Origin of the sequence: Xanthomonas sp. F10 (assembly GCF_014206815.1) — a bacterium.
GTDB lineage: Bacteria > Pseudomonadota > Gammaproteobacteria > Xanthomonadales > Xanthomonadaceae > Xanthomonas_A > Xanthomonas_A indica.
On sequence record NZ_JACHNP010000001.1, the window covers coordinates 2,557,186 to 2,614,856 of the forward strand.

Here is a 57,671-nt window from a genome sequence, read left to right on the forward strand (position 1 = left end):
GACGAGGCGCCGGCGGCGGTCATCCGCTCGTCGATCACCGACTGCGGCATCTGCACCGTCGGCAGCAGGGCGTAGTCGGCCGGATGCTCGGCCGGCATGCGCCGTTCGTCGACCTCCACCAGCACATGGCCGCCGCCGGCGATCGGCCGCAGGTGGAACAGCGTGCCATTGCTGCGGATGCTGCCGGTGATGGTGTCGCCGCTGCGCACCAGGATCGCCGAGTTCAGCGGGTCCAGGCCGGAGGGCGCACGGGTCCGCGCCACCGCGGCATTGCCGAGGTTGCCGTACCAGATGCTGTTGCCGCCTTCCAACTGCTCGGTCTTCAGCTGCGTGGCGGTGATGCGCTGGCCCAGCAGGTCCAACTCAAGTTGCTGCTGCCCGGCGGTGACGGCGGCGGCGTCCACGCCGACCCGCTGCACCGCGCCGGTGGCGGGATTGGCCAGCAGGCGGCTCAACGCGGGCTCGCCGGCGATGGACTTGGAGACGTACTGGCTGCTCTGGAACAGGGGCTTTCCCGCCGCGGAGGCGGAACCGGCGACACACAGGGCAAGCATCGCGGTCAGGCTGCACATCGACTTCATGTCGGACTCCTGGGGTGGTGAGTAGGGACGAACGTCGCCCCGCGCGCGGCCAGATCGGGGGAGGCCGCGCGGGGGAGTTCGATTAGCCGCTCAGCCACCGTTCAGCGCAAGCACCAAATGCAGCGGGGTCGCAGCTCGGAGATAGGCGTCACAGAAAGCAGGCGTCCCGACGGTCATGCCGCCCTCGCCAGCGCGTTTCCGCAACACGCGTGCTGCCCCATAGGGCAACGCCGCCTCAGCCGGCCTGCTGCTGCAGGGCCAGCAATTCGTCCTCGTCGAAGCCGGCCAGCAGGCGCGCCTGCAGGTTGAACGGGCCGTGCAGATAGCCACCGGCGTACTCGCGCAGCAGGGCGGCGAAGCGGGCGCGCGGCTCGATCCCGGCCTGCGTGCAGTACCAGCGGTACCAGCGCGAGCCGGCGGCCACGTGCGCCACTTCCTCGCGCAGGATGATCTCCAGGATGTCGGCGGTGGCGTCGTCGCCGAGCGCGCGCAGCTTGGCGATCATGCCCGGGGTCACGTCCAGGCCGCGCGCTTCCAATACCCGCGGCACCAGCGCCATCCGCGCCAGGCCGTCGTGGGCGGTCTTCTCGCACATCTCCCACAGGCCGTTGTGCGCGGCGAAATCGCCGTAGGCGTGGCCCAGCGCGCGCAGGCGGTCGCGCAGCAGCACGAAATGGCGCGATTCGTCGTCCGCCACCGCCACCCAGTCGGCATAGAACGCCGGCGGCAGGCCACGGAAGCGGTAGACCGCGTCCCAGGCCAGGTCGATGGCGTTGAGTTCGATGTGGGCGATGGCGTGGATGAAGGCAGCGCGACCCTCGGTGCTACCGAGGCCGCGCCGCGGCAGCTCGCGCGGGTGCACCAGCAGCGGCCGTGGCGGCCGCCCCGGCATGCGGGTCGGCTCAGGCGCCGGCGCGGCGGCCGGCACCGCCAGCGCGCCATCGCGCCAGGCCGCGGCATGGCGCTGGGTCAGCGCGACTTTCTCGTCGGGGTCGGCCGCGTCCAGGCAGGCACGCGCGGCCTGGTACAAGTCGCCGTTCACGGCGCCACCAGCGGCGGCCGGCCCGCCCATGCAGGCATGCGCTGCGCCCGGGCACTGGCGCCGCGGGGCTCAGGCACGGCGCTTGCGCTTGGCCTCGTCCGAGCGCAACTGCATGATCCGCTCGAAATAGCCGGGTTCGATGCCGGTGGTGTACTGGCCGTTGAAGCACGAGGAGTCGAACGCCTTCAGTTCCGGGTTGCCCTCGCGCACCGCGGTCTCCAGGTCTTCCAGATCCTGGTAGATCAGCCAGTCGCAGCCGAGGAATTCCTGGATCTCCTGCTCGCTGCGGCCGTGCGCGACCAGTTCGTCGGCGGCCGGCATGTCGATGCCGTAGATGTTGGGATAGCGCACCGGCGGTGCGGCGCTGGCCAGGTACACCTTGCGCGCGCCGGCGTCGCGCGCCATCTGCACGATCTGCCGGCTGGTGGTGCCACGCACGATCGAATCGTCGACCAGCAGCACCACGCGGTTGCGGAATTCCAGGTGGATCGGATTGAGCTTGCGGCGCACCGACTTCACCCGCTCGCCCTGCCCCGGCATGATGAAAGTGCGGCCGATGTAGCGGTTCTTGACGAAGCCCTCGCGGTACTTCACCCCGAGCACGTTGGAGATCTCCAGCGCAGCGTCGCGCGAGGTGTCCGGGATCGGGATGATGGTGTCGATGTCGTGGTCCGGGCGCAGGCGCAGGATCTTCTCGCCCAGCTTCATGCCCATGCGCATGCGCGCCTTGTGCACCGAGACGTTGTCGATCATCGAGTCCGGGCGCGCGAAGTACACGTACTCGAAGATGCACGGGGTGTGGTCGGTGGGCGAGGCGCAGACCTCGGAGAACAGCTCGCCGCGGCCGGTGATGACCAGTGCTTCGCCCGGACGCACGTCGCGCACGCGGGTGAAGCCGAGGATGTCCAGCGCCGAGGATTCGGAGGCGACGATGTACTCGTCGCCCTCCACGCCCTCGCGCTTGCCCAGCACCAGCGGGCGGATGCCGTGCGGATCGCGGAACGCGACCAGGCCCAGCCCCAGCACCACGCTGACCACGGCGTAGCCGCCCTTGCAGCGGCGGTGCACGCCGGCCACCGCGCGGATCGCCGCTTCCGGGGTCAGCATGCGCTGCGCGTCCAGCTCGTAGGCGAACACGTTCAGCAGCACTTCGCTGTCCGAATCGGTGTTGATGTTGCGGCGGTCGGCCTCGAACACCTGCTGGCGCAAGGCCTCGGTGTTGACCAGATTGCCGTTGTGGGCCAGCGCGATGCCGTACGGCGAATTCACGTAGAACGGTTGCGCCTCGTCCATACCTTCGGATCCGGCGGTCGGATAGCGGCAATGGGCGATGCCGACGCGCCCTTCCAGCACCGCCATGCGCTTCTCGTCGAAGACGTCGCGGACCAGGCCGTTGGCCTTCTGCACGCGCAGGCGGGTGCCGTCGGCGGTGGCGATGCCCGCCGCGTCCTGGCCGCGGTGCTGCAGCACGGCCAGGCCGTCATAGAGTTGCCCGGCCACGTTCTGGTTGCCGACGATTCCGACGATGCCACACATGTCAACGCTCTCCGCGGCGGGAACGCCGCTATTGGGAAGGTGGCCGTGCCTGGCCGTTGGGTTCGACCCGTGCCGGGTCGAATTGCGCCGGACGCGCCTGCGCCGGATCGATGTTCGCGGGCATCAGGTGCGACGGATCGCTCCCGGGCTGCGCGGACCGTACCCCGGGACGTCCCAGGGCCTTGGACATCATCTCCTGCAGCCCGCTGGCCTGCAGGGCGTTGCCCAGCGCGGCATTATCGCCTGCCGCGGGCAAGTTGCCCAAATCCATCTGCGACACGTTCAGTTGCGGCATCTGCGACAGGTTCAACTGCGGCATCTGCGGCATGCGCCAGTCCGGCATCTGCGCGCGCATCCAACCCACCCCCGGGCTGAGCACCGGCAGCACCATCGAATGCTGCCAGTCCGGCTCGCGGGTCAGCGGCGTGAAGCTCATCAGGAAGGCCAGCACCGCGGCGAAGAAACCGCCGCGCACCGTGCCCAGGCCGAAGCCGAGCGCGCGGTCGGTGCCCGACAGCGCGGTCGAGCGCACCGCGGTGCGGATCACCATGCCGACGATGGCGACCACCGCCATCACCGTCACGAAGGTCAGCGCGTAGCCGCCCAGGTAGTAGCTCATGCTCGGCCGCGCCCCATCGGCGAGCCAGCGCCCGGTATTGCCGCCGAACTGGAACGTGGCCCAGCCGGCCAGGAACCAGGACAGCGTGCCGACCACGATGCCGACGAACCCGCGCAGGGCCCCGAGCAGGGCCGAGACCAGGATCACCGTCAACAGCACCATGTCGATCATGCGCGCCTCCCGCGGCCAAGCCGCTGCATCGCGCCGATCGCGCGTCGCGCCTGCCTTCCCTGGACCATCGTGCTACTCCATGGGCCGCGGCCCGATCAAGGATGTGGACGTACCATACCGCTGATGCCGACCTTGGCCGCCACCTGGGCGCGCAACTGCTCGGCGTCGGCACGGTTGGCGACCGGCCCCACCCGCACCCGGTTCAGCGCGCCCTTGTCGGTGCGTACCTGTTCGACGAAGGCGCTGAAGCCGGCCGCGCGCACCTTGTCGCGCAGGGCATTGGCGTCCTCGGCCTTGCCGAAGGCGCCCAACTGCACGGCGAAGCCGGTGCCGGACGCCGCAGGCGCGGCCGGCACGCTCGGCGCCGGCTTGGCCACTGCCGTGGTGGCCGCAGGGGCCGCCGGCTTGGTGGGTTCAGGCTTGGGCGTGGCCGGCTTGGCCGGTTCCGGCTTGGGCGCCGGCGGCGTCGCCGGCTTGCTGGTGGCGACCGGCTTGGCCGGCTCCGGCGGCAGCGCCTCGGTCTTGGCCGGGGCGGCGGGCGCGGCGGCGGCGACATGGCTGGCGGCAGCCGGCGCGGCGCTGGTCGAGGTCGCGTTGCTCGGCGCCGCATCCAGGGTCACCACCTGGGCATTGACGTCGTTGCGGACCTTGACCGCCTGCAGGCGCACCGATTCGGCCTGGGCGCGATCGGCATACGGCCCGATCCGCACCCGCCAGGCCTGGCGCCCGCCGATCGTGGCCTGCTCGCGGAAGCCCGGCAGCTGCGCCTGCTTGAGCCGCGCGATCACCGCATCGGCATCGGCGGCGGTGGCATAGGCGCCGAAATTCACCGCGTAGTTGCCGGCGGCCACGCTCGGCGGCAGCGGCTGCGCGGCGCTGCCGGCGGCCGGATCGGCCAGGTCGGCGGCATCGGGATTGTTCTGGACCGGCGCCGGCGCGGGCGTGGCGCCCGGCGTCTTGGCCATGCCCACCGCCCCGCCGCTGGGCGCATCGCCCGGGGTCACCAGCGGCAGTTCGCGGGTCTCGAACTGGCCGTCGGCCGGCGCCTCGGGCGCCTTCAGCGGCACATTGGCCACGCCGCTGTCGGGCGCAGGCCCCTTCACCAGCATCGGCAGGAAGATCACGGCGAGCGCTACCAGGACGAGGGCGCCAATCAATCGCTGTTTCAGGACGGTATCCACGGAAAGGGTGAGGGGGCGGCGTGGCGGAGTGCCGTCGCGATTATAAGGTCGGCCCGCCCGGGGGCGGGATCAGCCGGCTGAATGCAGCCAGTGCAAGGCCTCGGCGGCGGTGTGGAACGAACCGAACACCAGCACCCGGTCGCCCGGTCGTGCCTGCGCCAGCGTCGCCTGCAGCGCCTGCGCCACGCTCTCGGCGACGCCCGCCTCGGCGGCAGCCGTGCTCGCCAGCCGCGCGCGCAGCTGCGCAGCGCTCTGGCCGCGGTTGCCGCCCAACCCCGCCAGGTGCCAGGCATCGACCTGCGCGGCCAGCGCCTCCACCACGCCGGCGGCGTCCTTGTCGGCCAGCGCCGCGAACACCGCGCAAGTGCGGCCGGCGACCGGCTGCGCCTGCAGCGCGGCGGCCAGCTCGCGGGCGGCCTGCGGGTTGTGGCCGACGTCGACCAGCACCTCCACGCCGTCGCGCACGCACGGTTGCAGGCGCCCGCGCAGGCGCGCGGCGGCGATGCCCTCGGCGTAGGCGCTGCGCGGCAGCGACCGGCGCAGCGCGCGCAGGGCGGCGATGGCGGTGGCGGCATTGGCGCGCTGCACCGGCGCGCGCAGCTGCGGCAACGGCAGCTGCAGTTCGGTGCCGACGTCGCGCCAGCGCCAGCGTTCGGCGTCGATCGGCTCGTGGAAGAAGTCGCTGCCGGCGCGCAACGCATTGGCACCGATCGCGTAGGCGCGGCGCAGCACGCTGGACGGCGGATCGATCTCGCCCAGCACCAGCGGCTTCCACGGCCGCGCGATGCCGGCCTTTTCCGCGCCAATCGCCTCGCGGTCGTTGCCAAGCCAATCGGTGTGGTCGATGTCCACGGTGGTGATCACCGCGACGTCGGCGTCGACCAGGTTCACCGCGTCCAGGCGGCCGCCGAGCCCGACTTCCAGCACGGCCAGGTCCAACGTGGCCTGCTGGAACAGCCACAGCGCCGCCAGCGTGCCGTATTCGAAATAGGTCAGCGCGGTGTCGCCGCGCGCGGCCTCCACTGCCGCAAAGGCGCTCACCAGGTCGGCTTCGCTGGCCTCTTCGCCGTCGAGGCGCACGCGTTCGTTGTAGCGCAGCAGGTGCGGCGAGGTGTAGCTGCCCACGCGCCAGCCGGCGGCACGCGCAATCGCTTCGATGAAGGCGACGGTCGAGCCTTTGCCGTTGGTACCGCCGACGGTGATGACGTGCTTGGCCGGCTTGGTCAGGCGCATGCGCGCGGCCACGGCGCGCACCCGCTCCAGGCCCATGGCGATGTCCTGGGGATGCTGGCGCTCGATGTAGGCGAGCCATTCGGGGAGGGTGTTCATTTGTGTATTTCTAGCCTTTCAGGCAAGCGCGTTCGCTCGCCTTCGTCAGAAGCAACAGCTTTGGAAGCGACAGCTTTCGCGCTGACGCGCGAGTCACTTTGATCAGCCTCCGGCTGCTGAGAAGCACTTCTTTGCTTGTGCAAAGAAAAGTAACCAAAAGAAGCGCTTTATCACAGCCGAATGGCTGGTCACGCACACCCGGGCGCCGCGCCCTCCGCGCTGCGCGCTCCGGGTTCGCACTTGGCCTGGGCATTTTTCGACGGCACATCCATGTGCCGGCGAAAAACGGCGCGCTTCCTGCGCGCCGCCCCTTCGGGGTTTTCGCCCAGGCCAAGTGCCGCGGCTCACGGGATCCCGGAAAGCAAGCAAAAGCGACAGCAAAAGCACCGCAACGGCAACGGCAACGGCAACGGCCAAGCGAACCGCATCGGAAGTGGGCCGGATCAACCCGTCGACGAGACGACGCACGCTATACGCGCATCATGTCCGTCCTACAGCGCCCGATGCTTGGCCTCACCGAAAAACGGTGTGTGATGCGCGCAATCGTTCAAGCGCACCACGTCCAGATGCTCCACGTCCGGCCCTTCCAGCAGGTTCAGCGTGGTCGGCGCCTGGCGGAAACTCCACAGCCGCGCGATCGGCAGGCCGAGCACCCGGCACAGAATTACGCGGTTGACCGCATCGTGGGCGACCACCAGCAGCGTGTCGTGCTCGCCCAGGCCCTCGGCGGCGCGAGTCAGGCCACGCCAGGAACGCTCCAGCACCTGCCGCAGCGACTCGCCGCCCGGCATCAGCACCGTGTCCGGCTCCTCGCGCCAGGCGCGCAGGCGTGCCGGATCCTTCTCGTGGATCTCGCTGGCCAGCAGGCCCTCCCACTCGCCATGGGCGATTTCCTGCAAGTCCGGATCGGTCTGCAGCAGCGCCTCGCGCTCGGGCCCCAGCGCGAAGCGCGCAGTGCGTTGCGCACGCGCCAGGGGCGAGGCCACGGCGCGGGTCAGCGGGACCTCGCGCAGGCGCGCGCCCAGCGCCTGCGCCTGGGCGTCGCCGACCGGCGACAGCGGGATGTCGATCTGGCCCTGGTAGCGGCCTTCGGCGTTCCACGGGGTTTCGCCATGGCGGGCGAGCAGAATGCGCATGCGCTGGATTCCTTGGGGGGAAGGCCCGTCTCGCAAACGAAAACGGAGCGGCATGATACCCGCTCCGTCGCCGGAAACCCTGCGCTGCATCCCCGTGCGCCGCCGTGGCGTTGGCCGCGGCGGACAGGCGGACGGCGGCCATGGCCGCCGCCCGCCCGAGCCTGGCTCACTTGGCCAGGTTCAACTCCTTCAGCAGCCGCGGCGCCGGCATCACTTCCTGCATGATCCAGTGCAGGTAGCGCGTGTCGACGGCGATCATGCGGGTCATCGCAGGGTCGAACACCCAGTTCGAACTCACCGACTCCCAGTTGCCGTCGAAGGCCAGGCCGACCAGCTTGCCGTGCGCGTCCATCACCGGCGAGCCGGAGTTGCCGCCGGTGATGTCCAGGTCGGACAGGAAGTTGACCGGCACCGTACCCAGCCGCTTGTCCTCCAGCCCGCCGTAGCGCTTGGCCTTGGCCGCCTCCAGCAGCGCCTTGGGCGAATCGAACGGTTCCACGCCGGTGTCCTTGGCGACCACGCCTTCCAGCGTGGTGAACGGGGTGTATTCCACGCCGTCCTTGGGCGAATAGCCCTTGACGTTGCCGAAGGTGATGCGCAGCGAGGAGTTGGCGTCGGGATACACGAACTCGCCCTGGCTCTTCTTGTAGTCGGCCACGGCCTGCAGGTAGCGCGGCCGCGCCAGCAGCTCCTCGCCCTCGCGACGCTTCTGGTCCTGCTCGATCTGCAGCAGGGTCGGCATCAGCGCCACCGCATAGCGCAGCGCCGGGTCGTCGCTGGCTTCGAACGCGGCGCGATCGGCGTGCAGCCACTTCAGGCGCGCGTCGGTGTTGCCCAGCTGGGTGCCGGCCAGGCGCGTGGCGGCGGCCTGCGCATCGGCACCGGCCAGCCACTGGTCCAGCGCCGGCAGGCGCTGCGCCTTCGGCAGCTTCAGGTACTGGTCGAACCAGTAGCGCTGCAACTGGCTGTCCATGGAGGCGACGTAGCGGCGCTCCATCTGCTTCATCGCGCCCTCGATCTCGGGCAGGTCGCGCTCCTGGTAGCCGGGCTCGCGCGCGGCATCCGGCTTGGCGCGTTCGATCGACAGGCGGTACAGCATGACCGCACTGCCGAGCGCCCCGGTCCGCTGCATCTGCCGCAGCACCAAGTCGCGGTCACGGGTGGCCTTGGCCTGCTCGCCCAGCGCCAGCAGTTGCGCGTGGGCCTGCAGCGCGGCCTTGCCCTCGCCGCCCTGGCGCTTGAGCCAGGCCAGCACCGCGTCTTCCTCGGCGTGCTTCTTGGCCGCCGCGTCGATGCGCTTGAAGCCTTCCAGCTGGCCTTCGTAGTTCTTGGCCACGTTGTTCCAGCTGGCCATGGTCGCGGCGTACTTCACCTGGATGTCCGGGTTCTGCTTGCCGGCCTGCTCGACCAGGGCGATCAGGTCGCGGTACTGGCGCGCGGCGGTGGGATACCCCCAGTTGGCGGTGGCGTCGAACTCGGAGGCCAGCGCATAGCGGTTGGTGCGGCCCGGATAGCCGGCCACCATGACGAAATCGCCGGCGCCCAGCGGCTGGTCGGCGAACTTCAGGAAGTGCTTGGGCTGGTACGGCACGTTGTCCTTGGCGTAGGCGGCCGGCTTGCCGTCCTTGCCGACGTAGGCGCGGTAGAACGAGAAGTCGCCGGTGTGGCGCGGCCACATCCAGTTGTCGACGTCGCCGCCGAACTTGCCGATGCCCGACGGTGGCGCGTAGGCCAGGCGCACGTCGCGGATTTCCAGGGTGCGGAACAGACGATAGGTGTTGCCGCCGGAGAAGCTGTACAGCTCGCAGCGGTAGCCGGCGTCGGCTTCGCAGGCGGCGACCTGCGCCTTGTCGAAATCCTCCAGCGCCTGCGTGCGCTTGAGCGCGTCGTTGCCGGCGGCGGCCATCGCCGCCTTGGCCTGCGCGGTGACGTCGGTGATGCGGTCGAGCACATAGATGCGCGCGTTCGGACCAGCACTGAGTTCAGCGCCCTGGCTGGCGGCGCTGAAGCCGTCGCGGATCAGGTTCTTCTGCGCGGTCGAGTTGAGCTGGATCGCGCCATAGGCGCAGTGGTGGTTGGTTACCACCAGGCCCTGCGGCGAGACGAAGCTGGCGGTGCAGCCGCCCAGCGAGACCACCGCGCCCATCGGGTCGCCGGTGAGATCGGACAGTTGCTGCGGCGACAGCTTCAGGCCGGCCTGCTGCAGCGGTCCGGCGATGTCCGGCAATTGCTGCGGGACCCACATGCCCTCGCCGGCATGGGCGACGGAGGCGCCGGACAGGGCGGCGACGGCGGCGATGGCGATAGCCAACGAATTCGAACGCATCGAGCGGTTTCCTTGATGACAGACGTTAGAGTGTAACGGCTGTCGCCAAGCGCCCGGACCGTGACCAATGGCACCCTGGGACCTATCACGTCCTGACCGCGCCGCAACATGGGCACGCCGGCCGGGCGCTTATACTGCGCGCCCTCTTCCCATCGAATCTGCACCGACATGGCGCAAACAATGAAGGCGCTGGTCAAGCGCGACGCCGCCAAAGGCATCTGGCTGGAACAGGTGCCGGTGCCGGTCCCCGGCCCCAACGACGTGCTGATCAAGCTGGAAAAGACCGCGATCTGCGGCACCGACCTGCACATCTACCTGTGGGACGAGTGGAGCCAGCGCACCATCAAGCCCGGCCTGACCATCGGCCACGAATTCGTCGGCCGCATCGCCCAGCTCGGCTCGGCGGTCACCGGCTACGAGGTCGGCCAGCGCGTGTCGGCCGAAGGCCACATCGTCTGCGGCCACTGCCGCAACTGCCGCGGCGGGCGCCCGCACCTGTGCCCGAACACGGTGGGCATCGGCGTCAACATCAACGGCGCCTTCGCCGAGTACATGGTGATGCCGGCCTCGAACCTGTGGCCGATCCCCGACCAGATCCCCTCCGAGCTGGCCGCGTTCTTCGACCCCTACGGCAACGCCGCACACTGCGCGCTGGAATTCGACGTGATCGGCGAGGACGTGCTGATCACCGGCGCCGGCCCGATCGGCATCATCGCCGCCGGCATCTGCAAGCACATCGGCGCGCGCAACGTGGTGGTCACCGACGTCAACGATTTCCGCCTGAAGCTGGCCGCGGACATGGGCGCCACGCGCGTGGTCAACGTCGCCAACACCTCGCTCAAGGACGTCATGGCCGACCTGCACATGGAAGGTTTCGACGTCGGCCTGGAGATGAGCGGCAACCCGCGCGCCTTCAACGACATGCTCGACTGCATGTACCACGGCGGCAAGATCGCCATGCTCGGCATCATGCCGCGCGGCGCCGGCGCCGACTGGGACAAGATCATCTTCAAGGGCCTGACCGTGCAGGGCATCTACGGCCGCAAGATGTACGAGACCTGGTACAAGATGACCCAGTTGGTGCTGTCCGGCTTCCCGCTGGGCAAGGTACTGACCCACCAGTTGACCATCGACGAATTCCAGAAGGGCTTCGACCTGATGGAAGAAGGCAAGGCCGGCAAGGTCGTGCTGAGCTGGTGATGCGCGCGCCGCGGCAACGCGGCGATGCCGAAAAACACGAAGGGCGCCTCGCGGCGCCCTTCGTCGTTTCACGAGACGATGCGATCAGAACGCGATCGTGCCCGAGACCACCACGCGGTGACCGGCCAGGCGCTCGGTGAAGTTCGCCGCGCCCTTGTTGTCGGTGTCGTAGTAGCCCACGCTCAGCGCCAGCGGGCCGACCATCTTGCCCACGCTGACGTTGTAGTCGGTGTAGTCCTGGTACGCGGTCAACGCGCTTTCGTAGGTGGTACGGCCGACGTGCGCGCCGACGCTGAAGCCCTGCGGCAGCGACCAGTTCCCGTCCAGCGCGTAGTAGAAGCTGTCCCGGTCCAGGTTGTACACGTTGTCGGTGTAGGCCACGGTCAGGGTGTAGGTCTTGAGGAACTTGGTCTTGGTGATCAGTTCGTTGTAGTTCGACTTGCCGGCGCCCGGATAACCGTAGCGGTTGACCATCACGTCGAAGTTCCAGTCCGGCGAGAAATCGACGTTGTAGCCGACGAAGCCGTCCACTTCCCAATCCGGATCGCCCGCGCCGAAATCGACGTTGGAGCCCCAGGTGCCCACGTACAGGCCGAACGGCGAGGTGTAGGTGAGGCCGGCCTGGAACGCCGGGCCCTTGTCGGTCTGGGAGACGCCGCGGAACACGTAGTCGCTGACCACGCCATAGGAGCCGGTGACCGGCGAGGTGGGCTCGTCCTGGGCCAGGACGGTGAGCGGCGAAGCGGCCAGTGCGACGGCCAGGGCGAGAGTGGTCTTGTTCACCGGTCATTCTCCTGCGGTTGACGAGGGTGGTTGCAGCGTGGGGCGCGGCGCGCCTTCACGATTTTTTAACTGCTTTTACCTTGCAGCGCAACAACTTTCGTTCCTTCCAGGTCCTGGCGTGTCCCGCGTCCGTGGATGTGCGCCAAGCGCGGACATGCCGATCGCGCCCTGATTGTCGGGCCCTGGCCAGCCACGGTCCCGGCCCGCACAACGCCGCCACGCCGCAGCGACCGGCCCGGTCATGCGTGGCAAAGGGGACGTGGCCTGCCCCGATCGGGCCTCAGGCAGGTGCGGCGAACACCCCGAACCGGCGCGCGCGCAGATGCAGTGGCTGGCCCGGCGCGTAGTCGTGCGTCCCCTCGCCCGCCAGCAGTTCCACCTCCACCTCGTCGCGGCCGTGCGCCAGTTGCGCGCGCAGGCGCAGGCGCGGGCCGCTGCGCTGGATGGACAGCACCGTCGCCGCCCAGCCTTCGCTGCCCGGCGCCAGATCCTCCGGCCGCACATACAGCTCGACCGGACCGCTGGACAGCGGCGTCGAGGGTGCCGGCAAGGCCAGGCCGCCGACCTGCACGGCACCGTCATGCAGGCGTGCCGGCAGCCGGTTCACCGCGCCGACGAAGGCGTACACGAACGGCGAGGCCGGCTGCTCGTAGACCTGCGCAGGGCTGCCGACCTGCTCGATCCGCCCGCGGTTGAGGATCGCCACGCGGTCGGCCAGTTCCAGCGCCTCTTCCTGGTCGTGGGTGACGAACACCGTGGTCAGCCCGGTGCGTTCGTGCAGCTCGCGCAACCAGCGGCGCAGGTCGCGGCGGACCTGCGCGTCGAGCGCGCCGAACGGTTCGTCGAGCAGCAGCACGCGTGGCTCGATCGCCAGCGCGCGCGCCAGCGCCACGCGCTGACGCTGGCCGCCGGACAGCTGCGCCGGGTAGCGCCGCTCCAGGTCGTGCAACTGCACCAGCGCCAGCAGTTCCTGCACCCGCGCGCGGATGCGCGCCTCGGTCCAGCGCGCCTCGCGGCGCACGCGCAGGCCGAAGGCGATGTTCTCGTAAACGCTCATGTGCTTGAACAAGGCGTAGTGCTGGAACACGAAGCCGACCCGGCGCGCCTGCACCGACAGCGCGGTGGCGTCCTCGCCGTGGATCAGCACGCGCCCGCGATCGGCGTGTTCCAGCCCGGCGATCACCCGCAGCAGCGTGGTCTTGCCGGAGCCGGACGGCCCCAGCAGCGCCAGCAATTCGCCTTGGCCGATGTCCAGGCCGACGTCGTCGAGCGCGGCGAAATCGCCGAAGTGCTTGCCCAGGTGCTGTACGCGGATGCTCATGGCAACCTCAGTGTCGGTGAGTGGCGGCCAGCGCCGCGCCGTGGCGCCAGTGCAGCCAGGACTTCACGGCGAGCGTCAGCAGCGCGGTCAGCGCCAGCAGGCTGGCGCAGGCGAAGGCGGCGCTGTAGGCGTATTCGTTGTAGAGGATCTCCACATGCAGCGGCAGCGTGTTGGTGCGCCCGCGGATGTGCCCGGACACCACCGACACCGCACCGAATTCGCCCATCGCCCGCGCACTGCACAGCAGCACGCCGTACAGCAGGCCCCAGCGGATGTTGGGCAAGGTCACCCGAAAGAAGGTCTGCCAGCCGCTGGCGCCCAGGCTCAGCGCCGCCAGCTCCTCGTCGTCGCCCTGCTGCTCCATCAGCGGCATCAGTTCGCGGGCGATAAAGGGAAAGGTGACGAAGGTGGTCGCCAGCACGATGCCCGGCAGCGCGAACACGATGCGCGGCAGGCGCAGCACCACCTCGCCCAGCAGCGGCAGGGACAGCCGCACGCCCTCGTCGATCAACGGCCAGGCCCAGCCGTTGCGGCCGAAGATCAGGATGAACAGCAGCCCGGCGACCACCGGCGACACCGAGAACGGCAGATCGATCAGGCTTACCAGCAGGCGCTTGCCGGGGAAGCGATGCTTGCTGACCGCCCAGGCCGCGGCCACGCCGAACACCAGGTTCAACGGCACCACGATCGCCGCGACCAGCAGGGTCAGGCGAATCGCCGCCAGCGCGTCCGGATCGGAGATCGCGCGCCAGAACACGTCGGCGCCGCTGCGCAAGGCCTCGACGAACACCAGCAACAAGGGCAGCAGCAGGAACGCCAGCAGGAACAGCAGCGCACCGCCGATCAGCAGCCGCTGCACCCAGCGCGGCTCGTCGACCACCGAGGCCGGCAGTTGCATCGGGACGGTGGTGGCGGCCTGCCCCGGGACGCGCGCAGCCAGCGCGGACACCACGGACGCCATCACGTCACCGCCCTGCCACGCCGCGCGAACCAGGCCTGCGCCGCGTTGACCAGCAGCAACGACAGCAGCGACAACAGCAGCATCGCCGCGGCGATCGCGCTGGCGCCGCCGTAATCGAATTCCTCCAGGCGGATGGTGATCAGCAACGGCGCGATCTCGGTGGCATTAGGCAGGTTGCCGGCGATGAAGATCACCGAGCCGTATTCGCCGACCCCGCGCGCGAAGGCCAGCGTGAATCCGGTCAGCACCGCCGGCCACAGGGTCGGCAGCAGCACCCGGCGCACCGTCTGCCAGCGCCCGGCACCGAGCGTGGCCGCCGCCTCCTCAAGCTCGCGCTCGGCCTCGGCCAAGACCGGCTGCACGATCCGCACCACGAATGGCAGCCCGACGAACACCAGCGCCACGACAATGCCCAGCGGCGTGTAGGCGACCTTGACCCCGCCCGCGCCGCTGCCCTGCATCAGGCCGGCGTAACCGAACAGCAGGCCACCGACGCCCAGCGCCGCCAGGCTGAGCACGGCGAGCGTGCCGAGCAGGCGCTGCAGCGCGCGCAGCGGCGCCGGCAGCAGCGACTGGCTGCGTCGCAACAGCGCGTGGCCGATGGCGGCCAGCACCAGCAGCAGCGCCAGCCGCGGCCACCACCAGGCCAACGTCGGCAGGCTGGCCGCCAGCGCCTGCGCCGGCTGCTCCAGCCAGCGCCCGATCCAGCCGTTGCTGCCGTACAGCGCGGTCAGGGCGATGCCGGCCACTGCGGTGGGCAGCGCGAACGGCAGGTCGATCATCGCGTCGAACAGGCGCTTGCCGGGAAAGCGATAGCGCACGAACACCCAGGCCACCCAGGTGCCCATCACCGCATTGAACGCGGCCGCAGCCAGCGCGGTGCCGAAACTCAATCGCAACGCCGCCAGCACCCGCGGCTCGCTCCACACCCGCCACACGCCCTCCCAGCCCAGCCCGCTGGTCTTGAGCAGCACCGCGAGCAAGGGGATCAGCACCACCAGCCCCAGCCAGGTCAGGGTGATGCCCAGGCTCAGCCCCAGGCCCGGCATCACCCGGCGCTGGCGCGGTGCGCGGGGAACGGCGGCGGCGGTCACGGCCATCGTGTCACTTGCTCGCCTGGATCTGGTCGAACAGGCCGCCGTCGTCGAAGTGGGTGGCCTGCGCCTTGGCCCAGGACCCGAACGCCTGCTCGATGGTGACCAGCCGCACCTTCGGCAGCCGCGCCAGATCCGCGCGATCGGCGTACTCGGGATGGCGCGGCCGGTAATAGTGCCTGGCTGCGATCTTCTGCCCTTCCGGCGAGTACAGGTATTTCAGATATTCCTCGGCCACCGCGCGGGTGCCGTGCTTGTCCACGTTCTTGTCGACCAGCGCCACCGACGGCTCGGCCAGGATCGACAGCTTCGGCACCACGATCTCGAACTTGTCCTGGCCCAGTTCCTGCTGCGCCAGGAACGCCTCGTTCTCCCAGGCCAGCAGCACATCGCCGATGCCGCGCTGGACGAAGGTGGTGGTGGCGCCGCGCGCCCCGGTGTCCAGCACCGGCACGTTGCGGAACAGCGCGCGCATGTAGTTGAGGATGCGTTCGCGATCGCCCTTGAAGATGTGGTCGGCGTAGGCCCAGGCGGCCAGGTAGTTCCAGCGCGCGCCGCCGGAGGTCTTGGGATTGGGCGTGATCACCGACACGCCGCTGCGCAGCAGGTCGGGCCAGTCCTTGATGCCTTTCGGATTGCCCTTGCGCACCAGGAACACGATGGTCGAGGTGTACGGCGCGCTGTTGTCGGGCAGGCGCGTGGCCCAGTTCGCATCGATCAGCTTGCTCTTGGCGGCGATCGCATCGACGTCGTAGGCCAGCGCCAGCGTCACCACGTCGGCCTCGACCCCGTCGATCACCGCGCGCGCCTGCTTGCCGGAACCGCCGTGCGAGGTCTCCACCGCCACCTGCTCGCCGGGATGCAGTTGCGCCCAGTGCTTGGCGAAGGCGGCGTTGTAGTCCCGGTACAGCTCGCGGGTGGGATCGTAGGACACGTTGAGCAGTTGCGTCTCGGCGGCGGCCGCGGCCCCGGCGAACACGCACAAGGCGAGCGCGAGCAGCGGGCGCCAGCGGCGCGGCGGAAGGCTGGACATGGGCGGTTCTCCGAAAACACACAGACCGACGCCGCGGCCGATGCCCGCCGCGGACCATGACGCATGCTGCGCAGCGGCAGGCGGCGGGTGAAATGACTTCCGGGCAGCGGCTCATGCCATTTGCGCATGACGACCCCGGCCTTCGCGGGCGCCGCGGTAAAATCGCCGCCTCTTTCCGCCGCGCGTGCCCGTCATGACCGACTCCCGCCTCACCCAGCACTACGCCGAGGAACTGGACGCGATCCGCGCCCAGGGCCTGTTCAAGTCCGAGCGCATCATCGTCGGCCCGCAGGCGGCAGAAATCGTCCTCGCCGACGGCCGCCGCGTGCTCAACTTCTGCGCCAACAACTACCTGGGCCTGGCCGATCATCCGGACCTGATCCAGGCGGCCAAGGACGCGCTGGACACGCACGGCTTCGGCATGGCCTCGGTGCGCTTCATCTGCGGCACCCAGGACCTGCACAAGCAGCTGGAGGCGCAGATTGCCGCGTTCTTCGGCACCGAGGACACCATCCTCTACGCCGCCTGCTTCGACGCCAACGGCGGTCTGTTCGAACCGCTCCTGGGCGAGCACGACGCGATCATCTCCGACGCGCTCAACCATGCCTCGATCATCGACGGCGTGCGCCTGTGCAAGGCCAAGCGCTTCCGCTACGCCAACTGCGACATGGCCGATCTGGAAGCGCAGCTGCAGGCGGCCGATGCCGCCGGCTGCAAGACCAAGCTGATCACCAGCGACGGCGTGTTCTCGATGGATGGTTTCATCGCTCCGCTGGACGAGATCACCGCGCTGGCGAAGAAATACAACGCGCTGGTGCACATCGACGAATGCCATGCCACCGGCTTCCTCGGCGCCAGCGGCCGCGGCTCGGCCGAGGTCAAGGGCGTGCTGGACAAGATCGACATCTTCACCGGCACCCTGGGCAAGGCCATGGGCGGGGCGCTGGGCGGCTTCACCACCGGCCGCCGCGAAGTGATCGAACTGCTGCGCCAGCGCTCGCGGCCCTACCTGTTCTCCAACTCGCTGCCGCCGCACGTGGTCGCCGCCGGGAGCAAGGCGTTCGCGATGCTCGACGCCGCCGACGACCTGCGCGCGCACCTGGTCGAGAACACCGCCTACTTCCGCGAGCGCATGGCCGCCGCCGGTTTCGACATCAAGCCCGGCACCCACCCGATCTGCCCGGTGATGCTCTACGATGCGCCGCTGGCGCAGCGCTTCGCCGAGCGGCTGCTGGAAGAAGGCATCTACGCCATCGGCTTCTTCTTCCCGGTGGTGCCCAAGGGCCAGGCGCGGATCCGCACCCAGATCAGCGCCGCGCACACCCGCGAACACCTGGACCGGGCGATCGACGCGTTCACCCGCATCGGCCGCGAACTGGGCGTGCTCGCCGCCTGAGATGCGCGCCGCGCTGCGCCAACGGCTGTTGCTGGCGGCGCAGACCGACGCCCAGGCGGAGTCCGTAGCAGGCGGTTGGCGCAGCCGCTGCCTGCACTGCCGGCGGCGCCTGGATCTGCGCGGCGACGGCGAACCGCTGGGCCACTGCTCGCTCGAACACGTGGTCCCGCAGGCCTGGTTCGGCCGCCGCGCGGCAGCGGCGCTCTGCGGCATGGTTGGCGACGATCCGAACGACGCGCGCAATCTCGCGCTGGCCTGTGCCGGCTGCAATCACGCCAAGGGCCGCCACCACGATGCGCGCGGGCCGCAGGACGCGCGCGCCCGCGAGGTGGTCGCCGCGTTGCTCAGCGCGCGGCTGGCGCGCTGGCGTCCGCCGCCGGCGCCAACCCCCTGACTTCGGCGGCGCTGAGTGCGCGCCAGGCGCCCTTGCCCAGGTCGCCCAGCACCAGCTCGCCGATCGCCACCCGCACCAGCCGCAGCACGTCCAGGCCGAGCGCGGCGAGCAGCCGCCGGATCTGCCGGTTGCGGCCCTCGTCCAGCACCACCTCCAGCCAGGCATGGCGCTCGCCTTGGCGCAGCAGGCGCACCTGCTTGGCCCGCAGCGCTTCGCCCTCGGCGACCACGCCGGCACACATCCGCGCCAGCAGCGCCGCGTCGGGCACCGCGTCCACCTGCACGTGGTAGGTCTTGTCCGGGCCGCTGCCCGGATCGGTGACCCGCGCCGCCCATTGCGGGTCGTTGCTGAACAGCAGCAGGCCCTCGCTGGCCTTGTCCAGGCGCCCGACCGGCGCCAGCCACGGCAGGCCGGCGCCGTCGAAACAGCGGTACACGGTGTCGCGGCCGCGTTCGTCCTGCGCACTGGTGACCAGCCCGCGCGGTTTGTTGAGCATCAGGTACAGGCGTGCGGTGTCGGCCAGCGGCGCACCGTCCACGGCCAGCCGGTGGCGGCCCTGCACGATCGGGAATTCGGGATCGGTGACGATGCGCCCGTCGACCGCGACACGGCCGGCGGCGATCCAGCGTGCGGCCTCGGTGCGCGAGCACAGGCCCAGCTTGGACAAGGTGCGGGCCAGGCCGTGGCGCGGCGTGGCCGGTGCGGCGTCGCGCACGGGCAGGCGCGGACGCACGGGCGCCGTCGGGGACGACGCCGGACGGCGGGAACGCGGCGGCTTGGCCCTTCGCACTGCGCGAACGGGCGCGGCCGCGGGCGGCCGCGCGTCGAGCTCTTACTGCTTGTTGGCGTCGGCCGGCGCCGGCGCCTCGGCGGCAGCCGCCGGGGCCGGAGCCGGACGGGCCTTGACCACACGGACGCCGCGCGCCTTCATCCAGGCGTCGAACTCCTCGGCGGTCATGCGCTTGCCGTTCTGGCTCATGTCGAACCGCCAGGGCGTGTTGTCGAAGGCGGTGGCCGGCTTGTAGGCGGCCGGATCGTTGGGCTTCACCGCGCCCGGGGTGGCGTTGGCCAGGCTCTGGCAGCCTTCGGCGCGCAGCCGCAGCAACACGCGGTCCAGCGACTGGTCGCTGCTGTAGGACTGGGTCAGCACGCCGCTGGGCATGCCCAGCTGCACGTTGCGGCTGAACAATTCGGAAGCGACCGGTGCGGCGACCGTGGCCGGCAGCGCCAGCGGCTTGGGCAGCAGATCGCCGGAGCAATCCGGTGCGGCGTGGGCCGCAGGAATCAGGGCAAGCGCGAGCAGGCTGGCCGTCACGATACGCAGCATCGGTTTTTTTCCATTCAGGCGAGTCGACGAGCGAGTGTAGGCAGGCCCCGGCACGCTTTCAACTGTTACCGGCACTACATGCGCTAAATAATTGGGATTGCTGAAAAAGTTCAGATTGGAACGGGCATGGAAAACGTCAGCGTCCGCGTCGCGCGCAGGAGCGGCTTCAGCCGCGACAGGCTCTCCCAGCAAAGCCCATCGCGGCTGAAGCCGCTCCTACGAAAAGCTGCGCGGACCAAGACACCGCATTACCCCACCCCACAAAAACAAAGCCCGGCACGAGGCCGGGCTTTGCTTGAGACTGGAAGCGTCCGATTAGTTCTGGACGTTCAGCTCGGTACGACGGTTCTTGGCGCGGCCTTCCGGGTTGTCCGAACCATCCGGGTTGGTGTTCGGAGCAATCGGGCGGCTCTCGCCGTAGCCGATCGGGCCGACCAGACGCGACGCGTCGACGCCGTTCTTCACCAGGTAGTCGTACACGACGCGGGCGCGGCGCTCGGACAGCTTCTGGTTGTAGGCTTCGGTACCCTTCGAGTCGGTGTGACCGGCAACCTCGACGCGCAGGTCGGGGTAGCGCTTCAGGATCTCGGTGGCCTCGCCCAGGATCGCCACGGCGTCCGGACGCAGGTTCGCCTTGTTGAAGTCGAAGTTGACGCCCTTCAGGTCGATCGACACCGGCACCGGGCAGCCATCCGGACCGATGGTCTGGCCAGGCTGGGAGTTCGGGCACTTGTCGTCGCAGTTGTTGACGCCGTCACCATCGTCGTCCAGATCGGCGCAGCTCGGCGCAGCGGCCGGCGGCGGCGGCGGGGCGACCGGGGCAGCCGGCGGCGGGCCCAGCGGGATCACGACGCCGACCGAAGCCAGCACGTCGCCGAACCAGTTCTCCGACGGAGCGGCAACGCTCTGGTCGTCGAAGTCAGCGCGGTAGGCCACTTCGGCACGCACGGCAACGCGCTTGTCGAAGGTGGTCTGCAGACCGACGCCGGCCTTGGCGGCGAAGTTGCCGTCCTTGCGCTGGCCCGGGGAGACCGGACCGCCGGTGTCGAACTCTTCTTCCGAGCGCTGGTAGCCCAGGCCGAACAGCAGGTACGGGTTCCAGCCGCGGCCTTCCTGGATGAAGTGGCGACGCAGGTCGAACGAGATGCCGTACTGGCTCCAGTTCAGGTCCTGGTTCTTGTCGAAGTTCGGGTTCTGATAGTTCAGTTCACCGTCCAGCGACCAGTTCGGGTTGATGAACTTGCCCAGGCCCAGGGTGACGAAGGGCGCATCGTTGGTGGTGCGGTCCTTGTCCTGGAAGTTGAAGCCAGCCGAACCGGTCAGGTACCAGCGGTCGTCGAATTCCTGTGCGGACGCTGCCTGGGCGACGGCCAGACCGCCCAGCAACGCGGCGGTGAGAATTTTCTTGTTCATTAATACAGCTCCTTGTTTCGGGGAGATAGAAACCGATAGAGGCATGGTTCAGTACAGATGTCTCGTCACATCCAGACGGCCGTTTCCGCACGCCATCGCCGCGCACATTATGCGCCGCATAGTGAAGATGGCGTTAACGAGCACGTAACATGTGAAAGTCGACGCCAGCCCCTGCCAGGCCGTGGATACACCGTATACAGGTTAATGAAACCGCGCAATGCGGCAGGCCAGTGACCGTTTGCGGTCGTAGACAAGGACCCACAGGGCGACCCAGGTCTCACCGCGGCCGCGCCCACGGCGGCGGATCGGCCAGCTCGGCCTGCATGAAGTCGACGAAGGCCCGCACCCGCGGCGGCACCAGCCGGCGCTGCGGCATCACCGCGTAGATGCCGGTCTCGGTCAGCGGGTAGTCGGCCAGCACCTGGCACAGCCGCCCCTGCCGCAGGTCCTCGGCCACGTGCCATTCCGAATGCAGGGCGATGCCCTGGCCGTTGACCGCGGCATCGCGCAGCACCTCGCCGAAGTTGGTCTCCAGCGGCCCGGCCACGCGGACGGCGATTTCGCCGTCGGGTCCCTGCAGCCGCCAGGTGTCCTGCCGGCCATCGCTGCCGGTCAGAAGCAGGCAGGCGTGGGCGGCCAGATCGGCCGGCGTGGCCGGGGTGCCGTGGCGGCGCAGGTAGTCGGGCGAGGCGCAGAGCATGCGCCGGTTGCCGGCCAGGCGCCGCGCCACCAGGCTGGAATCGCGCAGCGTGCCGATCCGGATCGCCAGGTCGAAGCCTTCGCTGACCAGGTCCACGACGTTGTCGCTCAGGTGCACGCTCAGCCGCACCTGCGGGTGCAGCGCCATGAACCGCGGCAGCAGCGGCGACACGTACAGGCGCCCGAACGCCGCCGACATCGTCACCCGCAGGGTGCCGGCGGCGACCTCGCCGGCCTGGCGCAGGCCGCCGGCCAGCGATTCCAGGTCCTCGACCAGCGGCCGCCCCTGCTCGGCCAGCTGCAGGCCTTCCGGGGTCGGGTGCAGGCGCCGCGTGGTCCGGTGCAGCAGGCGCACGCCGAGCGCGCGTTCCAGCCGCTGCAGCCGCTGGCTGGCCACCGCCACCGACAGGTCCAGGCTGCGCGCGGCGGCGCTGATCGAACCGAGGTCGAGCACGCGCAGGAACAGGGCGATGTCGCCGATCCGGTCCATTGTGTGGATTCCATTGAAAGTCGTTCAATATTTTTACTGTTTTTACTGAGAAACGACAGACCTAGGCTGCCCGTCCTCCCGCCACTCCGGAGCCGCCGCATGGCCGCCTCGCTCGCCCCACCTTCCCCGTCCGCTGCCGGGCGCACGCCGCTCGCGCTGTACGCGCTGACCGCCGGCGCCTTCGGCATCGGCACCACCGAATTCGTGATCATGGGCCTGCTGCTGCAGGTCGCCGCTGACCTGCAGGTCAGCGTCCCCGCCGCCGGACTGCTGATCTCCGGCTATGCGCTGGGCGTGTTCCTCGGCGCGCCGCTGCTGACCGTGGCCAGCCGGCGCTGGCCGCGCAAGCGCGTGCTGCTGGCACTGATGCTCGTGTTCACTGTCGGCAACCTGGCCTGCGCCCTGGCGCCGAGCTATGCGGCGCTGATGGCGGCGCGGGTGGTGACCTCGCTGGCGCACGGCACCTTCTTCGGCGTCGGCGCGGTGGTCGCGACCACGCTGGTGCCGCCGCAGCGCAAGGCCTCGGCGATCTCGACCATGTTCACCGGCCTCACCGTCGCCACCCTGCTGGGGGTGCCGGCCGGCGCCTGGCTCGGCCTGCAGTACGGCTGGCGCGCCACGTTCTGGGCGGTGGCGGCGATCGGCGCGCTGGCCACCGTGGTGATCGCGGCGCTGGTGCCGGCCGACCGCGACGCCACGCCGGCGCCGCCGCTGCGCGAGGAGCTGCGCGCGGTCGGTCGCGCCCCGGTGCTGCTGGGCCTGGCGACGACGGTGCTGGGCTATGCCGGCGTGTTCGCCGTGTACACCTACGTGCAGCCGCTGCTGACCCAGGTCACCGGGGTGGCCGACAGCGCGGTGTCGCCGCTGCTGCTGGTGTTCGGCGTGGGCATGATCGTCGGCAACGTGCTCGGCGGGCGGCTGGCCGACCGCCGCCCGCGGCAGGCGCTGCCGCTGAGCCTGGGCGTGCTGGCCGTGGTGCTGGCGGCGCTGACCCTCGCCCTGCCCTCGGCGCCGGCGATGGCGCTGGGCATCGGCCTGCTGGGCGTGGCCGCGTTCGCCACGGTGGCGCCGCTGCAGGTGTGGGTACTGGGCAAGGCCGGCGAGGCCGGCCGGCATCTGGCCTCCAGCCTGAACATCGGTGCGTTCAACCTGGGCAATGCGCTGGGTGCCTGGCTCGGCGGCCTGGTGCTCGGCCATGGCGGCAGCCTGTCGCAGCTGCCATGGGTGGCGGCGCTGCTGACCCTGGCCGGACTGGCGGTGGCGCTGGGCGCGCTGCGGTTGTCGCCGGCCACCGCCACATCCGCGGCCGATACCGGCGCGGGCTGCGCCGCCGGCGGTGCCGCATGAGCCGGGCAATGGCAAAGGCCGCGCTGGCGACGGCGCTGCTGGGCACGCTTGCGCTGCCGGCCGGCGCGGCGCCGCGCGACTGGATCGCGACCTGGCAGGCCAGCCCGCAGCCGCTGTGGGGCGCGGACTTCCCGTTCCCGACGCAGACGCCGTTCCACCTGTGGCGGCAGACCGTGCGCCAGGTGGCGCGGGTCAGCCTCGGCGGCAACGAGGTGCGGGTGGAACTGAGCAACGCCTATGGCGATGCGCCGCTGCACATCGGCGCCGCGTCGCTGGCGCTGGCCGGCGACGGCGCGGCGACCCTGCCCGGCTCGCAGCGGCCACTGCGCTTCGGCGGCAAGACCGAGGTGACCGTGCCGCCAGGCGCGCCGGTGCTCAGCGACCCGGTGGCGCTGCGCGTGCCGGACCTGGCCCGGCTCAGCATCAGCCTGTACCTGCCGCAGCCCACCGCGCCGTCCACCTTCCACTGGGAAGGCCTGCAGAGCGCGTGGCTGGCCGACGGCGAGCACACCGCCGACGCCACGTTGGCCGGCGCCAGCGCGCTGCCGGTGCGGCTGTTCGTGAGCGGCATCCAGGTGCGTCGCGCCGATGCCGTCGGCGCGGTGGTGGCGCTGGGCGACTCGATCACCGACGGCGCCGCCTCGACGCCGGGACAGGACCGGCGCTGGCCGGACCAGTTGGCCACGCGGCTGGCGGCGCAACGGGTGGCGGTCCTCAACGCCGGCATCTCCGGCGGCCGCGTGCTGCGCGACCGCATGGGCCGCAACGCGCTGGCGCGGCTGGACCGCGACGTGCTGGCGCAGCCGGGCGTGGAGACCCTGATCCTGTTGCTGGGCATCAACGACATCAGTTGGTACGCCACGCCGTTCGCGCCGGACGACGCACCCGTGTCGGCCGAGGAACTGATCGCCGGCTACCAACAACTGCTGCAGCGCGCGCAGGCGCGCGGCCTGCGGGTGATCGGCGCCACCCTCACACCGTTCGAGGGCGCGCTGCCCGACTCGCCGATCCCCGGCTACTACAGCCCGCAGAAGGACGCCGTGCGCCAGCAGGTCAACGCCTGGCTACGCGCCGATAACGGCTTCGACGCGATCCTGGATCTCGATGCGCTGCTGCGCGACCCCGCGCATCCCACGCGGCTGCGCGCGGACTTCGACTCGGGCGATCACCTGCATCCCGGCGACGCCGGCTATGCGGCCATCGCCGAGGCCGCCGCGCAACTGCTGGGCGCCGACGCGCCCGCTGCACCGGCCACGTCCGCGGCCGCCACCTCCGCCAGCGCCGCCGCGCGCTGACCTGCCTCCCCTTCCCACCATCAGGAGTTCACCATGGAATACCGTCATCTCGGCGCATCCGGCTTCAAGGTCCCGGTGCTCAGCTTCGGTACCGGCACCTTCGCCGGCACCAACCCCTTCTTCGCCGCCTGGGGTAATTCGGACGTGGATCAGGCGCGGCGCCTGATCGACATCTGCCTGGAGGCCGGCGTCACCCTGTTCGACAGCGCCGATGTCTACTCCAGCGGCGCCGCCGAATCGGTGCTGGGCGCAGCGATCAAGGGCCGCCGCGACCAGGTGCTGCTCTCGACCAAGGCCGGCTTCCGCTTCGACCGCGAGGCGCCCAACAGCGTCGGCTCCTCGCGCTTCCATTTGATTCGCGCAGTGGAGACGGCGCTGACCCGCCTGGGCACCGACTACCTCGACCTGTTCCAGCTGCACGGCTTCGACGCGCGCACGCCGGTGGAGGAAACCCTGTCCACGCTCGACGACCTGGTGCGTGCCGGCAAGATCCGCTACCTGGGCGTGTCCAACTTCTCCGGCTGGCAACTGATGAAATCGCTGGCGGCAGCCGACCGCCATGGCTGGTCGCGCTATGTCGCGCACCAGGCCTATTACTCGCTGATCGGCCGCGACTACGAAGAGGAACTGATGCCGCTGGGCCTGGACCAGGGCGTGGGCGCGCTGGTGTGGAGCCCGCTGGGCTGGGGCCGGCTGACCGGCAAGCTGCGCCGCGGCCAGCCGCTGCCGGACAGCAGCCGCCTGCACGACAAGGCGGTCACCGAGGCCGGCCCGCCGGTGCAGGAAGAGCACCTGTACCGCGTGATCGACGCGCTCGAGGCGATCGCCGCCGAGACCGGCAAGAGCGTGCCGCAGATCGCGCTGAACTGGCTGCTGCAGCGGCCGACGGTCAGCAGCGTGATCATCGGCGCACGGACCGAGGAGCAGTTGCGGCAGAATCTGGGAGCGGTCGGCTGGACGCTCGATGCCGCCCACGTGCAACAGCTGGATGCGGCCAGCGCAGCGGTACCGGCGTATCCGTACTGGCACCAGCGCGGCTTCGCCGAGCGCAATCCGCGGCCGGTCTGAGCCGCGGCCGTGCCCTCCTTTCCCTCACGTCCAGGAGCCTCCATGAAAGCGGTCGCCACCCTCCACCCCCTGCCGATCGACGATCCCCAGTCGCTGCACGACCTCGACCTGCCGACGCCGCCCGCGCCCGGCGGCCACGACCTGCTGGTGCGGGTGGAGGCGGTCTCGGTCAACCCGGTGGACACCAAGGTCCGCGCCAAGGGCGCGCCCGACGGCCAGCCCAAGGTGCTGGGCTATGACGCCGCCGGCGTGGTCGAGGCGGTCGGCCCCGACGTCGACGGCTTAGAACCGGGCGACGAGGTCTACTACGCCGGCGACATCACCCGCGCCGGCAGCAACGCGCAGTACCAATTGGTGGATGCGCGCATCGTCGCGCGCAGGCCCTCCACGCTGGACTTCGCCCAGGCCGCGGCGCTGCCGCTGACCACCCTCACCGCCTGGGAACTGCTGTTCCAGCGCATGCCGTTCGACTTCGACGACGAACACAACCGCGGCCGCCGCCTGCTGGTGATCGGCGGTGCCGGCGGGGTCGGCTCGATCGCGATCCAGCTGGCGCGGCATGCCGGCTTCGAGGTGATCGCCACCGCCTCGCGCCCGCAGACCCGCGACTGGTGCCTGCAACTCGGCGCGCACCATGTGATCGACCATCGCCAGGAGCTGGCGCCGCAGCTGCAGGCGCTGGGCATCGACCAGGTGGACGCGGCGCTGAACCTGGCCGACACCGACCGCTACTGGCAGGCGCTGGGCGAACTGCTGGCGCCGCAGGGCCACGTCGGGCTGATCGTCGAACCGAGCAGCCCGCTGCACATCGGCGACCCGTACAAGGCCAAGTGCATCGGCATCCACTGGGAAATGATGTTCGCGCGTGCCCGTTTCCGCACCGGGGACATGATCGAACAGCACCGCATCCTGGCGCGCACCGCCAGCCTGGTGGACGCAGGCGAACTGCGCACCACCCTGACCGAGACACTGAGCCCGATCAACGCCGCCACCCTGCGCGAGGCGCACCGCCGCCTGGAGTCGGGCAGCACCATCGGCAAACTGGCGCTGGTCGGCTGGGGCTGAGCGGCGGCGCAGCGATCGAAACGTTGACGCGATCGCCCCGCATTGCGCGCGGCGGTCGTAGGCTGTACATGACCGTGACCCGGTAGTTCTGCTGTTGCCGTTGTTGTTGTTATTGCTGTCGCTGTTGCTACAGCTCTTGCCTCGGCCTTTGCTGTGCTTTTGATCTACAGGGCCCCCTCGGCGCGGCAGACATGGCGGGCGAGTACCCGAAGGGCGACGCGCAGGATGCGCGTCGTTTTCCGCCGGCACATGGATGTGCCGTCGGAAAATGCCCGACTTGGCTGCGAACCCGGAGCGCGATAGCGCGGAGGGCGCGCTGCGGGGTGTGCTTTCTTTTGGTTACTTTTCTTTGCACAAGCAAAGAAAAGTAACCCGCGCCAGCGGAAGCTGTTGCTCTTGCTTTTAAGCGTCATGCTTCAAAATCCCAGAGCGATGTAAAGGCGGCTTAAGGCAACGTCCCTCTTGCCGTAGCCCAAGTTTCACGGCACCCTGCGCCCTTCCGTACGCCTGCGTATCCACGCCATGTCGCCCGCCTCCGGCCAGCCCGAATCCACCTCCCCCGCCTACCCGCACCTGTTCGCCCCGCTGGATCTGGGCTTCACCCAACTGCGCAACCGCATCCTGATGGGCTCGATGCACACCGGCCTGGAAGACCGCGCCCGCGACTTCCCCAAGCTGGCCGCGTACTTCGCCGAGCGCGCCGCCGGCGGCGTCGGGTTGATCGTCACCGGCGGCTTCGCCCCGAACGTGGTCGGCTGGCTGAAGCCGTTCGGCGGCAAGCTGTCCTGGCCATGGGAGGTGCGCCCGCACCGGCAGGTCACCGCCGCGGTGCACGCGCATGGCGCCAAGATCTGCCTGCAGCTGCTGCACGCCGGGCGCTACGCCTATCACCCCTTGTCGGTGGCACCGTCGAAGCTGAAGGCGCCGATCAATCCGTTCACCCCGCGCGCGCTGTCGGCCCGCGGCGTCGAACGCCAGATCGATGCCTACGCGCATGCCGCCAGGCTCGCCCGCGAGGCCGGCTACGACGGCGTCGAGGTGATGGGCTCGGAAGGCTATCTGATCAACGAGTTCATCGCCCCGCGCAGCAATCGCCGCAGCGACGCCTGGGGCGGTGACGCCGCCAAGCGCATGCGCTTCGCGGTGGAGATCGTGCGTCGCATCCGCGCCGCCTGCGGGCCGGACTTCATCATCGTCTACCGCCTGTCGCTGGTGGACCTGGTCGAGGACGGCAGCGACTGGCAGGAGATCGTGCTGCAAGCGCAGGCGATCGAGGCCGCCGGCGCGACCCTCATCAACTCAGGCATCGGCTGGCACGAAGCACGCGTGCCGACCATCGCCACCTCGGTACCGCGCGCCGCCTTCGCCGCGGTCACCGCCAAGCTCAAGCCGCACGTGCGGCTGCCGCTGATCGCCACCAACCGCATCAACATGCCCGACGTGGCCGAGCGCATCCTCGCCGGCGGCGGCGCCGACATGGTGTCGCTGGCGCGGCCGCTGCTGGCCGACCCGGAATGGGCGAACAAGGCGCAGCGCGGCCAGGCCCAGGCGATCAACACCTGCATCGCCTGCAACCAGGCCTGCCTGGACCACGTGTTCGAGAACAAGACCGCCAGTTGCCTGGTCAATCCGCGCGCGGCCGCCGAGACCGAACTGAACTACCTGCCGACCCGCGCGCCCAAGCGCATCGCCGTGGTCGGCGCCGGCCCGGCCGGCCTGGCCTGCGCCACCGTGGCGGCGCAACGCGGCCACCGCGTCACCCTGTTCGACAGCGCCAGCGAGATCGGCGGCCAGTTCAACGTGGCCAAGCGGATTCCCGGGAAGGAGGAATTCCACGAGACGCTGCGCTACTTCGGCCACCAGATCGACGCCACCGGCGTGGAGCTGCGCCTGCAGACCACCGCCGATGCGGCGCTGCTGGCCGACTTCGACGAGGTGGTGCTGGCCACCGGCATCGTGCCGCGCGCGGTGGACTTCCCCGGCGCCGACCATCCCAGCGTGGTCAGTTACCTGGACGTGCTGCAGGGACGGGTGCAGGCGGCGGACAAGGTCGCGATCATCGGCGCCGGCGGCATCGGCTTCGATGTCGGCGAGTTCCTGGTGCACGCCGGTGCATCGACCGCGCTGGATCCGGCGCGGTGGATGGCCGAGTGGGGCGTGGACCCGCAGTTCGAAGGCCGCGGCGCGCTGTGCAAGCCGCGCCCGGAGCCGCCGGCGCGCAGCGTGTGGCTGCTGCAGCGCAGCCCGGGCCGGCCCGGCGCGCGGCTGGGCAAGACCACCGGCTGGATCCATCGCGCCACGCTCAAGGCCAAGGGCGTGACCATGCTCGGCGGCGTCGAATACCTGGGCGTGGACAACAGCGGCCTGCGCATCCGCGTGGACGGTACCGAGCAACTGTTGCCCGTCGGCACGGTGGTGATCTGCGCCGGCCAGGAACCTCGCCGCGACCTGCAGGCGGCGCTGCTGGCCGCCGGCCGCAGCCCGCACCTGATCGGCGGCGCCGACGTCGCCGCCGAACTGGACGCCAAGCGCGCCATCGCCCAGGGCAGCCGGCTGGCCGCGCAGCTGTAGGGCGCGCCTCGCGCTGGCCGTCGGGAGACAGCCGGCCAGGGCAGCGGACTTGGTGCTGTCGCATCGCGCCGCTATAAGCCTGTGCATGCCGCATCCCTCGCCCTTGCCCGCCCTGCCCCGCCTGCCACAAGCGGCGCTGGCGGCGTATGCCGGCGCGCATTTCGGCAAGAGCCTGCTGTGGTACGCGGGCGAATTGCTGCTGATCTATTCGCTGACCGAACACGCCGGCCTGCGCGCGATCGCGGCCGGCGTGGTGCTGGCGCTGGGCCTGCTGCTCAGCGCCGCGATCGGCCTTGGCGCCGGCTGGGGCCTGCGCCGGCGCCTGCGCGACGTGCGCAGCGCCGGGCGCCTGCAATGGCACGGCCTGGCCGCCGCGGCGCTGGCGCTGCTGCTGGTGTTCGCCGCGCCCTTGCTGCCGTCGCCGTGGCGGCTGGGCTACGTGCTGGCGGTGAGCCTGCTGTTCCGGCTGGCCTACGCCGCCTGCGACGTGGCCCAGAACACCTTACTGAGCCTGGCGCAGTGGCCCTGGCGCGGCCATGACGGCGCCAGCGCCTTGCGCCTGGCCGGCAGCGGCGCCGCGGCGTTGCTGATCAGCAGCGTGGTCGGCGCGGTGCTGGCGCGCGGCGCCGACGGCGGAAGCCTGGCGCTGCAGGCCAGCGCGGTGCTGGCGGCCGTGGCGATGCTGTGCGCCTGGCAGTTGCAGCGCGTGATGCGCCGCCCCACCGTCGCCCACCCGACACCGGCCGACACCACGGCCGTGGCCTCGACCGACACGGCGCCCTCCTGGCGCGCGATTCCCTGGCAGCCGCTGGCGCTGATCGCGGCGGTGTCGCTGACCCTGCCTGCGTTCACCAAGCTCGCCCCGTACGTGGCCGCGTACGGCCTGCTCTCGCCCGGCTGGGGCAGTGCGGTGTTGATCGCCTATGCGCTCGGCACGGTGCTGGTGCAGCCGCTGGCCGCGCGTTGGGGCCGGCAGCGCAGGCCGGCGCAACGGCTGGCCTGGCTCGGTGGTGCCCTGCTGCTGTGCGCGCCGCTGTTCGCGCTGGCGTTGCCGGCGCAGCCGCTGCTGAGCCTGGCGGCGGCGGCCTGTATCGGCGCCATCGGCGGCAGCGGCGGACAACTGGTGTGGGCCTGGCATGCGCAGTGCACCGCGACCCGCGCGGTCGCCGAGCACGCGCTGTGCTTTGCCGCACTGACCGCCGCCGCGCAGGTCGCGCTGGCCGCGGGGGTGGTGCTGATCGGCCTGCTGCTGGATGCGCTGGCCTACCGCGACGGGCACTGCACCCTGCTGTGCTGGGCGATGGCCGCGGGCCCGCTGCTGTGCGGGGCGTTGTGCCTGCTGCTGGCGCTGCTCACCGGGCGCCACCGGTCGCTCCCGCTCGGCGTCGGCGTGGCGACGAGCGCCAACGGCGCTTGAGGCGCCGTGGCCCGGCCGGCGCGCTCGCGCGGGCGACGTCGCCGCGATGCAAGGCGCTCCGTGCCCTGGCTTGAACGCAGCGCGACGCGCCGCGCCCGACCGTGCTCATCTCAGGCGAAGAACGCCTGCTGCAGCGGCATCAGCGCCGCGCCCAGGGTCACCGCATCGCCGACGGTGCGGCCGATGCACAACTGCGGCAGCGGCGGCGCCAGGCCATGCCGGTTGGGCGCGCGCGGGATGCAGATGCGCTCGACCAGGCGCGCGCCGATCGCGGCGGGCAGGCGGCCGCCGATCACGATCGCCTGCGGATCCAGCGCATAGGCCAGGTAGGCGCACAGCTGCGAGAACGGCGCTTCGGCCATGTCCAGCCAGGCGTCCACGCCCGGGGTGTGCGCGTCGATCGCGCCGAGCATCTGCTCCACCCCGGCATAGTCATGGCCGGCGGCACGCACCAGCGACAACAACGCGTCCAGATTCGGATAGGCCATGCCGCCGACGGTCCAGATGCCGCCGAACTCGCCGGCGTTGCCGCGGTGGCCGCGGAACAGCCGGCCATCGGCGATGATGCCGCCGCCGAAGCCGTTGGTCAGATGCAGGTAGACGAAGTCGCGGCAGTCGCGGCCGACCCCGTACAGACTCTCGGCCACCGCCGCCGCCGCGCCATCGTTCTCCACCGTGACCGCGCAGCCCAGCGCCTCTTCCAGGATCGGCACCAGGTCCACCTGGGTCCAGTCCTCCAGCGCCGGCGGCCCGGCCATCTGCCGGCCCTGGCCGGTGAAGAACGCCGAGATCGCCGCGCCCACGCCCACCACCCGCGCCGGGTCCACTCCGGTCTCGGCCAGTAGTTCGACGCGAAACCGCTGCAACTGCGCCAGCACCGGCGCGCGGCGCATGTCGGCCAGGCCGATGCGGCGCTGGCCACGCACGTTGCCGGCGAAATCCACCAGCGCCAGCGCCACCACGTCGCCCATCAGGCCGATGCCGAAGGCGTAGGCGTAGTCCGGCGCCAAGCGCACGTCGACGCTGGGATTGCCGCGGCCTTCGGCGGCGCGGGCGCTGAGCTGGACCATGCGGTCCTGCACGAAGCCCTGCAGCAGGCGCGCCACGGTGGGCTGCGACAGAGCCAGGTCGCGGCTCAGCGCCGCCTGGGTCTGCACCCCGGTCTTGAACACGCGGTCGAGCAACTGGCGGCCGCCGGCGCTCACGCGTGGCGGGAAATCGGGATGGGGCATAGGCGGACAAAGCGTGATGGATGCACGAACGCCACAACCTACCATGCGGACATAGAAGTTTCATACATGATAAATAGTATTACCCCCACATTCTTTTATGGGGGTCTTCATGCGTACCGTTCATCCGCACCCGAGCCTGCTGGCGCTGGCGCTCGCGTCCATCCTCGGCAGCACCGCCGCCGTCCATGCCGAGGACGCGCCGGCGCCGCCGGCCGACGCCACCACCACGCTCGACCAGATCGTGGTCACCGGCACCCCGCAGGGCCAGTCGCAGAAGGACGCGCCGTTCGCGATCAGCGTGGTGTCCAGGGAACGCCTGGAACGCAGCACCCCAACCAGCAGCGTGGACATGTTGCGGGCCGTTCCCGGCTTCTCCGCCGAACCCTCCGGCGGCCAGGGCGGCGGCCAGAACCTCTACGTGCGCGGCCTGCCCGCGGGCGGCTGGTACTACGTGCAGTACCAGGAAGACGGCCTGACCCTGTTCGACGAGCCGCAGGAAAGCTTTTTCAACGTCGACACCCTGTTCGCGCTGGACATGATGACCGAGCGCCTGGAAGTGGTGCGCGGCGGCACCTCGCCGCTGTTCGCGACCAACGCGCCGGGCGGCACCGTCAACGCCATCACCCGCCACGGCACCGCCACCCCGGAAGGCGCGGTGCGCATGACCGTCGGCAGCGACGGCCTGCGCCGCGAGGACGCCTACAGCGCCGGCCCGCTCAGCGAGAACGTGCTGTACAGCATCGGCGGCTACCACCGCAGCGACGACGGCCTGCGCCGCACCGGCTACACCGCCGACCAGGGCGGCCAGGTGCGCGGCAACCTGACCTTCCTGATGGGCGATGCGGTGCTCGACGTCGACGCCAAGTACCTCGACGACCGCACGGCCTTCTACAACCCGATCCCGCTCGCCGACCCGCGCAATCCGTCGCAGTCGCTGTCGGCGCTGCTCGACCCGCTGGACGGCACGCTGCTGTCCAACGACCTGCGCCATACCACGGCCCTGACCTTCGACGGCACTACACCGCTGGCGCACAACCTGGACCTGGCCGACGGCATCCACAACAAGGTCAAGCAACTCGGCACGCACTTGGAATGGGACTTGGGCGACGGCCTGACCCTCAACAACCGCATGCGCTTCGTCGATGCGGACGTGGACTACACCGCGCTGTTCTCCGGCGCTGCGCCCTACGACGCCGGCGCCTACCTCACCACTCAGCTCGGCCGTGCGCGCAGCGGCTTCGGCGCGCGGGTGGCGCGGGTCGGCTACGTCACCACGCGCACTGGCGCCGCCTACGATCCGGCCGCGGCCGACGGCCTGGTGCTGGAGAGCGGCCTGTGGAACGCGCGCACCCATCTGCGCACGCTGTCCGACGACCTGCGCCTGAGCAAGGCGTTCGACGACACGGCGCTGGGCCGGCACACGCTCACCGCTGGCCTCGACGTACAGCACTTCGAATACACCCAGGACCGGCTGCAGAACACCGTGCTGACCACGCTGCAGAACCACGCGCAGCGCCTGGACGTGCTGGCTTACGACAGCGCCGGCAACGTGGTCGGGTCGGTGACGCAGAATGGCTTCGTGCGCTACGGCAACGGCGTCACCAGCGGCGTCGCCAACGGCACCTACCTGTCGCCGTACCTGTGGGATTCGGTGCGCTTCGGCCGCCTCGGCCTGGATGCCGGCGTGCGCTACACCCGCTACAACGCGAGCGGCGGCGTGTACGCCGCCACCACGCGCAATCTCGGCGATCCGACCACGCTGGCCGACGACAACGTCGGCGGCCTCAGCGGCGCGTTCAGCCCGCGCACCGATCACCGCCATGCCACGCAGTGGACGCTCGGTGCCGAGTTCGCGCTGACCCCGCAGTTGCAGACCTTCGCCCGCTACACGCAATCGCAGCGCCTGCCGCGGCTGCAGAACGTCTACCAGACCCAGAACGCGGACGTCACCGACATCGACCAGGCCGAAGCCGGCCTGCGTGGCAGCTTCGGCGATACCTTCTCGTTCTCCACGGTCGGCTTCTGGAGCCGCTTCAACGACCTGTCGATCAGCGCCATCGTGCTCGACGGCACAGGGGAGGTGCAGAGCCTGGCGCTGGTCGGCAAGACCCGCACCCTGGGCCTGGAGTCGGAGTTCAACTGGCGTCCGTCGGCGCTGTTCGGCATCACCGGCTCGGCCACGCTGCAGGATCCGCAGACGCGCGGCCTGAGCAACGCGACCACCGGCCTCAGCTACGGCGACCTGGACGGCAAGCAGATCTCGCGCATCCCGAAGTTCATGGCCTCGATCAGCCCGACCCTGTACTTCGACATCGACGGCCGACCGCTGGAGCTGTCGGCTACCGCCTATCGCATGGGCCAGCGCTACGTCGACTACACCAACGCCACCGCCCTGCCCGCCTACACCACCTACGACCTGGGCCTGTTCGCGCGGCTGAGCGAGCACGTGGAGCTGCAGTTGCACGCCGCCAACGTCAGCAACGCGCTCGGCCTGACCGAAGGCAATGCGCGGGTGGACACGCTGTCCGGCCAGGGCACTGCCGACGCGATCTACGCACGGCCGATCTTCGGCCGCAACTACAACGCGTCGCTGACCTGGAGGTGGTGAGCATGCGCTGCCGGAGACTGCTGATGAGCGCGGTGTTGTCGCTGCCGATCCTGGCCATGGCGGCGACGCCGAGCCTGCCCGACCGCCTGCGCGACCCGCATGGGCCGGCGCTGGTGGTCTCGCACCGCGCCTGCTGGAAGTTCGCCTCGGAGAACACCCTGGACGGCATCGCCGCGTGCATCGCGCGCGGCGTGGACATGGTCGAAATCGACGTGCGCACCACCCGCGACGGCGCGCTGGTGCTGATGCACGACGCCACCGTGGACCGCACCACCGACGGGCACGGCGCGGTGGCCGATCTGACGGCGGCGCAGATCGCCGCCTTGCGCGTCCGCAGCCAGGGCGGCGGGCGCGACAGCACGCTCACCGCACGGCATCCGCCGACGCTGGCGCAGGCGCTGGCCCTGGCGCGCGGCAAGGTGCTGGTGAACCTGGACATCAAGGCCGCAGCGCTCGACCAGGTGATCGATACGGTGGAGGCCACCGGCGCGCAACGCGACGTGCTGCTCAACGTCCCCCTGGACGTGCCCGCGGCAGTCCTGCAGCGCGCGCGCAAGGCCGATATCGCGGTGCAGGCACTGTACCTGCAGCGTGAGTCGACGCTGCCGCCCGAGCAGGCCTTGCGCCGCGCCGCAAGCTTGCAGCCGGCGGTGGTGCAACTGATGTTCGACGACCCGGCGGTGCTGGACATCGCGCAGCGCGAACTGGCGCCGCGCGCGCGACTGTTCGTCAACACCATGACCAACGACATCGCCAGCGGCAGGCCGATGCGGCTGTCGGCGAGCTACACGGACCAGCGTGCGCTGCGCGATCCGGCCGCGGTGTGGGGCGGGCTGCGCAAGCACGGCGTCAGCATGATCCAAACCGACGAACCGTTGGCACTGCAACGCTACCTGCACGGCACGGACACGCCACGGTAGCCGGTCTCGGTCCAAATCCCGGCGACGCGGTGCGATGGCCACGCGCGGCGTCGCCAGGAGTCCAGTTTCAGACGGGCGGCATGCACTGCCAGGACGATGCCCGTCGCTTCGAGCATTGCACTGCAGACGACAACGCCCATCGGCACGTCGGTTGCGGTGCGCTGCGTTCGCTTCACTTCATTCCATCAACCCCGAACGGAAGAGAGCACATGAAACTGCCCAAGAAACCCGCCAAGGTTCTCGCCCTGGCGCTGGCCTGCGCGTCGCTGGCCGCGCTGTCCGGCATGGCGTCGGCCGCCAACAACTGGAACCCGCAGCACATCCTCAACGCGATGAAGAGCCCTTACCAAGGCAACCGTGCCGACGTGGCGGTGATCGCGCATCGCGGCGTGGTCGGCAACGGCTGCCCGGAGAACTCCACCTGCTCGATCCTCAACACCTACAACAACAACATCGAAGCGATCGAACTGGATGTTAAGCAGGACGCCGACGGCCTGTTGTGGCTCTTCCACGACCAGAACGCCGGTCGTGTGGTCGACCATGATCCGGGCTTCTACATCTTCCAGAACGCGACCAATCCCTCCGGGTGGAATCCGGACATCCGCACCCTGACCGGCCATGAGCTGATCAACTCGTTCCTGCGCGACAAGAACTTCGCCAAGACCAACTACCGTCCGACTTCACTGGCCTCGGCATTGAACACCGTGGTCACCAATGCCAACCACATGGTGGTGGTGCTGGACCTGAAGACCCTGGACGCGGTCTCGCGCGCGGCCGATCAGGTGCACGCCTTCCGCATGCAGAACCAGGTGGTGCTGAAGTTCAGCGCGTCGCTCCTGCCGAAGACCCCCAGCGACATCACTCGCTTCACCAAGGGCGTGCCGTTCGCGCCGACGGTCTACGCCGGCGACATGGACAATCTCGCCGACGGCGGCTACGTGGGCCTGTGCGGCTCGATCAGCCCGAATACGCCGTTCTGCCGGGTCAACGCCTGGATCAACGAAGTGCGCGGCCAAAGCGGCTTCGCCTGGCTGGAAATCGGCAACAAGCAGCCGCGCCGCAGCGACCCGACCGCTGAGTTGCTCGCCGACAACCAGGCGCAGAAGCGCGCGATCGGTGCATTCTCGCCAGTGCCGGAGTACCGCCTGAGCAGCCATGACGGCCAGCACTACGTGCGCAGCAACGGCACCTGCTGCGCGTCGCTGGACAACTACCTGACGCGCACCAAGTACTTCGGCAACGAGACTGCCGACGACCGTCCGGATTTCCGTGGGCAGGTGACCGCCGGCTTTACCAGCATCATCACCGACGACCCGCTCAGCGTGATCCGCGCGAACGTGCCGCGCGACACCACGCGCTACAACTGACCCTCGCAGGTCGCGCCGGGGAGTGCGCTCCCCGGCACTGCACGGCGCCCACGCGCCGTGCAGCATGCCCTACGCCTTCAGGAGTTTTCCATGCGTTCCGCTCCCCGTCCCCGACATCTGCTTCTCGCCCTGCTGGTCGCCGGCGCATTCGTGCCTTTGCTGCAGCACGCAGCAACCGCGCACGGTACTCGACCCGCAGCGCCCGCCTCGCTCGCGCTGCCGCACGCCGATGCGTCGGCAACGCAGGCTCCGCCGCAAGCGCTCGCCACGTCCGCGACCGGCAGCGCCATGCCCGGGCCGTCCGCAAGCACGGTACTGACCGCGGCGCAGGCGCTGCCAGCCGACTTCCAAGCCGATGTGCTGCTGCGTCTGGCCACGTCTGCGGATCTACCGACCGATGGCGACGGCGATCGCGCCGCCGCCGCGCAACGCCTGACCCAACAAGCCGCCGCATTGGCCGAACGCGCACAACGGCGCATGCCCGGCCTGGCCCGCGTCGGCAACATCGACGAAGAGCGCGACGACGAATTGCGCGCGCCGCGCACCGCCGGTCTGGACTGGCTGACGTTGCAGACACGCGCCGCCCAGCGCACCACACCGGCGCAGGCGCAGGCGGTGTTCGCCGCGCTGCCGACGCCACACGCAGGCGATTGCGATACGGACTATCTCGACGATCCCAGCCCGACCTATGCGTTGGCCAGCGCACTGCAGCCGGCACAACCGGCAGCGCGCGCCAGCGCAATCGCCGCACGCGTAGACGCGGCGCAACACGAAACAGACACCGCCCCGGCGCTGAAGATGGCGCTTGCCGCGGCGCCACTGGACAGCGCGGGACAGGCACAGCTCGCCGACAGCCTGGCGCGCATGTTCGAACGCCTCCGCGGCGACGATGCCGGTTTCACCGCCACCGAACTGAGCGTGGCCGGCGACATGCCGCTGCTGCTGCAACAGGTATCCGATCCAGCGTTGCACGAGCGACTGCACGACGCCTATCGCGGCTACGTCGCCGCGCATCTCGCACAGACGCGCTGCCCATCGAGCGTGCTCGGCAACCACTGGCTGCTGGAGCAACGCTTCGTCGCCGAACTGCCGGCCGAACGCATCGCACCGGCACCGCCGGTTCCCGCGCAATCGATCGATGCCGATGCGATCTCGCTGATCCGCCAGGCGGGCTACAACATCCGCACGCAGTTGCTGGATCCCGCCACCAGTGCGGGCGATCCCGCCATCGAAAAAGCGTCGATGGAGTTCCTCGACCAGCTCGACCACGGCGTGCTGCAACAGACCGCGGCCGGCGACGCCAGCGGCCGCGTGCAACGCGCACGCCTGCGCGAACTGCTGCGCTATCTCGAGTACGCACCGGCCGGCGCGGCGCGCGACCGCGGCATGCACCTGCTCGCGACGCTGCTGAGCGGACCGTATTACGCGAAAGACCACGACACCTGGTTCGGCGACCTGCGCGTGCTCGCCGATCAGGTACAACGCTGGCCCGATCGCGACCAACGCCTCGCGCAACTGAGCGGGCACGCCGATCCGGTGGTCAAGGTGTACGCAATGATGATGCAACGCCAGCAGTTTCCCTGAGCGTGACGCACTGCAGCACGGTGCTGCCCCTGTCGTCGTGCGGCCAGGCACGACGGCATGGCCACCTCGCGAGATGTGAACCCTGTCAAGGCTCGGGGTTCAGTTGCGATTCGGGAAGCGGCGCCTATTGTGCGCCCCTCTTCCGATCCGCCCATCTTGGCGGGTCCCGCCGGACTTCAGATTGCCGGCACCCGGGCGGCCCGTGACAGGCCGCCTCCCCATGACGCCAAGCCGCATCGCTTGCCGCGCCATTCCGGCGCAGCGCCACGACGGCCCATACGGAGCAAGGAGTACGATGAAACTGGCCTGGATCCTCTGGCTGTCGCAGTTGTTGCCGCAACCCGCTGCCGATTCGCTGTGCCTCAGCACCACCGTGTACCTGGAAGCGCGCGACCAGACGCTGCGCGGACAGCAAGCCGTCGCCGAAGTCGCGCTGCGTCGCCTGGACAGCGGCCTGTGGGGCGACTCGATGTGCCAGGTCGTCACCGCGCGCAAACAGTTCGCACCGGGCCTGGTGAAGCCGGGCACCGAACTGAAGAACGACGACGCCTGGGCCGACGCGGTCAAGGTCGCCTTCGCCGCCGAGCGCAACTGGGCGCTGCCGCAGGGCCAGCGCAAGGAGATCGTGCCCGGCGCCAGCCACTTCGCCGCGCATGCCATCGCCAGCCCGAGCTGGCGCAACGCGTATCAGGTCGCGACCATCGGCGACCACACGTTCTATCGCGTGCAGAAGCTGCGTCCGCGCAACGCGTCGTAATCGCTCGCCGCCCAGGCATGTCCTGACGCAGGCTCCCGCGCGCCGCACACGGCGCGTCTGATCGCCAAGCGCCCCGCGCAGCAGGTACGCTCTGCCGTCCTGACTTCGATGCGGAGCCGCCTGCCATGAAACTCTATTCCAAGCCCGGCGCCTGTTCGCTGGCCGATCACATCGCGCTGCGCTGGGCCGGATTGCCGTTCGAACTGAAGCTGCTCGATGCCGCCGCAATGAAGGCGCCTGCGTATCTGGCGATCAATCCGGCCGGCGCAGTGCCCGCGCTGCAGATGGACGACTGGGTGCTCACCCAGAACTCGGCGATCCTCAACTACATCGCCGACCTCGCGCCCGACGCGCAACTGGCCGGCGACGGCAGCCCGCGCAGCCGCGCCGAGGTGCAGCGTTGGCTGGCCTTCCTCAACGCCGATCTGCATCCGGCCTTCCATCCGCTGTTCGGCAGCACCCGCTATCTGGACGATGCCGCAGTGATCGCGCGCACCCAGGAGCACGCACGCGAGCGCGTGCGCACGCTGTATGCGCGTGTGGAGTCGGCGCTGGAACAACAGACCTGGCTCGGCGGCGCGCGCCGTTCCATTGCCGACGCCTACCTGTTCGTCACTCTGCGCTGGGCGCGCGCGCAGCAGATCGCGCTTGGTGCCAATCTGCAATTGCACTTCGAACGCATGTCCGCCGATCCGCAGGTGCAGGCGGCACTGCAGGCCGAAGGCCTCGGCTGAGCGGCGCTGCGAACGCCGGCGCCTGCGCGCCGGCGTCGTCCTTGTGGCGTCAACCGCGCAAGGCGCGGCGGATTTCCTCCAGCGCGCCGGGGTCGTCCAGCGTCGACAGATCGCCCGGATCGCGCTGCTCGGCCAGCGCCTGCAGCGAACGCCGCAACAGCTTGCCCGAACGCGTCTTCGGCAAGGCCTGCACCAGATACACCTGCGCCGGCCGCGCCACCGCGCCAAGCCGCTGCACCACGCACTGGCGCAACTCCTCGACCACCGCCGCGGCATCGGGCGCGGCCTGCTTCAGCGTCGCGAACACCACCGGCACCTGCCCCTTCAATTCGTCGTGCATGCCGATCACCGCGACCTCGGCCACGTCGGCGTGGCCGGCGATGGCTTCCTCGATCTCGCGCGTGCCCAGGCGATGCCCCGCGACGTTGATCACGTCGTCGGTGCGGCCAAGGATGAAGGTGTAGCCGTCCTCGTCGCGGATCGCCCAGTCCAGCGAGCTGTACAGCAGCGTGTCGAAGTGGCTGAAGTAGCTGCGCAGGAAGCGCGCATCGTCGTTCCACACCGTGGTCATGCAGCCCGGCGGCAATGGCGGCTCGATCACCAGCACGCCCTTGCGTCCCGCCGGCACCTCGACACCGTGCTCGTCGACGATGCGCATGCGATAGCCGAGATTGGGAAAGCCCGGCGATCCCGGCTTGACCGGCCGCAGCTCGACGCCCGGCAACAGGGTCAGCACCGGCCAGCCGGTTTCGGTCTGCCAGTAGTTGTCGATCACCGGCTTGCCCAGCGCTTCGCCGATCCACAGCGCGGTCGGCTCGTCCAGCGGCTCGCCGGCCAGGAACAGATAGCGCAGCGCGCTCAGGTCGCGCTCGCGCAGGTAGCGCGCCGGATGCTTCTTCAGCACGCGGATCGCGGTCGGCGAGGAGAACATGGTGCGTACCCGGTACTTCTCGCACAGCGCCCACCACACGCCCGGATCCGGTTGCACCGGCAGGCCTTCGTACAGCAGCGAGGTCGCGCCGACGATCAGCGGGCCGTACACGTTGTACGAATGCCCCACCGCCCAGCCCACGTCGGAGGTGGAGAACATGGCCTGCCCCGGGCCGCAGTCGAACACCGTGCGCATCGACAGCGCCAGCGCCACCGCATGCCCGCCGACATCGCGCTGCACACCCTTGGGCTTGCCGGTGGTGCCGGAGGTGTACAACAGGTAGCTGGGCTCGTTGGATTCCAGCCACACCACCGGCACCTGCGCATCGCCGACCTCGGCACGCAGCTCGGCATAATCGACATCGCGTCCGGGCACGCGCGGCAGCGCCGGATCCAGCCCACGCGAGACGATCAGCACCGTCGGCGGCGGCGCGCTGGCCTCGGCACAGGCGGCGTCGACCAGCGGCTTGTAGGGGATGCGCTTGCCGCCGCGGCTGCCGGCGTCGGCGGCGATCAGCAGCTTGGGCCGCGCATCGTCGATGCGCAGCGCCAGGTTGTGCGCGGCGAAGCCGCCGAACACCACCGAGTGCACCGCGCCGATGCGCGCGCAGGCCAGCATCGCGTACACCGCCTCGGCCATGTTCGGCATGTAGATGACCACGCGGTCGCCGCGCTGCACGTCCAGCCGCTGCAGCACCGCGGCGAAGGCGTTGACCTCGCGGTGCAGCTGCGCATAGGTGATCTCCTGGGTCTGCCCGGTTTCGCTGGACACCGCCACCAGCGCCAACTGCGCGGCGCGCTCGGGCAGATGCCGGTCCACCGCGTTGTGGCACAGGTTGGTCAGCCCGCCGACGAACCAGCGCCGGAACGGCGGCGCGTCGTACTCCAGGATCGTCTGCGGCGGGCGCTCCCAGTGGATCGCCTGGGCCTGCTCGGCCCAGAATTCCTCGGGCCGCTCGATCGAACGTCGGTACAGCGTTGCGTAGTCCATGCCGCCCCTCCCAAGGCCGGTGCACCGGCTCCGAGCATAGACCTTTGGCAGGGAGGGCGTCGTTCAGACCTTGGTCGAAGGGGAGGAACCTTAGTGCGAGGCACCGACACGATCATGCCGATCTACGCAATTGCTTAGCCATCAACGGATGAATCGAGCTTGCTTAGCAGCTCATCAATTGCCCGACTTCCCCTCTTGCTATTTTCCTCTAGACGCTTCTTCAGTTCAGAAGCATCCGCATCCAAACCTGATTCACCTCGAATTGCGCACATTAGGCTGATCTGGGCCGGGCCAAGCCTTTTTATTTCCTCAAGAACGGCTCTTGCGAAGCCTTGCTGGTTAGAGTTGTAGACATCCCAAGCAGCATTGCGCGCGTCTGAATGAATTGAAGACTGCTCACGATAGTTGCTCAAGGAGCTAAACAGAGAAGCGAGCCGAACCTGATTTGGCGCTCCTGATTCGTTTTCCGCTGCGATCTCAGAAAGCACTCGCTGCACCTGAGCAGCGCTCTGTTGGTACAGTTCATCCGAAATCCTAATGTCGATCTTTGCCTCATGCATTGGCTTTGCAAGGCCGATAAGCCTTAGAAGTACCTCACCATACAACGCGGTCAACTCGGCCGCGGCTGCGGTAGCTTCTTGAGAGCCAACAAGCTGGACTTTCGCCAACATTGCGATCACACCTTGCAGAGGCTCTCCAAAACTGCCCTCAGTTGGATCTTGAGCAGAGAGAGTTCCAAGATACCCATTCGCTCTATTTGTCTCGGCAATAAGCGGCAAGTACACATCTCGCCTCAGACTTGCGAGACGATCCTGATGCTTCTCTTTTGCATCATGCCGCAACTGCTCCTTAAGCCTACTCATGCTGGCACGATTGGAAAGGACCACGCCACTCAGTGAAATAAATGCAGCGACAATTCCCGACCAAATGACGGTCGGCAAACTGAAGGACAGAGGATCCATGGATACGTCTTCCTAGACGGTTGACTGAGATGCGCACAGTGCTTTCGTGACCATGGGCATCAATTACTAGCTACTTCCCCGGCACCGTAAACATCACCACCACATTCCCCGGCGCCTGCTTGAAGCGCGTCGCCACCGAGGCCGTGCTGAGTTGCACGATCTGCTCCAACGGCTTGTGCGGCACGCCCTGGAAGTTGACCGTGACCTGGACCAGCGCGCCGTTGGCCCAGTTGAAGCCGACCATCGGCTTGCTGCCGACCGATTTCTCCAGATCGGCCGCCACTTCCTGCGAATGCGCGTACGCATTCTTCACCGTGTCGACTGCACCGCATGCGGTGAGCGCCAGCAGCACTGGCGCGCAAAGAATAAGCAATTTCATCGTGCGCCCCCGGGGTCATCGCGCTAGTGCTTCTGTGCCGTCGCGGTCGCCGACGCCGCACGCGGCGGCGCCTGCTTCACATAACGATCGAACCACTCCAGCATTTCCGCCACCACGTCCTCGTTGGACTCGCGCGCGGTGTACCAGTGCGGTTCGAACGGCAGCAGCACCAGCCGCGCGGTGCCGCCGAGGCCGCGGATCGCCTGGAACATGCGCGGGGCCTGGGTGGTCTCGGTGCCGGGATTGGCGTCGTCCATGCCGTGCACCAGCAGCAGCGGCTCGTTGATCTTGTCGGCGTGGAAGAAGGCCGAGGCCTGCGCGTACACCTCCGGCGCGGCCCAGAACGAGCGCCGCTCGTTCTGGAAACCGAACGGGGTCAGGGTCTTGTTGTAGCTGCCGCTGGTAGCCACGCCGGCGCGGAACAGGTCGGTGTGCGCCAGCAGGTTGGCCGCCATCAGCGCGCCATGGCTGTGGCCGGTGACGCCGATGCGGTCGCGGTCGACCACACCCAACTCCACCGCCTTGTCCACCGCCGCCTGGGCGTTCTCCACCAACTGCTGCAGGTACGTGTCGTAAGCCGTCTTGGGGTCGCCGACGATCGGGAACGCGGCATCGTCGATGATCGCGTAGCCGGCCAGCAGCAGCAGCTGGTAGGAATGCAGGCGGGTGAAGTCGCGGTCGTTGGCGCCGCTGACCTGGCCGGCCTTGGAGGCATCGGCGTAGTCCAGCGGATAGGCGTAGAGGATCGCCGGCACCCGCGTGCCTTCCTTGTAGCCGGGCGGCGTGTACAGGGTGAAGGACAGTTCCACCCCGTCCTTGCGCTTGTAGGTCACCAGGCGCTTCTTGATCTGCCGCACCACCGGGGTCGGGTCGGGGAAGCGGGTCACCGGCGCCAGGGTGGAGGCGACCACCGCCTCGCCCGCCGCCGCTGCCGGCTGCGCCTGGCCCAGCGTGCGCAGGTAGACGTTGGGCGGATCGTTCGGCGACTGCCGCCAGGTCAGCAGACGGGTGGTGTCGTCGCCGGCGAACCCGGCAAAGGCTTCGTCGACGTCGGCGCCGCTGCGGAACAGGCGCTGGGTCTTGCCGCTCGCCAGCTCGTAGCGGTCCAGGAACGGCCGGTCGCCAGCCGGCGTGGCGCCCTGCCCGCTCAGGAACAGCGCGCCGTTGTCCTCGCGCAGCACGTACTCGCCGTTGGCCAGGCGACGCAGCTCGGGGGTGCCGGGATCGGCGTAGAGGTCGTCGGTGGACAGGTCGAACAGCACCCGCCCGGCGCTGCCGGGACGGTCCGCGTCGAGCAGCGTGGTGCGACGCCAGTGGCGGTTCTCGTCGTCCTCGTCCAGCAGCACCTGGCCCCCCTGCGCGAACCAGCTCAGGCCGGCGTAGCGCTGGGTCACCTTGGCCAGTTCGCGCGGCTTGCCGGTGAACGGCGCCGACAGGGTCAGCAGCTTGTCGCGGGCAGGAACATTCGTCTTCCAGTCGCCACCGTCCAGGGCCTCGGCCCAGACCAAGGTGGCCGGCTGGTTGGCGCGCCAGCCGTAGGCACGCGGCCCGGTCGGCACGCCGTGCACCGGCACGCGGTCGGCCACCGGCAGGTTCGCCAGCACCCGCTCGCTGCCGTCGGCCAGGTCCAGCACCGCCACGTCGTGGGCGAAGCGGCCATAGGTGGTGACATAGGAGTACGGGCGCTGCAGGCGCTCCACGCGCACGTGGCGGCCGTCCGGCGCGCCGTCGACCACCGAGTACACCGCCGGCTTGCCGACCGTGCGCAGCTTGCCGCTGGCAGCATCCACGGTGACCAGTTGCGACGTGGCGTAGTAGGCGAACTGCGCCTCGTCCTCGGGGCTGGACAGAGTGTCGCGGGCCTCGTAGGTGCTGCTCTCGCCCTTGCCGCGGATCGCTTCCTTGACCTCCGGCCCCGGCGGCACCGCTGCCTTCACCGGTGCCGGGCCGAGGTCCTGGGGCACCGTGCGTACCAGCAACGTATCGCTGCCGCCCAGCCACTGGATCTCGCCGCCCAGCACCGGGTTGAGCTGCACACCGTCGATGCGCCGCACCGCGCCGGTGGCGACGTCGCCCAGCCACAGCTCGACGCGGTCGGCGGCGGTGTTGTTGAAGGCGAAGCGGCGCCCGTCCGGCGACCACACCGGCTGCGCCGGGCAGGCGCCGGCCGGCAGGGTCACCGCGGTCTGCTTGCCGCTGGCCACGTCGACCAGGCTGAAGCCGTCCAGGCAGGCGCGGATGCCGTAGCCGTTGGACATGTCGTGGCGGGCATGGGTGCGCGGCTCCACGCGCACCCCGGCCAGTTTCAGGTACGGCTCGGCGACGCGCGCGATCGGCGGGTAGGCCTGGCGCTCGACCAGCAGCAGGGTGCGGCCGGTCGGGTCCAGCCGCGGCGACGGATTGAGCGGGGCGCGCATCACGCCGAGCAGCGGCTCGGGCGGCTGCCGATAACCGCTGTCGGCGGTGGCGGCGTGGGCGGCAACGGGCAACGCACTGGCGAGCGCCAGCGCGCCGATCCAGCGGAACGGCATGAGCATGGTCGAAATCCCCTTTCGAATGGCCCCGGCAACCTAGCACGGCCGCCGCGCGGCGGCCGAGCGCCGAAGGTCATGCCCTCCCCACCCGGGCGCCGCGCTCAGGCCGGTTGCAGCACGTGCTCGGCGGCCAGCGCCGCCACCACGCTGGGACGCTGGGCGATACGCGCGGCGTAGGCAGCCAAGGCCGGATACGCGGCCAGCGACAGGCCGAACCGCGGCAGCCAGCCGAGCACGGTGAACAGGTAGGCATCAACCACGCTGAAGCGGTCGCCGAGCAGATATGGCCGCGCATGCAGCGCGCTCTCGGCATGGGCATAGCGCTGCAGCAGGCGGGCGGCGACCGCGGCGCGCCGCTCCGGCGCCAGTCCCGCATCGAACAGCGGCACGCTGCCGGCGTGCAGTTCGCTGTTGATGAAGGCAAGCCACTCGTACAGGCGATAGCGCGGCAAGGCGCCTGCGTCCGCGGGCGGCGCCAGCGCCGCCTGCGGGCAGCGATCGGCCAGGTACAGCAGGATCGCCGGCCCCTCGGTCAGCACCTGGCCATCGTCCAGTTGCAGCGCGGCCACGTAGCCCTTGGGATTGATCGCGAGGAAGTCCTCGCCCTCGGCGGTGCGCTTGCTGCGGTTGTCCACGTGCACCAGCCGGAACGGCAACTGCAGTTCGCGCAGCACGATGTGCGGCGCCAGGGAACAGGCGCCAGAAGCGGCATAGAGATGCATCGAAACGGTCTCGCAGGAACGCCGGACAGTCGGCGCGCGCAGTGTGCGCGGCATGGCCGCCTGCGGAGAAACAAGAATGTCAGGGCGGGTCAGTAGCGCCGCTAATGGCTTGCACCAGGAAAGCACGTAACTGCAGTGCGGCAGACGCCGGGTGCGCCGCGGCGACCAGCGCGAAGCGACGCTGCAGCCGCGGCTGCAACGGCAACACCTGCACGCCGTCGCGCTCGGCCGGCAACACCGACGCCGGCAGCAGGCTGGCGCCCGCGCCGTCGCGCACCAGGGTCCAGGCGCTGGACCAGTCGCGCACCTGCAGGCGCAGGTCGGCGATCGCCAGTCCGGCGCGTTCGGCCAAGCGCTGCGCATGCAGCCAGCAGCCGCCGGTGGCCAGCACGAACGGCAGCGCCAGCAGCTCCGCCAGGGCGATATCGCGCGCCTGCGGGCGCGCCAGCGCCGGCGGCAGCGCCGCCAGCCACTCGTCCATGCCGAACACGATGGCATCGCGCTCCGGCGCCGGGTCCAGCACCACGCCCAGGTCGATCGTGCCTGCCGCCAGCCAGGCTTCGACCTCCTCGTCGCTGCCTTCCAGCCAGACCACGCGCGTGTCCGGATGCGTCCGCTCGAACGCGCGCAGGCGCGGCGCCAGCCACGGCCGCGACGAGGCGAACCCGGCGACCCGCAGCGAGGCCGCACCCGGTGCATGCTGCGCCCTGGCCAGGGTCTGGATCTGCCCCAGCTCGGCCAGCATCGCCCGCGCATGCGCCAGCGCACGCACGCCGAACGGGGTCGGCCGGATCCGCCCACGCTCGCGCAGCAGCAGCGCCGCGCCCAGCACGTGCTCCATCTGCGCGATGGCCTGGCTGGCGCCGGACTGGGTGATGCCGCAGCGCGCAGCACCGGCGCTGATGCTGCCGCATTCGACGACGGCGACGTACAACCGCCAGTGGATCAGATTCATCATGTTGCGTACTTCCCAAAACGCGAAACGCCGGGCGGGGCCCGGCGTTCCGTGACGACGCGATCGCGCTGGCGATCAGCCCAGCAGGTGAGCCACGCCGCTGCGCTCTTCTTCCAGCTCGGCCAGGGTCTTGTCGACGTACTTCTGGCTGAAGTCGTCGATCGGCAGATCCTTGACGATGGTGTACTTGCCGTTCTCGGTGGTGACCGGGAAACCGAAGATCACGCCTTCCGGGATGCCGTAGGAACCGTCGGACGGCACGCCCATCGTCACCCACTTGCCGTTGCTGCCCAGCACCCAGTCGCGCACGTGGTCGATGGCGGCGTTGGCGGCCGAGGCGGCCGAGGACAGGCCGCGCGCTTCGATGATCGCCGCGCCGCGCTTGCCCACGGTCGGGATGAAGGTGCCGGCATTCCATTCCTGGTCGTTGATCGCGTCGGCGATGGAGGCGCCATCGGCGGTGGCGAAGCGGTAGTCCGGGTACATGGTCGGGCTGTGGTTGCCCCACACCACCAGCTTCTCGATGCCGCCGACCGGCTTGCCGAGCTTGAGCGAGAGTTGGCTCAGCGCGCGGTTGTGGTCCAGACGCAGCATGGCGGTGAAGTTCTTCGGGTTCAGGTCCGGCGCCGACTTCATGGCGATGTAGGCATTGGTGTTGGCCGGGTTGCCGACCACCAGCACCTTGACGTCGCGCTTGGCCACCTTGTTCAGCGCCGCGCCCTGCGCGGTGAAGATCTTGGCGTTCTCCAGCAGCAGGTCCTTGCGCTCCATGCCCGGGCCGCGCGGACGCGCGCCGACCAGCAGGGCGATGTCGGCGTCCTTGAACGCCACTTCGGCATCGTCGGTGCCGACCATGCCGGCCAGCAGCGGGAACGCGCAGTCTTCCAGCTCCATCATCACGCCCTTCAGCGCGGCCTGGGCCTTCTCCATCGGCAGTTCCAGCAACTGCAGGATCACCGGCTGGTCCTTGCCCAGCATTTCGCCGGAGGCGATGCGGAACAGCAGGGCATAACCGATCTGGCCGGCGGCGCCGGTCACGGCAACACGAACGGGTGCTTTCATGGGGGATTCCTCTGCTAAGAAAGTGGGTGGGGTGGATCAGTAGACGCGATAGCCCAGCGGCTGCAGGTGCAGGTCCAGGGCGGCGGTGTCGTAGCCTTCGACCACGTGCTGGCCGATCACGGTGATCGGCACGCCTTCCAGGCCCAGCGCGGCGGCGGCCTGGCGGCCGGCCTCCTGCTCCACGTCCAGGACCGTGTAGCGGACCTGGGCGCGGGCGAAATCGGCCTGTTGCCTGCGGCAGTAGCCGCACCAGTCGGCGGCGAGCATGACGATGCCGTCGTCGCCGGTCAGCCGCCGCGGGTCGCCGGCGGCCAGCGCGGCCGACGGCGCCGAGGCCGCACCGCGCCACCACGCGTGCACGCCGCCGCCGATCACGAGCAGCAGCAGGCACAACACAAGGGGGCGCATCGTCATCGGCGGTCGGGTGCGGCAATCAACCGGGAAATGGTAGCACGTAGGGTCCGCGCGCCCGGCCCTGCGACCGGGCGCGCGGACAGCGCCGGATCAGGCGTCGAGCGTGCGGTTCCACTCGGCGACGCGATCGGCCTTGGCCGCCAGCACCGCCTCGGCGTCGCCTTCGATGGTGATCTTGTTGATCACGTCGCCCTGGGCGACGCTGTCGACCACGTCCAGGCCCTCGAGCACCTTGCCGAACACGGTGTGCTTGCCGTCCAGCCACGGGGTGGCGACGTGGGTGATGAAGAACTGGCTGCCGTTGGTGCTGGGGCCGGCATTGGCCATGGACAGCACGCCGCGGTCGTGACGCACGCCGTTGTTGGTCTCGTCCTCGAAGCGGTAGCCCGGGCCGCCGCGGCCGGAGCCTTCCGGGCAACCGCCCTGGATCATGAAGTCGGCGATCACGCGGTGGAAGTTCAGCCCGTCGTAGAAGCCGCGCTTGGCCAGGTTCACGAAGTTGGCCACGGTCAGCGGGGCCTTGTCGGGATACAGCTCGATCTTGATCGGGCCGCGGGCGGTGTCGAAATGGGCGATCAGGGACATGGGATTCCTTGGAAACGGGGGCGTCATGAGGGGCGCATAGGATACACGGCGCCTCGTTCAGGCTTCGCCCGTGCCCGCCGCCGGCGCCTGAACGGGCCCGCCCGGCCCACCGCCTCCGGGCGCCGGCAGGCGCCACGGGATCCGGGTATACTAGGTGGCTTCCTTTCCTCCCTTCTGGCGCCGGCTGGCCCCCTTTCGCATGTCCATCGAAAATCTTCGCAATATCGCCATCGTCGCCCACGTCGACCACGGCAAGACCACCCTCGTCGACTGCCTGCTGAAGCAGTCCGGCACCCTGTCCGAGCGCACGGTGCTGGCCGAGCGCGTGATGGACAGCAACGACCAGGAAAAGGAACGCGGCATCACCATCCTGGCCAAGAACACCGCCATCACCTGGCAGGGCAACCGCATCAACATCGTCGACACCCCCGGACACGCCGACTTCGGCGGCGAGGTGGAGCGCGTGCTGTCGATGGTGGACACCGTGCTGATCCTGGTCGACGCGATGGACGGCCCGATGCCGCAGACCCGTTTCGTGACCCAGAAGGCGTTCGCGATGGGCTTCAAGCCGATCGTGGTGGTCAACAAGATCGACCGCCCCGGCGCGCGCCCGGACTGGGTGATCGACCAGGTGTTCGACCTGTTCGACAAGCTCGGCGCCACCAACGAGCAGCTCGACTTCCCGATCGTCTACACCTCGGCGCTGAACGGCTACGCCTCGCTGGACGACAGCGTGCGCGACGGCGACATGACCCCGCTGTACGAAGCGATCATGCAGCACGCGCCGAAGCCGGACGTGGATCCGGACGGCCCGTTCCAGATGCGCATCAGCCAGCTGGACTACAACAACTTCGTCGGCGTGATCGGCATCGGCCGCATCCAGCGCGGCGTGCTGAAGAAGAACATGCCGGTGGCGGTGATCGACCGCGAAGGCAAGAAGCGCCAGGGCAAGGTGCTGCAGGTGCTGGGCTTCCTGGGCCTGGAGCGCATCGAGCAGGACAGCGCGCAGGCCGGCGACATCGTCGCCATCTCCGGCATCCAGGAACTGACCATTTCCGACACCGTCTGCGCGCTGGAAGCCCCCGAGGCGCTGCCGCCGCTGACCGTGGACGAGCCGACCATCTCGATGACCTTCCAGGTCAACAACTCGCCGTTCGCCGGCAACAAGGACCTGTCCGGCGGTAAGTTCCTGACCAGCCGCCAGCTCAAGGATCGGCTGGAGCGCGAGACCGTGCACAACGTGGCGCTGAAGGTGCAGCAGCTGGAAGATGCCGACAAGTTCCTGGTGTCCGGCCGCGGCGAGCTGCACTTGTCGGTGTTGATCGAGAACATGCGTCGCGAAGGCTTCGAACTGGCCGTGTCGCGCCCGGAAGTGATCATCAAGGAGATCGACGGGCAGCTGATGGAGCCGGTCGAGCAGCTGGTGGTGGACATCGAAGAGCAGCACCAGGGCGGCGTGATGGAGAAGCTGGGCATCCGCAAGGGCCAGCTCAAGAACATGGAGCCGGACGGCAAGGGCCGCGTGCGCCTGGACTACATGATCCCGGCGCGTGGCCTGATCGGCTTCCAGAACGAGTTCCGCACCCTGACCCAGGGTTCGGGCCTGCTGTTCCACGTGTTCGACCACTACGGCCCGAAGGAACAGGGCGCCATCGCCAAGCGCCAGAACGGCGTGATGATCGCCAACGCGCCGGGCGCCACCCCCGCCTACGCGCTGGGTCCGCTGGAAGAGCGCGGCCGCCTGTTTGCCGCCGAGGGCGACAACGTGTATGAAGGACAGCTGGTCGGCATCCACTCCAAGGACAACGACCTGACCGTCAACGCGATCAAGACCAAGCCGCTGACCAATATGCGTGCCTCGGGCAAGGACGATGCGATCAAGCTGACCCCGGCGATCAAGTACACGCTGGAGCAGGCGCTGGACTTCATCGAGGACGACGAACTGGTCGAAGTCACCCCGAAGGAGATCCGCTTGCGCAAGAAGCACCTGACCGAAAACGAGCGCAAGCGCGCCGGCCGCGCGGGCTGAGCGGCAGCGCACGCCCATGGCCGCCGACAAGGCGTACAACCCGGATCCGCATGCGCATCCGGGCCTGCACCTGATCGCACTGCTGGAGGCCGGCAAGGGCCTGCTCGCGGTGCTGGCGGCCACGGGGCTGGAACTGATGGGTCCGGCCCCGCTGCGCGCGGGGGTGGACAAACTGATCGTGCGCTTCAGCCTGGACCCGGACCACGGTGCCCTGCCCTCGCTGCTGACCATGATCAGCCCCGGGGCGGTGCACCTGGCCGCCGCCGGCATGCTCGCCTACGGCGTGCTGCACCTCATCGAGGCCTGGGGCCTGTGGCGCGCCAAGGCCTGGGCCTCGCTGCTGGGCTGCGTCTCCGCGGCCATCTACCTGCCGTTCGACGTGTACGCGATCGTGCGCCACCCCGGCTGGGCGTCGTGGGCGGTGCTGGCGATCAATCTCGCCGTGGTCGGCATCCTGGCCCGCGACCTGGTGCGGCGCCGGCGGCATCCTCCCGCCGCCTGATCTACACCGCATCCCTGTCACGGCGGCCAACACCGTGACGCCCCCGACGTGCATCCACCTGATGACCGCCTCGCCACACCACGGGGTCGGCGGACATGCCGTTGGCGCCCCCTCCTGATGGGCAGACCGCATTGGCCGACACATGCCCACCAATGGATCTGTGATGTTCTCCACGGGACTTCTGGGCGCGCTCCCCGCAACGCGATTTCCCCCCGGCCACGACACGCAAATGTCTACAGAATTATCCACTTCGGTCGATTCTAACCCTTGACAAGTTCCGGGCGCCCCGGAAAAACGCGCCACTATCGATAGATAGGTGGCGGACAATCACCACAGGGGAATAGACGATGCAAATCGCGAAAGCGATGGGTTGGAGTGCGGCAGTGTTACTTTGCACTGGCCTGAGCGCCTGCGGGGGCGCTATCGATCACAAACACAGCGCAACCTCGGACGCCAAGCACGCGTCCGCTGCGGCCACCACTGCGCCGCCAATGGCCGCCGCTCAGCGCGCGTCCCTGTTCGACGCGAAGGACAGCGGCGCCCTGATCCGCTACACCAGCCTCACCCCGACCGGACACGACGGCGCCTTCGCCCTGTACCCCATCACCCTCAGCGAGGCGCACGCGATCAAGGCCAGCGTCGACGGCACGATGACGGTGCCCACACCGGACGGGAAAAACCTGCAGATCAGCTATCAGAGCCGGCGCGACGCCAGGCGCGGCATCTGGACGTGGGTCGGCCGGGTGGACGGCCAACCGATGGGCAACGAGACGGTCATCACTTTCGGCAAGGACGCGGTGTTTGGGTCGCTGGGCACCATCGATGGCATGACCTACCAGCTCACCACCATCGAGGGCAAGCCCTACATCATGGCGGCCGCCAGCGCCGACCTGCATTCCGCCGGCAGCCGCGCGGACGCGCGACGCCTGGCCGATTCGGCCGTCCAACTGCCTCCGGGCGACACCGCGCAGGGCTATATCGCCGGATACAGCAGCCTCGCGCAAGTCAATGCACAGGCCGGCAGCACCTCGACCAACACGATCGACGTGCTGCTCGGCTATACGCCCGGCTATCGGGACTACCGCGGCGGCATCACGGCGATCGACACCGTGCTCACCAATCTGGTGGAGACGGCGAACCAATCCTTCGCCAACGCCAACATCAATGTGCGCTACCGCCTGGTCGGGACCGTGCAGGTCGACTACCCCGACAACACACTGAACAACGGCACCCTCGACGAACTCACCGGCGTCAGCCAGGCGACCGCCGCAGCGCTGGTGCCGCTGCACGATGCCCGCGACCGGCTCGGCGCGGATATGGTCGGCCTCGTGCGACGCTTCAACAATTCCCAGCAGAGCTGTGGCGTCGCCTGGCAGTCCGGCGGCACCGATTCGCGCTGGGGCTACGCGGTGATCTCCGACGGCGTCGACGGTGGCTACTACTGCACCCGCGGCACCCTGGCCCACGAGTTCGGCCACCTCCTCGGCTCCGGCCACCAGCACGAAACCGGCCAGGAGCCGGGCTTCAATTTCGGCCACCGCAGCGACACCGGCAGCTTCCACACCACGATGGCTTACGCGGTCAATGGGCAGAGCGAGATCCTGGTGTATTCGTCACCGGCGATCAACACCTGCAACGGGCAAGCCTGTGGCGTGCCGGACCAGGCCGACAATGCCCGCGCCTTCCTCACCACGGTGCCCAATGTGGTCCAGTACCGGCCGACCGTGGTGCCGCTGGACGATTCCAGTTCGCCCGGACAGATCATGGGCCCGTCCGGCAAATGCCTCGACGTCAGGAATGGAGATACCAACGATGGTGCCTCGATGCAGGTCTGGGACTGCAACGGGTTCCGCCAGCAGAAGTGGTCGTTCAAGCGTGGCAGCCATAGCCTGCGCGGCGAGGGCACCGACAAGGTGCTCGATATCACCGGCGTGAGCAGCGCCAATGGGGCACCGCTCCAGCTCTATCAATCGTTGAGCACCTCGAACCAGGGCTGGTACTTCACCAATGCCTCGCTCATCGCCAGCGGCGGCAAGGTCCTGGACGTGGTGGCGCTCGGGTCGAACAACGGCGCGCGGCTGCAGCTCTGGGACAATCTCGGTGGCACCAACCAGCGCTGGTCGTACAGCCCCTCGACCGGCGAGATCCGGGTCTCGACCGGACGCTGCCTGGATGTCGCCGGTTTCGGCGTCACCGCCGGGACGCCGGTGCAACTCTGGGACTGCAACGGCACCAAGAACCAGCAATGGCAACTCGGCAAGAACGGCTCGATCGTGGGCTACGGCGGCAATTGCCTGGAGGCAGCGAACACTGCCCAAAACGGCGGCGCGCTGCGCATGATGGCGTGCACCGGCACCGCCACGCAGGCGTGGCGGATCCGCGGCCAGATCCGCAGCGAGTTGAACGGCAAATGCCTGGACGATTCGGCCGGCGGCATTCGCAACGGCGCCATCGTGCAGATGTGGGAATGCCTGGGCAACGTCAATCAGCTTTGGGAAGTGCAGCCGAACTGACGCGCCTGCCAACCTGGCAAGGCCGTCGCCGGCACCGCATCGGGTGCCGGCGACGTGCTGTTCGCGCCCCCTGCGTCGCGACGCCTCTTACCCAGTGCCGCGCTGCGCAGGAGCTGGCACGGCCGGCACGCCATCCTCGGCGCCAGGCGAACGCATCGCCTCCGAGTCGCTGGCGCGTACCGGCGGATGCGACAGCCGCACCGGCTCAGGCGCCACTTCCGCGCGCAGCAGCGGCAGCGCATAGGGATGCTCGCGCACCAGGAAGTCCAGCATGCGTTCGCGCACGATGCAGCGCAGGTCGAAGGCATCGCCGGAATTGCGTGCACTGACCAGCAGGCGCACCTGGATCGTGCGCTCGCTGGTGTCGGTCACCTGGGTCACGCAGACCCGCCCATCCCACAGCGGCTCGCTCTTGCAGATGCGCTCCAGTTCGGCGCGCACCTGCGCGATCGGCGTGCGGTAGTCCAGCCACAGGAACGCGGTGCCGAGCAGGTCGGCGCTGCTGCGCGTCCAGTTCTGGAACGGGTTCTCGATGAACCAGGTCAGCGGCACCACCATCCGCCGCTCGTCCCAGATCCGCACCACCACGTAGGAACTGCCGATCTCCTCGATGCGTCCCCACTCGCCTTCGACGATGACCACATCGTCGAGCCGGATCGGCTGGGTCAGCGCGATCTGCAGGCCGGCGATCAGGTTGCCGAACACCGGCTTGGCGGCGATACCGGCGACCAGGCCGATGATGCCGGCCGAGGCCAGCAGGGTGGTGCCGATCTGCCGCACCGCCGGGAAGGTCAGCAGCACGATCGAGGTGCCGACCAGGATGATCGTGCCCATCGCCACCCGCGCCAGCACCCGGGTCTGGGTCTGCACACGGCGCGCGGTGAGGTTGTCCGCCACCTCGATCGGATGGCTGCGCAGGATCGCCGTTTCCAGCGCCGCCACGCCGCGCACCAGCAGCCAGGTCACGCAGCCGATCATGCCGATGTGCAGCAGGTGCTGCAGGTCGGTCAGTGCCTTCTCGTCCAGCGGGGTGGATTCGAGCGCAAAGCTGAGCATCAGCATCGGCAGCAGGAAGGCGACCGGCACGCTGATCACGCGCACGATGCGCGCGCGCCGGTAGTCGCGGCCACGCATGCGCTGGGCGATGCGCAACAGCAGCCACCAGGCCAGAAAACCGAGAATCAGCGCGGCGCCGATCGGCAGCGTGTAGGCACGCCAGGGCACCCAGTGAAGATCGAGGGTCAAGATGCGCTCCTGTGTCGGGGGGAGGAGTCGCGATAGTCTGGCAGCGCAGGGATTAGCGCGATGTCGAGCGCGCGCAGCGCGGTGCCAGGCAAGGACAGCCGCAGCCGCAGCAGGCATCGACGCGTGTGCACGGGCTCCTGCAAAAAGTGGGACCGCAGCGCGATATCAGGCCGCCGTACGGCAACGCCTGCCGTCGGTACCTCCCGCGTGCCCCGTCCCCAACGCCAGCGCCGACGCGCACGCTGCGCGCCGGCGAACGGCGCCAACCCCGCTACGTGAGCGGCATGGCGACGGTGCGCCCGTTCTGCTTGCGCACGATCGCCATCGCGATCTCCAGCGACTGCTCGTAGTTCAGCCGCGGATCCACGCTGGAGCGGTAGGCGCGCTCCAGGTCGCGCTCGGTCAGTTCGCGCGCGCCGCCGGTGCACTCGGTGACGTCCTCGCCGGTCAGCTCCAGATGCACGCCGCCCAGGCGGGTACCGGCCGCGGCGTGGATGTCGAACGACTGCTCCACCTCGCCCAGGACGTTCTGGTAGCGCCGGGTCTTGTAGCCGTTGCTGGTGCTCTCGGTGTTGCCGTGCATCGCATCGCACACCCACAGCACGCGGCGGCCGTCGCGCTTCACCGCCTCCAGCAGCGGCGGCAGCTTCTCGGCGATCTGCGCCGCGCCCATGCGGTGGATGAAGGTCAGCCGGCCCGGCTCGTCCTCCGGATTGAGCACGTCGATCAGGCGCAGCAGTTGGTCCGGCTGCGCCGACGGACCGACCTTGATCGCGATCGGATTGCGGATGCCGCGGAAGTACTCCACGTGCGCGCCGTCCAGCGCCGCGGTGCGCATGCCGATCCACGGGTAGTGCGTGCTGAGGTTGAACCAGCCCCACTGCCGCGGTACTTCGCGGGTCAGTGCTTCCTCGTAGGGCAGCAGCAAGGCCTCGTGCGAGGTGTAGAAATCGACCCGGTTGAGGTTGTACAGCTGCGCGCCGGACAGGGTCTCCATGAAGCGCACCGCATCGCCGATCGAGCCCACCATCTTCTGGTAGTCCTCGGCCAGCGGCGAATAGCCGACCCAGCTCAGGTTCCAGTACTCGGGATGGTGCAGGTCGGCGAAGCCGCCGTCGATCAACGCACGCACAAAGTTCATGGTCATCGCCGAACGCGAGTGCGCGGTGATCATGCGCCGCGGATCCGGCACCCGCGCCTGCGCGGTGAACTCCGGGCCGTTGACCACGTCGCCGCGGTAGCTGGGCAGGGTCACGCCGTCACGGGTTTCGGTGTCGGCCGAGCGCGGCTTGGCGTATTGCCCGGCATAGCGGCCGACCCGCACCACCGGCAGGCGCAGGCCGTGCACCAGCACCAGGCTCATCTGCAGCAGCACCTTGAGCCGGTTGGAAATGGTGCCGGATTCGCAATCGCTGAAGTTCTCCGCGCAATCGCCGCCCTGCAGCAGGAAGCGCTTGCCTTCCTGCGCCTCGGCCAGCTGCTTCTTCAGCGCGAAGATCTCCCAGGAGGTGACCAGCGGCGGCAAGTGCCGCAGCTCCGCCAGCGCGGCCTCCAGTGCCTGCGGATCCGGATACACCGGCATCTGCAGCGCCGGCCGCTCGCGCCAACTGGCGGGTGACCAGGACGACGAGGCGGATTCGGACACGGCGGCGGCAGACAGATTCATGAAAGGACTCCTTGGCAGTGTGTGATGTTCGCAGAGCCGGGGCGCGCCGCATAGCGCCGCACGCCGGTCACGCTGGCAGCGCCGCGACATGAATGGCAAGCAACCCCGCGACGCCACCATGACTTCCGGCCTACGCCGGCGTTTTTGCGAAAGCACACTGTTATTAAGTAACAATTCCTCTTCCT

47 protein-coding genes (1 of these 47 running past the window's edge) are annotated in these 57,671 nt (G+C 69.4%); 18 read left to right on the plus strand and 29 right to left on the minus strand.

The genetic code is table 11. The annotated features are described in order from the left end of the window. The 8 genes from FHR56_RS11225 to FHR56_RS11260 all read right to left on the minus strand — a co-directional run. Positions 1-581 carry the beginning of a zinc-dependent metalloprotease gene (locus FHR56_RS11225; RefSeq protein WP_184502521.1) on the minus strand. The gene continues 664 nt to the left of window position 1, outside the view, so the window shows 581 of its 1,245 coding nt (coding positions 1-581); it begins with the start codon at positions 579-581; the stop codon falls past the left edge of the window. A gap of 235 nt (positions 582-816) precedes the next feature. Beyond that, positions 817-1,623, minus strand: a complete 807-nt coding sequence (locus tag FHR56_RS11230; RefSeq protein ID WP_345776733.1) for a ferritin-like domain-containing protein — start codon at positions 1,621-1,623, stop codon at positions 817-819. A 69-nt stretch (positions 1,624-1,692) separates the two neighbouring features. Further along, positions 1,693-3,159: an amidophosphoribosyltransferase gene (purF, locus tag FHR56_RS11235; protein ID WP_184502523.1), complete on the minus strand. Its 1,467-nt coding sequence runs from the start codon at positions 3,157-3,159 to the stop codon at positions 1,693-1,695. Between the two features lie 28 nt (positions 3,160-3,187). Continuing rightward, the gene (locus FHR56_RS11240; RefSeq protein ID WP_184502524.1) at positions 3,188-3,949 is read right to left on the minus strand and encodes a CvpA family protein; all 762 of its coding nucleotides are present in this window, start codon (positions 3,947-3,949) and stop codon (positions 3,188-3,190) included. Positions 3,950-4,044: 95 nt separating this feature from the next. After that, positions 4,045-5,130 carry an SPOR domain-containing protein gene (locus FHR56_RS11245; RefSeq protein ID WP_184502525.1) on the minus strand — a complete coding sequence of 362 codons (1,086 nt, stop codon included), beginning with the start codon at positions 5,128-5,130 and terminating at the stop codon, positions 4,045-4,047. Between the two features lie 69 nt (positions 5,131-5,199). After that, the gene (gene folC, locus FHR56_RS11250; RefSeq protein ID WP_184502526.1) at positions 5,200-6,459 is read right to left on the minus strand and encodes a bifunctional tetrahydrofolate synthase/dihydrofolate synthase; all 1,260 of its coding nucleotides are present in this window, start codon (positions 6,457-6,459) and stop codon (positions 5,200-5,202) included. Between the two features lie 491 nt (positions 6,460-6,950). Next, entirely contained in the window at positions 6,951-7,595 is a 645-nt protein-coding gene (locus FHR56_RS11255) for a histidine phosphatase family protein (protein WP_184502527.1), read from the minus strand. Between the two features lie 166 nt (positions 7,596-7,761). Then, positions 7,762-9,921, minus strand: a complete 2,160-nt coding sequence (locus FHR56_RS11260) for a S46 family peptidase (RefSeq protein ID WP_184502528.1) — start codon at positions 9,919-9,921, stop codon at positions 7,762-7,764. Between the two features lie 168 nt (positions 9,922-10,089). Here FHR56_RS11260 and tdh point away from each other — a divergent pair, with 168 nt between their 5' ends. Continuing rightward, entirely contained in the window at positions 10,090-11,121 is a 1,032-nt protein-coding gene (gene tdh, locus FHR56_RS11265; protein ID WP_184502529.1) for an L-threonine 3-dehydrogenase, read from the plus strand. Positions 11,122-11,205: 84 nt separating this feature from the next. On the opposite strand, the gene FHR56_RS11270 is transcribed toward tdh, so the two are convergent. From FHR56_RS11270 to FHR56_RS11290, 5 genes are all read right to left on the minus strand, one after another. Next, positions 11,206-11,904, minus strand: a complete 699-nt coding sequence (locus FHR56_RS11270) for a TorF family putative porin (RefSeq protein ID WP_184502530.1) — start codon at positions 11,902-11,904, stop codon at positions 11,206-11,208. Between the two features lie 280 nt (positions 11,905-12,184). Then, complete coding sequence (locus FHR56_RS11275; protein ID WP_184502531.1) at positions 12,185-13,225, minus strand: sulfate/molybdate ABC transporter ATP-binding protein; 1,041 nt, start codon at positions 13,223-13,225, stop codon at positions 12,185-12,187. 7 nt (positions 13,226-13,232) lie between these two features. After that, entirely contained in the window at positions 13,233-14,186 is a 954-nt protein-coding gene (gene cysW, locus FHR56_RS11280) for a sulfate ABC transporter permease subunit CysW (RefSeq protein ID WP_184502532.1), read from the minus strand. Further along, positions 14,186-15,286: an ABC transporter permease subunit gene (locus tag FHR56_RS11285; RefSeq protein ID WP_260400256.1), complete on the minus strand. Its 1,101-nt coding sequence runs from the start codon at positions 15,284-15,286 to the stop codon at positions 14,186-14,188. The genes cysW and FHR56_RS11285 overlap by 1 nt, the downstream gene beginning before the upstream one ends. A gap of 4 nt (positions 15,287-15,290) precedes the next feature. Then, positions 15,291-16,313, minus strand: coding sequence for a sulfate ABC transporter substrate-binding protein (locus FHR56_RS11290; RefSeq protein WP_242081654.1), 1,023 nt, complete (start codon positions 16,311-16,313; stop codon positions 15,291-15,293). A 193-nt stretch (positions 16,314-16,506) separates the two neighbouring features. Here FHR56_RS11290 and kbl point away from each other — a divergent pair, with 193 nt between their 5' ends. Both kbl and FHR56_RS11300 read left to right on the plus strand, forming a co-directional pair. Then, positions 16,507-17,709 carry a glycine C-acetyltransferase gene (kbl, locus tag FHR56_RS11295; RefSeq protein WP_184502533.1) on the plus strand — a complete coding sequence of 401 codons (1,203 nt, stop codon included), beginning with the start codon at positions 16,507-16,509 and terminating at the stop codon, positions 17,707-17,709. Position 17,710: 1 nt separating this feature from the next. Continuing rightward, positions 17,711-18,103, plus strand: coding sequence for an HNH endonuclease (locus FHR56_RS11300; protein ID WP_184502534.1), 393 nt, complete (start codon positions 17,711-17,713; stop codon positions 18,101-18,103). On the opposite strand, the gene FHR56_RS11305 is transcribed toward FHR56_RS11300, so the two are convergent. From FHR56_RS11305 to FHR56_RS11320, 4 genes are all read right to left on the minus strand, one after another. Beyond that, entirely contained in the window at positions 18,054-18,836 is a 783-nt protein-coding gene (locus FHR56_RS11305) for a pseudouridine synthase (RefSeq protein WP_345776734.1), read from the minus strand. The two genes, FHR56_RS11300 and FHR56_RS11305, sit on opposite strands and share 50 nt — an antisense overlap. A 99-nt stretch (positions 18,837-18,935) precedes the next feature. Then, the gene (locus FHR56_RS11310; RefSeq protein ID WP_152236546.1) at positions 18,936-19,430 is read right to left on the minus strand and encodes a hypothetical protein; all 495 of its coding nucleotides are present in this window, start codon (positions 19,428-19,430) and stop codon (positions 18,936-18,938) included. 315 nt (positions 19,431-19,745) lie between these two features. Next, on the minus strand, positions 19,746-20,843 hold the full coding sequence (locus FHR56_RS11315; protein ID WP_184502536.1) for an OmpA family protein: 1,098 nt from the start codon (positions 20,841-20,843) through the stop codon (positions 19,746-19,748). A gap of 277 nt (positions 20,844-21,120) precedes the next feature. Then, entirely contained in the window at positions 21,121-22,032 is a 912-nt protein-coding gene (locus FHR56_RS11320; protein ID WP_184502537.1) for a LysR family transcriptional regulator, read from the minus strand. Positions 22,033-22,131: 99 nt separating this feature from the next. Between FHR56_RS11320 and FHR56_RS11325 the strand changes: the two genes are divergently transcribed. From FHR56_RS11325 to FHR56_RS11350, 6 genes are all read left to right on the plus strand, one after another. Next, entirely contained in the window at positions 22,132-23,379 is a 1,248-nt protein-coding gene (locus tag FHR56_RS11325; RefSeq protein ID WP_184502538.1) for an MFS transporter, read from the plus strand. An 8-nt stretch (positions 23,380-23,387) separates the two neighbouring features. Beyond that, complete coding sequence (locus FHR56_RS11330) at positions 23,388-24,674, plus strand: SGNH/GDSL hydrolase family protein (protein ID WP_260400258.1); 1,287 nt, start codon at positions 23,388-23,390, stop codon at positions 24,672-24,674. Positions 24,675-24,707: 33 nt separating this feature from the next. Further along, positions 24,708-25,742, plus strand: coding sequence for an aldo/keto reductase (locus tag FHR56_RS11335; RefSeq protein WP_184502540.1), 1,035 nt, complete (start codon positions 24,708-24,710; stop codon positions 25,740-25,742). A 42-nt stretch (positions 25,743-25,784) separates the two neighbouring features. Further along, complete coding sequence (locus tag FHR56_RS11340) at positions 25,785-26,807, plus strand: zinc-binding alcohol dehydrogenase family protein (protein WP_184502541.1); 1,023 nt, start codon at positions 25,785-25,787, stop codon at positions 26,805-26,807. A 522-nt stretch (positions 26,808-27,329) separates the two neighbouring features. Next, entirely contained in the window at positions 27,330-29,378 is a 2,049-nt protein-coding gene (locus FHR56_RS11345) for an NADPH-dependent 2,4-dienoyl-CoA reductase (RefSeq protein ID WP_184502542.1), read from the plus strand. 103 nt (positions 29,379-29,481) lie between these two features. Continuing rightward, positions 29,482-30,795, plus strand: coding sequence for an MFS transporter (locus tag FHR56_RS11350; protein WP_260400259.1), 1,314 nt, complete (start codon positions 29,482-29,484; stop codon positions 30,793-30,795). Positions 30,796-30,905: 110 nt separating this feature from the next. Here FHR56_RS11350 and FHR56_RS11355 read toward each other — a convergent pair whose 3' ends face one another. Continuing rightward, on the minus strand, positions 30,906-32,027 hold the full coding sequence (locus tag FHR56_RS11355) for an ROK family protein (RefSeq protein ID WP_184502544.1): 1,122 nt from the start codon (positions 32,025-32,027) through the stop codon (positions 30,906-30,908). A 109-nt stretch (positions 32,028-32,136) separates the two neighbouring features. On the opposite strand from FHR56_RS11355, the gene FHR56_RS11360 reads away from it, so the two are divergent. The 6 genes from FHR56_RS11360 to FHR56_RS11385 all read left to right on the plus strand — a co-directional run bounded on the left by FHR56_RS11360 (position 32,137) and on the right by FHR56_RS11385 (position 39,997). Next, positions 32,137-34,635 carry a TonB-dependent receptor gene (locus FHR56_RS11360; RefSeq protein WP_184502545.1) on the plus strand — a complete coding sequence of 833 codons (2,499 nt, stop codon included), beginning with the start codon at positions 32,137-32,139 and terminating at the stop codon, positions 34,633-34,635. Positions 34,636-34,658: 23 nt separating this feature from the next. Continuing rightward, on the plus strand, positions 34,659-35,555 hold the full coding sequence (locus tag FHR56_RS11365; RefSeq protein ID WP_184502546.1) for a glycerophosphodiester phosphodiesterase family protein: 897 nt from the start codon (positions 34,659-34,661) through the stop codon (positions 35,553-35,555). Between the two features lie 209 nt (positions 35,556-35,764). Further along, entirely contained in the window at positions 35,765-36,922 is a 1,158-nt protein-coding gene (locus tag FHR56_RS11370) for a glycerophosphodiester phosphodiesterase family protein (protein ID WP_184502547.1), read from the plus strand. Positions 36,923-37,210: 288 nt separating this feature from the next. Then, the gene (locus FHR56_RS11375; RefSeq protein WP_260400260.1) at positions 37,211-38,506 is read left to right on the plus strand and encodes a hypothetical protein; all 1,296 of its coding nucleotides are present in this window, start codon (positions 37,211-37,213) and stop codon (positions 38,504-38,506) included. 295 nt (positions 38,507-38,801) lie between these two features. After that, positions 38,802-39,263, plus strand: a complete 462-nt coding sequence (locus FHR56_RS11380) for a cell wall hydrolase (protein ID WP_019797714.1) — start codon at positions 38,802-38,804, stop codon at positions 39,261-39,263. A gap of 125 nt (positions 39,264-39,388) precedes the next feature. Further along, complete coding sequence (locus FHR56_RS11385; RefSeq protein WP_019797715.1) at positions 39,389-39,997, plus strand: glutathione S-transferase N-terminal domain-containing protein; 609 nt, start codon at positions 39,389-39,391, stop codon at positions 39,995-39,997. A gap of 49 nt (positions 39,998-40,046) precedes the next feature. Here the strand turns inward: FHR56_RS11385 and prpE are convergent, their stop codons facing one another. The 9 genes from prpE to FHR56_RS11430 all read right to left on the minus strand — a co-directional run bounded on the left by prpE (position 40,047) and on the right by FHR56_RS11430 (position 49,531). Continuing rightward, positions 40,047-41,918: a propionate--CoA ligase gene (gene prpE, locus FHR56_RS11390; protein WP_184502549.1), complete on the minus strand. Its 1,872-nt coding sequence runs from the start codon at positions 41,916-41,918 to the stop codon at positions 40,047-40,049. A 134-nt stretch (positions 41,919-42,052) separates the two neighbouring features. Continuing rightward, on the minus strand, positions 42,053-42,880 hold the full coding sequence (locus tag FHR56_RS11395; RefSeq protein ID WP_184502550.1) for a hypothetical protein: 828 nt from the start codon (positions 42,878-42,880) through the stop codon (positions 42,053-42,055). Positions 42,881-42,950: 70 nt separating this feature from the next. Then, positions 42,951-43,193: a hypothetical protein gene (locus FHR56_RS11400; protein WP_184502551.1), complete on the minus strand. Its 243-nt coding sequence runs from the start codon at positions 43,191-43,193 to the stop codon at positions 42,951-42,953. Between the two features lie 89 nt (positions 43,194-43,282). Further along, positions 43,283-45,796: a prolyl oligopeptidase family serine peptidase gene (locus tag FHR56_RS11405; protein WP_184502552.1), complete on the minus strand. Its 2,514-nt coding sequence runs from the start codon at positions 45,794-45,796 to the stop codon at positions 43,283-43,285. Positions 45,797-45,894: 98 nt separating this feature from the next. Continuing rightward, positions 45,895-46,515, minus strand: a complete 621-nt coding sequence (gene gstA, locus FHR56_RS11410; protein ID WP_184502553.1) for a glutathione transferase GstA — start codon at positions 46,513-46,515, stop codon at positions 45,895-45,897. A 79-nt stretch (positions 46,516-46,594) separates the two neighbouring features. Beyond that, entirely contained in the window at positions 46,595-47,473 is an 879-nt protein-coding gene (locus FHR56_RS11415) for a LysR family transcriptional regulator (protein ID WP_184502554.1), read from the minus strand. Positions 47,474-47,545: 72 nt separating this feature from the next. Further along, complete coding sequence (locus FHR56_RS11420; RefSeq protein WP_010340467.1) at positions 47,546-48,532, minus strand: malate dehydrogenase; 987 nt, start codon at positions 48,530-48,532, stop codon at positions 47,546-47,548. A gap of 36 nt (positions 48,533-48,568) precedes the next feature. Next, positions 48,569-48,946: a glutaredoxin family protein gene (locus FHR56_RS11425; RefSeq protein WP_184502555.1), complete on the minus strand. Its 378-nt coding sequence runs from the start codon at positions 48,944-48,946 to the stop codon at positions 48,569-48,571. Between the two features lie 90 nt (positions 48,947-49,036). After that, entirely contained in the window at positions 49,037-49,531 is a 495-nt protein-coding gene (locus tag FHR56_RS11430) for a peptidylprolyl isomerase (protein ID WP_184502556.1), read from the minus strand. 199 nt (positions 49,532-49,730) lie between these two features. On the opposite strand from FHR56_RS11430, the gene typA reads away from it, so the two are divergent. From typA to FHR56_RS11445, 3 genes are all read left to right on the plus strand, one after another. Further along, entirely contained in the window at positions 49,731-51,560 is a 1,830-nt protein-coding gene (gene typA, locus FHR56_RS11435; protein ID WP_010340464.1) for a translational GTPase TypA, read from the plus strand. Between the two features lie 16 nt (positions 51,561-51,576). Continuing rightward, a complete protein-coding gene (locus FHR56_RS11440) occupies positions 51,577-52,062 on the plus strand; it encodes a DUF2127 domain-containing protein (RefSeq protein ID WP_184502557.1) in 486 nt (161 codons plus the stop codon). 347 nt (positions 52,063-52,409) lie between these two features. Further along, positions 52,410-54,575: a ricin-type beta-trefoil lectin domain protein gene (locus FHR56_RS11445; RefSeq protein WP_260400263.1), complete on the plus strand. Its 2,166-nt coding sequence runs from the start codon at positions 52,410-52,412 to the stop codon at positions 54,573-54,575. Between the two features lie 87 nt (positions 54,576-54,662). Here the strand turns inward: FHR56_RS11445 and FHR56_RS11450 are convergent, their stop codons facing one another. Further along, complete coding sequence (locus FHR56_RS11450) at positions 54,663-55,820, minus strand: mechanosensitive ion channel domain-containing protein (RefSeq protein ID WP_184502558.1); 1,158 nt, start codon at positions 55,818-55,820, stop codon at positions 54,663-54,665. Between the two features lie 271 nt (positions 55,821-56,091). Further along, a complete protein-coding gene (locus tag FHR56_RS11455; protein WP_184502559.1) occupies positions 56,092-57,486 on the minus strand; it encodes a 3-deoxy-7-phosphoheptulonate synthase class II in 1,395 nt (464 codons plus the stop codon). Positions 57,487-57,671 lie beyond the last annotated feature (185 nt).

Bases quoted from the DNA above. Each gene is read 5' to 3' on its own strand.
- FHR56_RS11360 (WP_184502545.1), top strand. From the start codon at position 32,137: ATGCGTACCGTTCATCCGCACCCGAGCCTGCTGGCGCTGGCGCTCGCG.
- FHR56_RS11365 (WP_184502546.1), top strand. From the start codon at position 34,659: ATGAGCGCGGTGTTGTCGCTGCCGATCCTGGCCATGGCGGCGACGCCG.
- FHR56_RS11415 (WP_184502554.1), bottom strand. From the start codon at position 47,473: ATGATGAATCTGATCCACTGGCGGTTGTACGTCGCCGTCGTCGAATGC.
- FHR56_RS11375 (WP_260400260.1), top strand. From the start codon at position 37,211: ATGCCCGGGCCGTCCGCAAGCACGGTACTGACCGCGGCGCAGGCGCTG.
- FHR56_RS11260 (WP_184502528.1), bottom strand. From the start codon at position 9,921: ATGCGTTCGAATTCGTTGGCTATCGCCATCGCCGCCGTCGCCGCCCTG.
- FHR56_RS11335 (WP_184502540.1), top strand. From the start codon at position 24,708: ATGGAATACCGTCATCTCGGCGCATCCGGCTTCAAGGTCCCGGTGCTC.
- FHR56_RS11315 (WP_184502536.1), bottom strand. From the start codon at position 20,843: ATGAACAAGAAAATTCTCACCGCCGCGTTGCTGGGCGGTCTGGCCGTC.
- kbl (WP_184502533.1), top strand. From the start codon at position 16,507: ATGACCGACTCCCGCCTCACCCAGCACTACGCCGAGGAACTGGACGCG.
- FHR56_RS11355 (WP_184502544.1), bottom strand. From the start codon at position 32,027: ATGCCCCATCCCGATTTCCCGCCACGCGTGAGCGCCGGCGGCCGCCAG.
- gstA (WP_184502553.1), bottom strand. From the start codon at position 46,515: ATGCATCTCTATGCCGCTTCTGGCGCCTGTTCCCTGGCGCCGCACATC.
- cysW (WP_184502532.1), bottom strand. From the start codon at position 14,186: ATGGCGTCCGTGGTGTCCGCGCTGGCTGCGCGCGTCCCGGGGCAGGCC.
- FHR56_RS11300 (WP_184502534.1), top strand. From the start codon at position 17,711: ATGCGCGCCGCGCTGCGCCAACGGCTGTTGCTGGCGGCGCAGACCGAC.
- purF (WP_184502523.1), bottom strand. From the start codon at position 3,159: ATGTGTGGCATCGTCGGAATCGTCGGCAACCAGAACGTGGCCGGGCAA.
- prpE (WP_184502549.1), bottom strand. From the start codon at position 41,918: ATGGACTACGCAACGCTGTACCGACGTTCGATCGAGCGGCCCGAGGAA.
- FHR56_RS11330 (WP_260400258.1), top strand. From the start codon at position 23,388: ATGGCAAAGGCCGCGCTGGCGACGGCGCTGCTGGGCACGCTTGCGCTG.
- FHR56_RS11445 (WP_260400263.1), top strand. From the start codon at position 52,410: ATGCAAATCGCGAAAGCGATGGGTTGGAGTGCGGCAGTGTTACTTTGC.
- FHR56_RS11430 (WP_184502556.1), bottom strand. From the start codon at position 49,531: ATGTCCCTGATCGCCCATTTCGACACCGCCCGCGGCCCGATCAAGATC.
- FHR56_RS11380 (WP_019797714.1), top strand. From the start codon at position 38,802: ATGAAACTGGCCTGGATCCTCTGGCTGTCGCAGTTGTTGCCGCAACCC.
- FHR56_RS11325 (WP_184502538.1), top strand. From the start codon at position 22,132: ATGGCCGCCTCGCTCGCCCCACCTTCCCCGTCCGCTGCCGGGCGCACG.
- typA (WP_010340464.1), top strand. From the start codon at position 49,731: ATGTCCATCGAAAATCTTCGCAATATCGCCATCGTCGCCCACGTCGAC.
- FHR56_RS11275 (WP_184502531.1), bottom strand. From the start codon at position 13,225: ATGAGCATCCGCGTACAGCACCTGGGCAAGCACTTCGGCGATTTCGCC.
- FHR56_RS11345 (WP_184502542.1), top strand. From the start codon at position 27,330: ATGTCGCCCGCCTCCGGCCAGCCCGAATCCACCTCCCCCGCCTACCCG.
- FHR56_RS11255 (WP_184502527.1), bottom strand. From the start codon at position 7,595: ATGCGCATTCTGCTCGCCCGCCATGGCGAAACCCCGTGGAACGCCGAA.
- FHR56_RS11420 (WP_010340467.1), bottom strand. From the start codon at position 48,532: ATGAAAGCACCCGTTCGTGTTGCCGTGACCGGCGCCGCCGGCCAGATC.
- FHR56_RS11395 (WP_184502550.1), bottom strand. From the start codon at position 42,880: ATGGATCCTCTGTCCTTCAGTTTGCCGACCGTCATTTGGTCGGGAATT.
- FHR56_RS11320 (WP_184502537.1), bottom strand. From the start codon at position 22,032: ATGGACCGGATCGGCGACATCGCCCTGTTCCTGCGCGTGCTCGACCTC.
- FHR56_RS11290 (WP_242081654.1), bottom strand. From the start codon at position 16,313: ATGTCCAGCCTTCCGCCGCGCCGCTGGCGCCCGCTGCTCGCGCTCGCC.
- FHR56_RS11405 (WP_184502552.1), bottom strand. From the start codon at position 45,796: ATGCTCATGCCGTTCCGCTGGATCGGCGCGCTGGCGCTCGCCAGTGCG.
- FHR56_RS11455 (WP_184502559.1), bottom strand. From the start codon at position 57,486: ATGAATCTGTCTGCCGCCGCCGTGTCCGAATCCGCCTCGTCGTCCTGG.
- folC (WP_184502526.1), bottom strand. From the start codon at position 6,459: ATGAACACCCTCCCCGAATGGCTCGCCTACATCGAGCGCCAGCATCCC.
- FHR56_RS11310 (WP_152236546.1), bottom strand. From the start codon at position 19,430: ATGCTGCGTATCGTGACGGCCAGCCTGCTCGCGCTTGCCCTGATTCCT.
- FHR56_RS11285 (WP_260400256.1), bottom strand. From the start codon at position 15,286: ATGGCCGTGACCGCCGCCGCCGTTCCCCGCGCACCGCGCCAGCGCCGG.
- tdh (WP_184502529.1), top strand. From the start codon at position 10,090: ATGGCGCAAACAATGAAGGCGCTGGTCAAGCGCGACGCCGCCAAAGGC.
- FHR56_RS11385 (WP_019797715.1), top strand. From the start codon at position 39,389: ATGAAACTCTATTCCAAGCCCGGCGCCTGTTCGCTGGCCGATCACATC.
- FHR56_RS11240 (WP_184502524.1), bottom strand. From the start codon at position 3,949: ATGATCGACATGGTGCTGTTGACGGTGATCCTGGTCTCGGCCCTGCTC.
- FHR56_RS11425 (WP_184502555.1), bottom strand. From the start codon at position 48,946: ATGACGATGCGCCCCCTTGTGTTGTGCCTGCTGCTGCTCGTGATCGGC.
- FHR56_RS11440 (WP_184502557.1), top strand. From the start codon at position 51,577: ATGGCCGCCGACAAGGCGTACAACCCGGATCCGCATGCGCATCCGGGC.
- FHR56_RS11340 (WP_184502541.1), top strand. From the start codon at position 25,785: ATGAAAGCGGTCGCCACCCTCCACCCCCTGCCGATCGACGATCCCCAG.
- FHR56_RS11370 (WP_184502547.1), top strand. From the start codon at position 35,765: ATGAAACTGCCCAAGAAACCCGCCAAGGTTCTCGCCCTGGCGCTGGCC.